The 57,671-nt window shown below is 71.6% G+C and carries 48 protein-coding genes and 1 tRNA gene (2 of these 49 only partly in view); 26 read left to right on the top strand and 23 right to left on the bottom strand.

All coding sequences use genetic code 11. From position 1 onward, the window contains the following. Both JK363_RS15755 and JK363_RS15750 read left to right on the top strand, forming a co-directional pair. Positions 1-102: the 3' end of a vWA domain-containing protein gene (locus JK363_RS15755; protein WP_201875523.1), read on the top strand. 1,257 nt of this gene lie to the left of the window's left edge; 102 of the gene's 1,359 nt are visible here — the last part of the coding sequence; its start codon lies off the left edge, out of view; the stop codon is at positions 100-102. Positions 103-165: 63 nt separating this feature from the next. Beyond that, positions 166-1,536 carry an FHA domain-containing protein gene (locus JK363_RS15750; protein ID WP_201875522.1) on the top strand — a complete coding sequence of 457 codons (1,371 nt, stop codon included), beginning with the start codon at positions 166-168 and terminating at the stop codon, positions 1,534-1,536. A gap of 31 nt (positions 1,537-1,567) precedes the next feature. Here JK363_RS15750 and JK363_RS15745 read toward each other — a convergent pair whose 3' ends face one another. Then, positions 1,568-2,623: a methyltransferase domain-containing protein gene (locus JK363_RS15745; RefSeq protein ID WP_201875521.1), complete on the bottom strand. Its 1,056-nt coding sequence runs from the start codon at positions 2,621-2,623 to the stop codon at positions 1,568-1,570. Positions 2,624-2,703: 80 nt separating this feature from the next. Between JK363_RS15745 and JK363_RS15740 the strand changes: the two genes are divergently transcribed. After that, the gene (locus JK363_RS15740; RefSeq protein ID WP_201875520.1) at positions 2,704-3,108 is read left to right on the top strand and encodes a globin; all 405 of its coding nucleotides are present in this window, start codon (positions 2,704-2,706) and stop codon (positions 3,106-3,108) included. Between the two features lie 86 nt (positions 3,109-3,194). Here JK363_RS15740 and JK363_RS15735 read toward each other — a convergent pair whose 3' ends face one another. From JK363_RS15735 to JK363_RS15705, 7 genes are all read right to left on the bottom strand, one after another. Beyond that, positions 3,195-3,977 carry a DUF8185 domain-containing protein gene (locus JK363_RS15735; protein ID WP_201875519.1) on the bottom strand — a complete coding sequence of 261 codons (783 nt, stop codon included), beginning with the start codon at positions 3,975-3,977 and terminating at the stop codon, positions 3,195-3,197. Beyond that, a complete protein-coding gene (locus tag JK363_RS15730) occupies positions 3,974-4,429 on the bottom strand; it encodes an acyl-CoA thioesterase (RefSeq protein WP_201875518.1) in 456 nt (151 codons plus the stop codon). Before JK363_RS15730 ends, JK363_RS15735 begins: the two co-directional genes overlap by 4 nt. Before the next feature lie 4 nt (positions 4,430-4,433). Next, entirely contained in the window at positions 4,434-6,098 is a 1,665-nt protein-coding gene (ettA, locus tag JK363_RS15725; protein WP_201875517.1) for an energy-dependent translational throttle protein EttA, read from the bottom strand. A 256-nt stretch (positions 6,099-6,354) separates the two neighbouring features. Further along, a complete protein-coding gene (locus JK363_RS15720) occupies positions 6,355-7,749 on the bottom strand; it encodes a Cys-Gln thioester bond-forming surface protein (protein ID WP_201875516.1) in 1,395 nt (464 codons plus the stop codon). 208 nt (positions 7,750-7,957) lie between these two features. Then, positions 7,958-8,485 (bottom strand): single-stranded DNA-binding protein, encoded by a 528-nt coding sequence (locus JK363_RS15715; protein ID WP_201875515.1) that lies wholly within the window; start codon positions 8,483-8,485, stop codon positions 7,958-7,960. A 300-nt stretch (positions 8,486-8,785) separates the two neighbouring features. Next, positions 8,786-10,816, bottom strand: a complete 2,031-nt coding sequence (locus JK363_RS15710; RefSeq protein ID WP_307821738.1) for a GTPase — start codon at positions 10,814-10,816, stop codon at positions 8,786-8,788. A 6-nt stretch (positions 10,817-10,822) separates the two neighbouring features. Continuing rightward, the gene (locus tag JK363_RS15705; RefSeq protein WP_201875718.1) at positions 10,823-12,433 is read right to left on the bottom strand and encodes a dynamin family protein; all 1,611 of its coding nucleotides are present in this window, start codon (positions 12,431-12,433) and stop codon (positions 10,823-10,825) included. A 383-nt stretch (positions 12,434-12,816) separates the two neighbouring features. Here JK363_RS15705 and JK363_RS15700 point away from each other — a divergent pair. Further along, positions 12,817-12,889 (top strand) — tRNA-Arg (locus tag JK363_RS15700). Between the two features lie 140 nt (positions 12,890-13,029). After that, positions 13,030-13,359, top strand: coding sequence for a hypothetical protein (locus tag JK363_RS15695; protein WP_201875514.1), 330 nt, complete (start codon positions 13,030-13,032; stop codon positions 13,357-13,359). Here JK363_RS15695 and JK363_RS15690 read toward each other — a convergent pair. Beyond that, complete coding sequence (locus JK363_RS15690; protein ID WP_201875717.1) at positions 13,356-14,357, bottom strand: zinc-binding alcohol dehydrogenase family protein; 1,002 nt, start codon at positions 14,355-14,357, stop codon at positions 13,356-13,358. The genes JK363_RS15695 and JK363_RS15690 overlap by 4 nt on opposite strands. 249 nt (positions 14,358-14,606) lie before the next feature. On the opposite strand from JK363_RS15690, the gene JK363_RS15685 reads away from it, so the two are divergent. The 4 genes from JK363_RS15685 (at position 14,607) to crcB (JK363_RS15670) (ending at position 16,966) form a co-directional block, all read left to right on the top strand. After that, the gene (locus JK363_RS15685; protein ID WP_201875513.1) at positions 14,607-15,644 is read left to right on the top strand and encodes a polyprenyl synthetase family protein; all 1,038 of its coding nucleotides are present in this window, start codon (positions 14,607-14,609) and stop codon (positions 15,642-15,644) included. An 85-nt stretch (positions 15,645-15,729) separates the two neighbouring features. Then, positions 15,730-16,230, top strand: coding sequence for a fluoride efflux transporter CrcB (gene crcB, locus JK363_RS15680; protein WP_201875512.1), 501 nt, complete (start codon positions 15,730-15,732; stop codon positions 16,228-16,230). Further along, positions 16,227-16,595: a DUF190 domain-containing protein gene (locus JK363_RS15675; RefSeq protein ID WP_201875511.1), complete on the top strand. Its 369-nt coding sequence runs from the start codon at positions 16,227-16,229 to the stop codon at positions 16,593-16,595. The genes crcB (JK363_RS15680) and JK363_RS15675 overlap by 4 nt, the downstream gene beginning before the upstream one ends. After that, the gene (crcB, locus tag JK363_RS15670) at positions 16,592-16,966 is read left to right on the top strand and encodes a fluoride efflux transporter CrcB (protein WP_201875510.1); all 375 of its coding nucleotides are present in this window, start codon (positions 16,592-16,594) and stop codon (positions 16,964-16,966) included. The genes JK363_RS15675 and crcB (JK363_RS15670) overlap by 4 nt, the downstream gene beginning before the upstream one ends. Positions 16,967-17,023: 57 nt before the next feature. Here the strand turns inward: crcB (JK363_RS15670) and JK363_RS15665 are convergent, their stop codons facing one another. Beyond that, positions 17,024-18,007: a LysR family transcriptional regulator gene (locus JK363_RS15665; protein ID WP_201875509.1), complete on the bottom strand. Its 984-nt coding sequence runs from the start codon at positions 18,005-18,007 to the stop codon at positions 17,024-17,026. An 82-nt stretch (positions 18,008-18,089) separates the two neighbouring features. On the opposite strand from JK363_RS15665, the gene JK363_RS15660 reads away from it, so the two are divergent. From JK363_RS15660 to JK363_RS15650, 3 genes are read left to right on the top strand one after another with little or no spacing between them, the layout of a single operon-like run. Further along, positions 18,090-18,857: a succinate dehydrogenase gene (locus JK363_RS15660; protein ID WP_201875508.1), complete on the top strand. Its 768-nt coding sequence runs from the start codon at positions 18,090-18,092 to the stop codon at positions 18,855-18,857. A 2-nt stretch (positions 18,858-18,859) separates the two neighbouring features. Then, positions 18,860-20,815 (top strand): fumarate reductase/succinate dehydrogenase flavoprotein subunit, encoded by a 1,956-nt coding sequence (locus JK363_RS15655; RefSeq protein WP_201875507.1) that lies wholly within the window; start codon positions 18,860-18,862, stop codon positions 20,813-20,815. Next, positions 20,812-21,567: a succinate dehydrogenase/fumarate reductase iron-sulfur subunit gene (locus JK363_RS15650; RefSeq protein WP_201875506.1), complete on the top strand. Its 756-nt coding sequence runs from the start codon at positions 20,812-20,814 to the stop codon at positions 21,565-21,567. Before JK363_RS15655 ends, JK363_RS15650 begins: the two co-directional genes overlap by 4 nt. On the opposite strand, the gene JK363_RS15645 is transcribed toward JK363_RS15650, so the two are convergent. Next, positions 21,542-23,122, bottom strand: coding sequence for a PH domain-containing protein (locus tag JK363_RS15645; protein ID WP_307821737.1), 1,581 nt, complete (start codon positions 23,120-23,122; stop codon positions 21,542-21,544). The genes JK363_RS15650 and JK363_RS15645 overlap by 26 nt on opposite strands. After that, on the bottom strand, positions 23,119-23,622 hold the full coding sequence (locus tag JK363_RS15640; RefSeq protein WP_201875505.1) for a PH domain-containing protein: 504 nt from the start codon (positions 23,620-23,622) through the stop codon (positions 23,119-23,121). Before JK363_RS15640 ends, JK363_RS15645 begins: the two co-directional genes overlap by 4 nt. Positions 23,623-23,722: 100 nt before the next feature. Between JK363_RS15640 and JK363_RS15635 the strand changes: the two genes are divergently transcribed. Continuing rightward, positions 23,723-24,328: a TetR/AcrR family transcriptional regulator gene (locus tag JK363_RS15635; protein WP_201875504.1), complete on the top strand. Its 606-nt coding sequence runs from the start codon at positions 23,723-23,725 to the stop codon at positions 24,326-24,328. A 66-nt stretch (positions 24,329-24,394) separates the two neighbouring features. Here the strand turns inward: JK363_RS15635 and JK363_RS15630 are convergent, their stop codons facing one another. The 8 genes from JK363_RS15630 to iolC all read right to left on the bottom strand — a co-directional run bounded on the left by JK363_RS15630 (position 24,395) and on the right by iolC (position 36,512). Further along, a complete protein-coding gene (locus JK363_RS15630; RefSeq protein WP_201875503.1) occupies positions 24,395-26,479 on the bottom strand; it encodes an FUSC family protein in 2,085 nt (694 codons plus the stop codon). Between the two features lie 58 nt (positions 26,480-26,537). After that, positions 26,538-26,999: a hypothetical protein gene (locus JK363_RS15625; protein ID WP_201875502.1), complete on the bottom strand. Its 462-nt coding sequence runs from the start codon at positions 26,997-26,999 to the stop codon at positions 26,538-26,540. 81 nt (positions 27,000-27,080) lie between these two features. Next, a complete protein-coding gene (locus JK363_RS15620; protein ID WP_201875501.1) occupies positions 27,081-29,789 on the bottom strand; it encodes a type 1 periplasmic-binding domain-containing protein in 2,709 nt (902 codons plus the stop codon). Between the two features lie 141 nt (positions 29,790-29,930). Continuing rightward, on the bottom strand, positions 29,931-31,424 hold the full coding sequence (locus JK363_RS15615; protein WP_201875500.1) for a CoA-acylating methylmalonate-semialdehyde dehydrogenase: 1,494 nt from the start codon (positions 31,422-31,424) through the stop codon (positions 29,931-29,933). A gap of 25 nt (positions 31,425-31,449) precedes the next feature. Then, positions 31,450-33,336 (bottom strand): 3D-(3,5/4)-trihydroxycyclohexane-1,2-dione acylhydrolase (decyclizing), encoded by a 1,887-nt coding sequence (gene iolD, locus JK363_RS15610; RefSeq protein WP_201875499.1) that lies wholly within the window; start codon positions 33,334-33,336, stop codon positions 31,450-31,452. Then, positions 33,333-34,238 carry a 5-deoxy-glucuronate isomerase gene (gene iolB, locus JK363_RS15605; RefSeq protein WP_201875498.1) on the bottom strand — a complete coding sequence of 302 codons (906 nt, stop codon included), beginning with the start codon at positions 34,236-34,238 and terminating at the stop codon, positions 33,333-33,335. The genes iolD and iolB overlap by 4 nt, the downstream gene beginning before the upstream one ends. Positions 34,239-34,303: 65 nt before the next feature. Next, complete coding sequence (locus JK363_RS15600) at positions 34,304-35,182, bottom strand: Cgl0159 family (beta/alpha)8-fold protein (protein ID WP_201875497.1); 879 nt, start codon at positions 35,180-35,182, stop codon at positions 34,304-34,306. Between the two features lie 382 nt (positions 35,183-35,564). After that, entirely contained in the window at positions 35,565-36,512 is a 948-nt protein-coding gene (gene iolC, locus JK363_RS15595) for a 5-dehydro-2-deoxygluconokinase (protein WP_201875496.1), read from the bottom strand. A gap of 269 nt (positions 36,513-36,781) precedes the next feature. Here iolC and JK363_RS15590 point away from each other — a divergent pair, with 269 nt between their 5' ends. From JK363_RS15590 to JK363_RS15560, 7 genes are all read left to right on the top strand, one after another. Beyond that, positions 36,782-37,792 (top strand): sugar ABC transporter substrate-binding protein, encoded by a 1,011-nt coding sequence (locus tag JK363_RS15590; protein WP_201875495.1) that lies wholly within the window; start codon positions 36,782-36,784, stop codon positions 37,790-37,792. 7 nt (positions 37,793-37,799) lie between these two features. After that, positions 37,800-38,870: an ABC transporter permease gene (locus JK363_RS15585; RefSeq protein WP_201875494.1), complete on the top strand. Its 1,071-nt coding sequence runs from the start codon at positions 37,800-37,802 to the stop codon at positions 38,868-38,870. 5 nt (positions 38,871-38,875) lie between these two features. Further along, positions 38,876-39,736 carry an ATP-binding cassette domain-containing protein gene (locus JK363_RS15580; protein ID WP_201875493.1) on the top strand — a complete coding sequence of 287 codons (861 nt, stop codon included), beginning with the start codon at positions 38,876-38,878 and terminating at the stop codon, positions 39,734-39,736. 185 nt (positions 39,737-39,921) lie between these two features. After that, positions 39,922-40,842, top strand: a complete 921-nt coding sequence (locus JK363_RS15575) for a sugar phosphate isomerase/epimerase family protein (protein ID WP_201875492.1) — start codon at positions 39,922-39,924, stop codon at positions 40,840-40,842. A gap of 63 nt (positions 40,843-40,905) precedes the next feature. Further along, the gene (locus JK363_RS15570) at positions 40,906-41,925 is read left to right on the top strand and encodes a Gfo/Idh/MocA family protein (protein ID WP_201875491.1); all 1,020 of its coding nucleotides are present in this window, start codon (positions 40,906-40,908) and stop codon (positions 41,923-41,925) included. 114 nt (positions 41,926-42,039) lie between these two features. Continuing rightward, the gene (locus JK363_RS15565; RefSeq protein ID WP_201875490.1) at positions 42,040-43,080 is read left to right on the top strand and encodes a Gfo/Idh/MocA family protein; all 1,041 of its coding nucleotides are present in this window, start codon (positions 42,040-42,042) and stop codon (positions 43,078-43,080) included. Positions 43,081-43,270: 190 nt separating this feature from the next. Further along, a complete protein-coding gene (locus JK363_RS15560) occupies positions 43,271-43,477 on the top strand; it encodes a helix-turn-helix transcriptional regulator (RefSeq protein WP_201875489.1) in 207 nt (68 codons plus the stop codon). Between the two features lie 103 nt (positions 43,478-43,580). Here the strand turns inward: JK363_RS15560 and JK363_RS15555 are convergent, their stop codons facing one another. Beyond that, positions 43,581-45,884: an MMPL family transporter gene (locus tag JK363_RS15555; protein ID WP_201875488.1), complete on the bottom strand. Its 2,304-nt coding sequence runs from the start codon at positions 45,882-45,884 to the stop codon at positions 43,581-43,583. Positions 45,885-46,053: 169 nt separating this feature from the next. Here JK363_RS15555 and JK363_RS15550 point away from each other — a divergent pair, with 169 nt between their 5' ends. The 3 genes from JK363_RS15550 to JK363_RS15540 all read left to right on the top strand — a co-directional run bounded on the left by JK363_RS15550 (position 46,054) and on the right by JK363_RS15540 (position 49,539). Then, positions 46,054-46,710: a TetR family transcriptional regulator gene (locus JK363_RS15550; RefSeq protein ID WP_307821736.1), complete on the top strand. Its 657-nt coding sequence runs from the start codon at positions 46,054-46,056 to the stop codon at positions 46,708-46,710. A gap of 212 nt (positions 46,711-46,922) precedes the next feature. Beyond that, a complete protein-coding gene (locus tag JK363_RS15545; protein ID WP_201875486.1) occupies positions 46,923-47,162 on the top strand; it encodes a heavy-metal-associated domain-containing protein in 240 nt (79 codons plus the stop codon). Between the two features lie 85 nt (positions 47,163-47,247). Further along, positions 47,248-49,539 carry a heavy metal translocating P-type ATPase gene (locus tag JK363_RS15540; RefSeq protein WP_201875485.1) on the top strand — a complete coding sequence of 764 codons (2,292 nt, stop codon included), beginning with the start codon at positions 47,248-47,250 and terminating at the stop codon, positions 49,537-49,539. A 664-nt stretch (positions 49,540-50,203) separates the two neighbouring features. Here JK363_RS15540 and JK363_RS15535 read toward each other — a convergent pair. After that, positions 50,204-51,493, bottom strand: coding sequence for a citrate synthase (locus JK363_RS15535; protein ID WP_201875484.1), 1,290 nt, complete (start codon positions 51,491-51,493; stop codon positions 50,204-50,206). A 152-nt stretch (positions 51,494-51,645) separates the two neighbouring features. Continuing rightward, entirely contained in the window at positions 51,646-53,886 is a 2,241-nt protein-coding gene (gene recD2 / locus JK363_RS15530) for an SF1B family DNA helicase RecD2 (protein WP_201875483.1), read from the bottom strand. Between the two features lie 207 nt (positions 53,887-54,093). Here recD2 and JK363_RS15525 point away from each other — a divergent pair, with 207 nt between their 5' ends. The 3 genes in view from JK363_RS15525 to JK363_RS15515 are tightly spaced (each overlapping or abutting the next) and all read left to right on the top strand, a layout consistent with a single transcriptional unit that may run on beyond the window. Then, positions 54,094-55,110, top strand: coding sequence for a LacI family DNA-binding transcriptional regulator (locus JK363_RS15525; RefSeq protein ID WP_201875482.1), 1,017 nt, complete (start codon positions 54,094-54,096; stop codon positions 55,108-55,110). Beyond that, a complete protein-coding gene (locus JK363_RS15520) occupies positions 55,107-56,693 on the top strand; it encodes a sugar ABC transporter ATP-binding protein (protein WP_201875481.1) in 1,587 nt (528 codons plus the stop codon). Before JK363_RS15525 ends, JK363_RS15520 begins: the two co-directional genes overlap by 4 nt. After that, positions 56,683-57,671 carry the 5' portion of an ABC transporter permease/substrate-binding protein gene (locus JK363_RS15515; protein ID WP_201875480.1) on the top strand. It continues 961 nt past the right edge of the window, so only the first 989 of its 1,950 coding nucleotides appear in the window; the start codon lies at positions 56,683-56,685; the stop codon falls past the right edge of the window. Before JK363_RS15520 ends, JK363_RS15515 begins: the two co-directional genes overlap by 11 nt.

The following is a 57,671-nucleotide window of genomic DNA, read 5'->3' as shown; positions in this document are numbered from 1 at the left end:
GACGCGGCGACAGGTACTGTGCGACTGAAAGCGAAGGTCGCGGAAGCGGACGAGATGACACTCGAAACGCGTTCCACCAAGACGGTTCGCGTGAAGAAGTAGCAGAAGAAATCAGCCCATCCCAGCAGGCAACGCCACGTACGGCACAAGAGGGGGATCACCGACATGCCGACCTGCCCTAACGGCCACCCATCGGCGGCCGACGACTGGTGCGAGGTGTGTGGGCACCGAATGTCGGGGACGCCCATGCCCACCGGCGCCGTCCCCCCGCCCCCGCCGCCTCCGATACCGGGCGGCCCGGGCGCCCCGAATGCCCAAGGTGCCCCCGGCGGTTACGGCTTCCCGGGCCCGGCGGGCCCGCCGCCGCCCGGCCCCGGCGCACCGCCGCCGCCCGGTGGACCGGGTGCGCCGCCGCCGCCCGGTGGACCTGGAGCGCCGCCGCCCGGTGGCCCCGGCATGCCGCCGCCTCCGCCCGGCGGTACGGGGGGCGGTTACGGCTACCCCGGCGCGCCCATGCCGCCGCAGCCGGACGCCACATTCCAGGCGGAGCTGTGCCCCCAGTGCCGTACCCCGCGTGAGGCGCAGGCTCCGTTCTGTGAGGAGTGCCGCTTCAACTTCCTGACGCAGGCGCCCACTCCGTACTCACCGCCCTCGTCGGGCGGTTTCGCCCCGCCGCAGCCGCCCCAGCCGCAGCCGCCTCAGCCGGGGCCGCCGCAGCCGTTCCCGCCGCAGGTCCAGCAGCCTCCGCACGGCGGTGACTACCAGGCGTCGCGCCCGTCCCAGATGAACCGCCCGGCGGAGCCGCTGCCCACCGCGGAGCCCGGCCCGCCGTCCGGGCTGCCCTCCGGCCCGGCGTTCGGCAACGACGACGACTGGACGCTGCCGCCGCCGCAGACCGGTGCGGCCGGTCCGGCCGCGCCCGCGCCCCCTCAGCAGCCGCAGCACGGATACGGCTTTCCGCAGCCGGCGCCGGGCGCGGCACCGCCGCCGCCCGCGCCGCCGTACGGCCACGAGGAGTTCCCGGGCGCCGCGCCGCCTCCGCCGTCGCCGCAGGGGCACCCGGGACCGCCCCCGCCGCAGCAGTCGACGCCGCCCGCCCCGTTCGAGTACGGCGGGGCTCCGCCGTCACCCGTCGGCTGGGTCGCGGTCGTCGCGCCGGACCGTGAGTACTTCATGGCGATGATGCACCGCAGCGGTCCGGAGGCGGCCGGGCTGAACCTCCCGGCGTACTCCCCCGAGCAGCAGCTGCCGCTCACCGGCCAGCAGATCACCATCGGCCGCCGCCGCAACAGCACGGGCGAGTCCCCCGACATCGACCTCGGGCGCCCGCCCGAGGACCCGGGTGTCTCGCACCAGCACGCGGTCCTCGTCCAACAGCCCGACGGCACCTGGTCGGTTGTCGACCAGGACTCGACGAACGGCACCACGATCAACGGCGGTGAGGAGCCGATCCAGCCGTACGTCCCGGTTTCCCTCCAGGACGGCGACCGCGTCCATGTGGGCGCCTGGACGACGATCACGATCCGCCGCGGCTAGGCCCTGTCCGGCGGATCTCAATCGGGCCCGGTCAGACGGCCGGGCCCAGCCGCCAGCCGTACGGGCCCTCCGGGTCGTCCAGCCAGGCCCATTGGCGGTCGTCCCGCATCGTCACGCCGTAGCGCTCACGCCCCGGCCGGTCCTCGTGCTCCCAGAGCGCGAGGGCCTCGACCGGCTCCATCCGGCCCGCGACCAGGTGCAGCAGGAAGCGGAAGGAGTCGTCCAGCAGCGGCCGGGACGGAATGCCGTGGGTGGACACCGCGGGCGGCGGACCGATGCCGCGTAGTGGGACGAAATAGGCGGGACCGGACAGGAAACGCCCCTCCGCATGCCGCGCGTCGGCGACCCTCAGCGCGATCAGCCCGGTCGCCAGCGGCGTCAGGATCAGCGCGCCCGGCTCGCACTGGCCGAGCCACACCTGCGGGACGAACGGCACCGCGCAGGTGACGATGATCCGGTCGTAGGGGGCGCGGCCGGGCCAGCCGCGCGCCCCGTCACCGGTGACGACCGCCGGCCGGAATCCGGCCGCGGCCAGCTGGTCGCGGGCGGCATCGGTGATCTCCGGGTCGAGGTCGAGGGTGGTGACCCGGTCGTCGCCGAGCCGGTGGGCGAGCAGCGCGGCGTTGTAGCCGGTGCCCGCACCGATCTCCAGCACACGGTCCCCGTCGCGTACGTCCAGGGCCTGAAGCATCCGCGCCATCACCGACGGCTGGCTGCTGGAGGAGATCAGCTCACCCCCGCGCAGCCGCGTCGCCAGGGGCACATCGGCGTACGCCCCGGCCAGCCAGCGGGCCCGGCGCCACGGATCCGGGTCGTCGCGCCACAGCCGGGTGTAGACAACGCTCCCCGGCGCCGCGGACGCCCCGCCCCGCTCCTCCCCCGCCTCGTAGTAGCAGGGCACGAACACATGGCGCGGTACCGCCTCGAACGCCGCCCGCCAGCGGGGGTCGGTGAGCGCGCCGCCCGCCGTGAGCTGCCGCACCAGCCCGGCCCGCGCCTCCGCCGCCGCGGCGGCGTCGGGGTCGGCCGCCGCGGCGTGCGGGCCGGAGTCCGGCGCACCGCGCGTACGACCGCCCGTGCTGCCCATGACTCCACTGTCCTGCGCCCGCCTCCCGGCCGCGACCCACGCCCCCTTCCCCCAGCCGGGGGGTCTGAGAGCATGGAGGCGTGAAAGACATTCCGCGCGGCACACTTCAGGAGCAGACCTTCTACGAGCAGGTCGGCGGCGAGCAGACCTTCCGTCGTCTGGTGCACCGCTTCTACCAGGGGGTCGCGGAGGACCCGCTGCTCCGGCCGATGTACCCCGAGGACGATCTGGGACCGGCGGAGGAGCGGCTGGTGCTCTTCCTCATGCAGTACTGGGGCGGCCCCCGCACCTACAGCGACAACCGCGGCCATCCGCGGCTGCGGATGCGGCACGCCCCGTTCACGGTGAACCGCGCCGCCCACGACGCCTGGCTGCGCCATATGCGCGACGCGGTGGACGAGCTGGAACTCGCCCCGGAGCTCGAGCGGCAGCTGTGGAACTACCTCACCTACGCCGCCGCGTCCATGGTCAACACCGAGGGCTGAGCGGGCGGACCGCCGGTGCGCCGCCGGGCGGGGCCTGGCGGCGCAGGTCAGGCGGGAGGCTCAGGCAGGGGCCTCAAGCAGGGGACTCAGGCGGGGGTGACGCTCAGACCGGGCAGACCCGAGGTGCGGACCGCCACCGAGCCGTAGGGGGTCCGCAGCCGCAGCCAGCCGCCCGCGGACAGCAGGGCCAGCGGCTCGGCCACGGGGGCGAGCGCGGTGGTACTGCCGCCCGTGGTGCCCGCTCCGCCGACGGGCGCCACCGCCCGGACCGGGCGGAGGAAGCCCAGCGACTGGGCCGCGTGCACGGCGCGCAGCGGCAGTCCGGTGCCGCCCAGCGTGCGCGACCAGATCTCACGGCCGATACGGTCGCGCTCGGCGCGGGTCCGGCGCTCCTCGGGCAGGGCCTCGTCACGCGCCCGGAACTCGGCGACCGCGGCGGCCACCGCCGACCGCGCCTCGTCCGCGCCGGGCAGCCCTTCGACCCGGCGCCAGCCACCGCGCGGTGGCAGCACCCCGGCCCATGGCGGACCGGTGACGGCGGCGGGCACGGCGACCACCAGCGGGCCCTCCCCGGCGGTGGGCCGCGCCGCGAGCGCCGTGTCCAGCGCGTCCGCGAGCTCACCGGCCGAGACCGTGGTGTCCAGGAAGCCCGCGGCACCGCCGTTGGTGAACGTGGCCTCCACCCGCGCCGTACGGATCGCGAGCACCTCGAAGGACGGCGGCCGGCCGAAGACGGCGAGCACTCCGCCGCCCGCCTGGAGCCGCACCGCCGCGGCGCGGTCGTAGTGGATCAGCCGGGCCAGGAAGGCGGCCAGATCGGCCGCCTCCCCGGCGTCGGCGAAGTGGAGCTCAGCGCGGGCAGCGGTCATACCGCGAGGGCCCCTTCCGACCGCTCGCGCCGCCCGGCGCCCTGGCCCGGTTCCAGATACTCCGTGAGGAACGTCTCCTCCTCGCGGCTGACCCGGCGCGGGCGCCCCTGCTCGAGGTCGAAGGGGACGAGGCGGGTGGCGGCCCGTACATAGACCGTGTCCTCGTCCTTGATCTCGTACCGCAGGGTCAGATACGCGGCGCGGATCTCCGTCACCCAGGTCTCGACGGTCACCGGGCTGTGCCGGTGGACGAGGGGCTTCAGATAGTCGATCTCGTGCCGGGAGACCACCACACCGCCGGTGAACGCCTTGCTGCCGTCCCCCGGCGCCAGCCGCCACATGAAGTCGACGCGCGCCTCCTCCAGATAGCGGAGGAAGACCACATTGTTGACATGGCCGAACGCGTCCATGTCGGACCAGCGCAGGGGGCAGGAGTAGAGATGCCGCGCCATGCGCTCAGCCCCGGGTCAGCTTCTTGTAGGTGGCGCGATGCGGACGGGCCGCGTCCGCACCGAGCCGCTCGACCTTGTTCTTCTCGTAGGACTCGAAGTTGCCCTCGAACCAGAACCACTTGGAGTCGCCCTCGTACGCCAGGATGTGCGTCGCGACGCGGTCGAGGAACCAGCGGTCGTGGGAGACGACCACGGCGCAGCCGGGGAACTCCAGCAGCGCGTTCTCCAGCGAGGACAGGGTCTCGACGTCGAGGTCGTTGGTCGGCTCGTCGAGGAGCAGCAGATTGCCGCCCTGCTTGAGGGTGAGCGCGAGGTTGAGGCGGTTGCGCTCACCGCCGGAGAGCACCCCGGCGGGCTTCTGCTGGTCCGGGCCCTTGAAGCCGAAGGCCGAGACATAGGCGCGGGACGGCATCTCGACCTGGCCGACGTTGATGTAGTCCAGCTCGTCGGAGACGACGGCCCACAGCGTCTTCTTGGGGTCGATGTTGGCGCGCGACTGGTCGACGTAGGAGATCTTGACGGTCTCGCCGACCTTGATGGTGCCCGCGTCCGGGGTCTCCAGCCCCTGGAGCATCTTGAACAGGGTCGTCTTGCCCGCGCCGTTGGGGCCGATGACGCCGACGATGCCGTTGCGGGGGAGAGTGAAGGAGAGGTCGTCGATGAGGACCTTCTCACCGAAGGCCTTGGAGAGGTTCGCCACCTCGACGACCACATTGCCCAGACGCGGACCCGGCGGGATCTGGATCTCCTCGAAGTCCAGCTTCCGGGTCTTCTCCGCCTCGGCGGCCATCTCCTCGTAACGGGCCAGTCGGGACTTGGACTTGGCCTGGCGGCCCTTGGCGTTGGAGCGGACCCACTCCAGCTCTTCCTTGAGGCGCTTGGCGCGCTTGGCGTCCTTCTGCCCCTCGACCTTCAGACGGGTCTGCTTGGTCTCCAGGTAGGTGGAGTAGTTGCCCTGGTAGCCGATGGCGCGGCCGCGGTCGAGCTCGAGGATCCACTCGGCCACGTTGTCCAGGAAGTACCGGTCGTGGGTGATGGCGACGACGGTGCCCGCGTACTTGGCGAGGTGCTGCTCCAGCCACTGGACGGACTCGGCGTCCAGGTGGTTGGTGGGCTCGTCGAGCAGCAGCAGGTCGGGGGCCTCCAGCAGCAGCTTGCAGAGCGCGACGCGGCGCTTCTCACCACCGGAGAGGTTGGTGACCGGCCAGTCACCGGGCGGGCAGCCGAGGGCGTCCATGGCCTGCTCGAGCTGGGCGTCCAGGTCCCAGGCGCCCGAGTGGTCCAGGTCCTCCTGGAGCTTGCCCATCTCCTCCAGCAGCTCATCGCTGTAGTCGGTCGCCATCTGCTCGGCGATCTCGTTGAACCGGTCCAGCTTGCGCTTGGTGTCCGCGACACCGTCCTGGACGTTCTCCAGCACCGTCTTGGACTCGTCCAGCGGGGGCTCCTGGAGCAGGATGCCGACGCTGTAACCGGGCGAGAGGAAGGCGTCACCGTTGGACGGCTGCTCCAGACCGGCCATGATCTTCAGCACCGTCGACTTACCGGCGCCGTTGGGGCCCACGACACCGATCTTCGCGCCGGGCAGAAAGCTCAGCGTGACGTCATCGAGGATCACCTTGTCACCGTGCGCCTTGCGCGTCTTGCGCATGGTGTAGATGTACTCAGCCAAGAGAAACCGTCCGGCAGTCTGGTAGGTATCGAGGTGCGGCCCCGCCGCGTGGTCCTTGGGCGGCTCCCACCGCGTGAGGGCAGATACACCCATCTTGCCGTACGCCAAGCCCGAGGCGGAAACCGGTTGTCCGCCGCCTGCGTGCGAAGGGCCGGAGTCCCGGTGGAACTCCGGCCCTTCGCCGTGTCATCACTGTGAGTCGCCGACGATCACACCATCGGGCACGGTGCGCCGCCGACCGAGGGTGACGCGGGGGTCACTCGCCCGTGGATGCCTTCTTCTTGCGGACGAAGAAGATCGCGCCGCCGCCGATCACGACGAACGCCACGGCGATGCCTGCGATCACCGGGGTGTTGCTGCTGCTACCGGTCTCGGCGAGGTCGTCACCGCCGGTGCTGCCGCTGCTGCTGCCACCGGCCGACGCCGGGCTCGGCTTCGAGGGGGTGTCGTCGCTGCCGCCGTTGCTGGAGGTCTTGCAGTCCAGGACGCCGGAAAAGGTCTTCTTGAAGCCGTTCGGACCCTTGATGGTGAAGGTGTAGCTCTGGTCCTCCTTCACCGGGGCGGTGACGGTCTTGGACTGGCCCGCCTCGATCGTGTACTTCTGGCCCAGCAGCTCGAAGGTGAACGCCTGGTCGCCCTTGTTGGTCGCGGTGATGTCCACGCCGCCCTTGGCACAGTTCTTCTCGGCGGAGACCGCCGGGATCGCGCCCTTCTTCGCCCAGTTCGCGGTGGCGGTGGCGGTGACGGTGCTCTCGCTGGAGCCCGCGAGTATCTGCGTCTGGCTCTTGGTGGCGCTGGCGAACGCACGGCCGACCGGAACTTTGGTGGCGGCCTGGGCGGTCAGCGTGGCGGTGCCGTCGGCGGCACCCTTCGGAACGTCGAAGTACACCTCGCCGTTGTTGGCGGCGCTGGTGATCTTCTTACCGCTCTTGTCGACGAGCTTGACGCGGGAAGCGGCGGACTCGGTGCCCGGGGTGAGGGTGACGCTGTCCGCGTTGGTGCGGACCTTGACCGGACCGAGCCGGTCGCCGGCCTTGCCGGAGACGGCGGGCGGGTCCAGGGTCAGCGACGCCTTGGGCTCCTGGAGGTTCTGAGCGCTCTTCTGGAGGTAGTCGGCCAGCTTCTCGGCCGCCGGGTCGACCGCCTCGACATCCGCCTTGTCGGAGAAGCGCCAGATGGCGACCTGCGTGCCCGCGGCGGCCGTCTTCTCGCTGAGCGAGCCGGACTTCGCCTTCTTCGCCAGCTCAGAGAGGTCGTTCACCTGCGGGTAGGAGTTCTGGAGAATCCAATTGATCTTGCCCGCTTCGGGGTTGCTCGCCAGCGAGGTGGCGCTCCAGGACTTCTCTTCGTACTTCGCCTTGTCCTGCGTCGGGTTGTGCAGGTCGATGCAGTACGTCTGGATGGTGCCGCCGTTGTCGACCGCCATCTCGAAGAGACCGGCGCCGACGCGCTGGTCCTTGCCGCCGTCGTGGATGACGGCCTTGTCGAAGGTCTTGAGGCCGCTCAGCGTGGCGGTGGCGCCACCCTGGTTCGGGACCGGGCCATCGGCGGCGGCGGTACCGGCAGCGGCTATCACACCTACCGCGACCAGACCGGACGCCAGCACGGCGGCGCCCAGGCGGGCCGAGCCCCGCCTCTTTACAGCAATCATGGTTTTCCCTTCGGGCGAGCGCCAGTCAGTAGGTGCGCCTCGCCAGCGAACTCAAAACTCAGGAACCCCCGTTGGGCACTCAGGGATCTTAGGGAGAAAGACACCCCTCGACCCCCGCCTGTACCTGGACCCCACCGATCCGAATCGGAATCGTTATCTCCGCCTGAGGACCCGGTATGACCTGGGATTATCGACAAATCGTCGACAATCAGGGGGAAGTTGCCCTGCTCGGTACGCTGAGAAGAGGTTTGGCCTGCGAGACCCGTCGAAAGGCTGATGTACCGCGTGAAAGGTCATGGCCCACGGCGACCGCGTCGATCTCCGCGGTGATCCAGCGAGTGGCCCCTCCGGTGCCACTTCCGCCCGTGCCGTGCATCCCCCCACGCTCCTCTTCTTCCTGACGCGACGGAACCCCCCGCTCCGCCCTTCCTCTTCTCATCTGGTCCTGTGACGGGTCCCGCGCCTGCTCGCGTTCTCTCTCCCGCAGCCGCAAGGTGCCGTGGACAAGGAGCGGTTCGCCCAGCGATACCGAACCCGCCACGTTCGCCGCGAGCGACCGCCAGGTCCAGACCGTGTAGAAGCTGGTATACGCGTCCGCCCACGTCTCACGCCTGCGGTCCCAGCGGCGCACCGTCACCGCCAGCCGGAAGCGGGCCACCGCGACCCCCGCCGCCGTCTCCCGGAAATCCGGCCGTGTCGCGGCATTGCCCACCACGGTCACCCAGCTCTCATTCACCGGTCACGCCTCCCCCGTCGTCTCGCGGACCGTCATCACGCGGCGCCGCCGTACTGCTTGGTCCTCATGCTGCACGCCTTCGCGAGATCCCGCCGGGCCCTGTGCACGACCCCCAGGCTGTGGACAACTCGGTGCCCCGTCCGGGTGCCCCCCGGCGGACTCGCCCCCTTCAGCGTTTCCTCAGGCTCCCGCCGCGCTCGATCAGCTCCGGCACCGCTCCCTCAACTCCCGCACCACCGCGTCAGCTCCGGCACCGCTCCCTCAACTCCGGCATCTCTCCCTCAACTCCCGCACCGCCCATCAGCTCCCGCCCGCCGCGATGACGTACTGCGCCCGCACCTCCCGGTACCGCGCCAGCTCCGCTCCCACCGGCTCCAGCACCCGCGCCCGGCCGCACGCGACCGCCGCCTGACGCCGGCGCGCCTCCGCCATCCGCCCGTACCGCCGCGCGGGACCCCGCGCCACCACCCCGCACGCCCACGCCAGCCCCGCGCTGACCGCCACCGCCCCCGAGAGCAGCATCCCGGGCAGCCACCACTCCCGCCCGCCGAACAGCCCCGACACGATCCCCACCAGCCACACGATCGCCACCACTTGCACCAGCAACAGCGCCACCTGCGCCGACGCCACCATCGACCACCACCCGGGGCGCGCCGGGCGGCGCCCCGAGGTCGCGGCCGCCACCGCCTCGTCGATCGCGTCCGGCAGCCCTCTGCCGCCCCACCCGGCCGCCTCCCGCACCGCCTGGGCCCAGGGGCCGGGCAGTCCCGCCGTCGCCTCGTCCGCCAGCGTCCGTACCGCCTCCTCCACCGCGGGCCGGGCCGTGACCGCCTCCACCGCCGCCGCCTTCGCCCGCGCCCCCGGGATCTCCCTGGCGTCCTCCACCCGCCGCCCCGGCCGCGCGGTGCCCGTCGCCCCCGTGGACCGCCCCAGGGAGCCCTGCGCACCCCGGGCGCCCCGCGCTCCCCACGGCCCGCGCTGGGCGACCCGTCCCCAGGGCGTTCCGCACGCCCACTCCGCGTCCCGCAGCCAGGCGCGCTCGGCCGCCTGCCCGGCCGCCCCCGCGCCCGCGGCCTCGGCGAGCCGGTCCTCGAACTCCGTCCGCGCCCGTTCGCTGAACCCAATCGAACCGCCGTCCGCCACATACTGCGGTCGCAGCCGCGCGGTCGCGCCGTCCACATCGGCGGCGAGCCGCCGCTCCGCGGCCCCGCACTCAGCCGCCAGCCGCCCCAGCATGTCCCTCAGCTCGCCGACGCCCTCCCCGGTCAGCGCGGACAGCGCCAGGACGGCGGCTCCCGGCTCCCCGTGCTCGCCGAGCGCGAGCCCGTCCTCGTCCAGCAGCCGCCGCAGATCGTCCAGCACCTGGTCGGCGGCGTCGCCCGGGAGCCGGTCGACCTGGTTGAGCACCACGAAGGTCACTTCGGCGTATCCGGCCAGCGGCCGCAGATAGCGTTCATGGAGCACCGCGTCCGCGTACTTCTCCGGATCCACCACCCACACCACCGCGTCCACCAGCCCCAGCAGCCGGTCCACCCGCTCCCGGTGCCCCGCGGCGGCCGAGTCGTGGTCGGGCAGATCGAGCAGTACGAGCCCGCGCAGCGCCGGGTCGTACGGATAGGCCGGGCGGCGCCGGTCGGCCATCGGGATGCCGAGCCGGTCCAGCAGGCCGTCGGCGTGGTCGGTCCAGGCGCAGGCCAGCGGCGCGGCGGTGGTCGGGCGGCGGATCCCGGCCTCCGAGAGCTGGGTCCCGGCCAGGGCATTGAACAGAGTGGACTTGCCGCTTCCGGTGGCTCCCGCGAGCGCGACAACGGTGTGGCCGAGCGGATGCCTTCCCCGTGCGTCGGCCTCGTCCAGCACCCGTCCGGCCCCGGCCAGCGTGCGCCCGTCCAGCCGGGTGCGGGACAGCCCGACGAGCTGCCGCAGGGCCTCCAGACGCGGCCGCAGGGCGCCCGTGACAAAGCCGCGCGCGCCGGGCCCGTACGCGCTGTACGAGGGGCTGCCGTACGCTCCCCGCCCGCCTGCCGTACGGGCGTCCCGTGGCGTCCCCGGGCCGAACCCCGTCCCCGGCCCCATGCCCCCCGTCGCACCGCCCGCCGCCCTGCCCGGTCCGCCGCCGTCCCCGGCGCACCCGTCCTCCCCCCACAGGTCCCCAGAACCCGCGGTGTCGTCCCTCCCGTCCCTCAGGTCCGCCGTCTCCGCGCCCGCGCCCCCGCGCGCCGCGCTGCCTTCGGCCCGCCGCTGGGCGCGCCGGGCGATGAGGCCGTCGTCCCAGGTCTGGCACGGCCGGTCGGCCGCGGGGTGGTCCGCTCCGTGGCCCTCAGTGGCGGTCACCTTCGGTCACCTCTCCTTCTGTAGTACGGACAGCGCGGCGATCAGCTGGACCTGGTGGTCCGGCGTCACATCCAGGGTGTCCAGCGGCGCCATCCGCCGGTCGCGCTCCGCCTCCAGGGCGCGGGTGACACAGCCGTCGAGCAGCTGCCCGCCGCGGTCGCCCAGGTTCAGCGCACCGTGGGCGCCCAGGGTCTCCGCCAGCCGCTCGCCCGCCGTACGGGCGCGACGGCCGCCCAGCAGGGACGCCATCAACAGGGCGGCGACCTCGTCGGGGGCGCATCGGCCGCCGCCCTCGGCGACCCGCGTGCGCACCTCCTCCTCGGCCAGTTCCTCGACGCACCGCCGCCAGTGGCGCACGGCCACGCCGATCCGCTCCCCCGCGCCGCGCGCGTCGCACGGCGCGAGCCCGGCCCGCGCCACCGGATCCCGCTTCCCGGTCTGCGCGACCCGCTCGTCGGCGGCGGCCGCCGCGCTGCGCAGCAGGGTCGCCAGGGAGTCGGCAAGGGCGCGGAGCAGCTCCTCGGGGGTGCTGTCGTGCGGCAGTCCATGCCAGTGGGTGAGCGCGCCGCCCGCGAGCGCCGCGCCTCCGGCGATCTCCCGCCGCACCCGCTCGTGCGCCTCCCCGTACGCCCCCTCGACCCGCTGGACCAGCCGGACCGCCGCCGCGTGCTGGGCGGCGGCCGCACCGGCCAGCGCGGGCATCCGGGAACGCAGAGAGGCGAGCACCCCGGCGGCCGTACGAGCGGCCGCCACGCTCCGGGCGTGCGGGTCCTGGGCGTGCTGGGTGAGCCAGGACCGCAGCGCGGCGACGGCGGTGGCGGGCAGCAGTCCGCTGCCCCCGCCCGCGGACTCGGGCAGCTCGGGGATGGTGAAACGTGGCACATCGCCGAGCCCGGCGGCCGTGAGGAGGGCCGCGTACTGCCCCGACACCTCCGCGGCGAGCTGGTGGGGCACCCGATCGAGCACGGTGACGAGGGTGACGTCGTACTCCTTCGCGGTACGCAGCAGATGCCAGGGGACGGCATCGGCGTAGCGGGTGGCGGTGGTGACCAGCACCCAGATGTCGGCGGCGCAGATCAGCTCGGCGGCCAGATCGCGGTTCCGGGCGACGAGGGAGTCGATGTCGGGCGCGTCGAGCAGCGCGAGCCCGCGCGCGAGCTCCGGATCCGTCTCGATCCGCAGCGCCCGCGTGCCCTCCTGGCCCCGGTCCTCGTCGTCGTACGCCCCCTCCGCCCGCTCGCCCTGTGCCGGTACCCACACCCGGGTGAGCTGCGGCAGCACCCGCTGCCCGGCGAACCAGGGGCGGTCGTCCGGGTGGCACACCAGCACCGGCGTACGAGTCGTGGGCCGCAGCACCCCGGCCTCGGTGACCCGGCGGCCGACCAGCGAATTGACGAGCGTGGACTTCCCCGCCCCGGTGGATCCCCCGATCACCGCCAGCAGGGGCGCTTCGGGGGCACGCAACCGGGGCACGAGATAGTCGTCCAGTTGGGCGAGCAGCTCGGCGCGGCTGCGACGCGCGCGGTCGGCACCGGGAAGGGGGAGCGGAAACCGTGCGGCGTCAACGCGATCACGCAGTGCGGTCAACGCGTCGAGCAGCCGGGGCCGTACGTCCAAGATCGCCACGTGGTGAAGAATGCCCGTTTTTGATGTCTTTTTGAAGCGTATGCTCACTCGTGCGCGTCAAAGAGACCCACCCGGATCACCCCAGAAGGGGCATGAGGCGGGCGGGGCGAGTGGGACCCAGGCATAACGAGTAGACAACACCCGCCCGCTGAGGCGTGAAAAACGATGCGAGTTTCGGACCTGCCTGCGATTATCAGACCGCTTCACCGAACCTCCACAACGTGCCACGGAGGTGAAGCAACCGGGGCGAGGCGCAGGGAGCCCTATCCTTGTTCCCGGCAAGGTCACGGTCCGCCGAGCCCGGCCACCCGCACCACGGTCGCACCAACGGCACCGCGGGCACCCGGGGGCTCGCTGTTCCATGACCACCACCGGCCCCCGTAGCTCAGTGGATAGAGCAGGCGCCTTCTAAGCGCTTGGCCGCAGGTTCGAGTCCTGCCGGGGGCGCACCGAGCACACGCTGTCCACGCCCTCCCTCCGGGAGGGCGTTTCTCCTGGTCAGGTGCACAGTAGCGAGTGCCGCGTAGCGTGGGCGTAAGCGTTGGCCGTGCGCGGCCGGCGCGGTCCAACTCCCGAGAGGGCGCGTGATGTTCCACTGCCGCCTGGAGATGCCGTCCCCCGCCTACGCGGACAGTGGTTCCACCCCCGTATGGGAGAACGTCGGCCACACCTACGACTGCCTGGTCATGGAGGGGTGCAGACAGCTCGAGGACACCGACTGCCGGTTTGTCATCGGGGGGTTCGGGCAGCAATGCTGGCGGTTCGACGTCGGCTACGACATGTCATCCCTGGTCGAGCAGTTGCCGGAGCTGCTGCGCTGGATCTGGTCGTGCCCGACATCGCCCGGCTGGAGCCGTTCTCCTCGTGGCGGTCGGGCGTGGTGGTGCCCCGCTGACGCAGTCGTGGTGCCCCGCTAGCGCAGCGGGGCGCGCGGCATGGTCAGGACCGCGACGCCGTTCACCCGGTCCGCCGCGAGGTCGTCCAGGGCGGCGTCCGCGCGGTCGAAGGGGTACGGGGTGATGGTGGCGCGGATGCGGTGGGCGGACGCCGCGGCCAGGAACTCGCGGCCGTCCTCACGGGTGTTGGCCGTGACGCTGCGCAGGGTGCGTTCGCGGAAGAGGTGGCGCTCGTAGTTCAGGGGCGGGATGTCGGAGAGGTAGATCCCCGCGACGCTGAGGGTGCCGCCGCTGTCCAGTGCCTCCAGAGCCACCGGCACCAGCTCGCCCACCGGTGCGAAGAGGATGGCCGCGTCGAGCGGCTCGGGCGGCCGGTCGGCGGCGTCGCCCGCGGAGGCGGCGCCGAGCTCGAGGGCGAGGGCGCGGGCCCCGGCCGAGCGGGTGAGCACATGGACGACAGCGCCCTGGGCGATGGCCACCTGGGCGGTGAGGTGTGCCGAGCCGCCGAAACCGTAGATGCCGAGGCGGCCACCCGGCGGGAGGTCGGCCCGGCGCAGGGCGCGATAGCCGATGATCCCGGCGCACAGCAGCGGGGCCAGCTCCTCGTCCGCGTATCCGGCGGGCAGGTCGTAGGCGTACGCGGCCGGGACGGTGACGTACTCGGCGTAGCCCCCGTCCGCGTCCCAGCCGGTGTACTCGGACGAGGGGCACAGGTTCTCCTGGCCACGGCGGCAGTACACGCAGCGGCCGCAGGTGCGGCGCAGCCAGGGGACGCCCACCAGGGTGCCGAGCCGCCGTCCCCCGGCCTCCGGGCCCGCCGCGACCACCTCGCCGACCACCTCGTGGCCGGGGACGACCGGGCTGCGGTGCGGTGGCAGATCGCCGTCCCGCACATGCAGATCGGTACGGCACACCCCGCACGCCCGCACGCGGACCAGCAGTTCGTCGGCGGCGGGCCGTGGCACCGGCAGCTCCACCTGGTCGATCCGGCCGGGGGTGCGGACCACCCAGGCGCGCATGGTCGGGGGGATGTCAGCGTTCGCGGCAGCCGTCACGGGTCACAACGTAACGCCGTGGTGGTGAGTCCGGCGGTCAGGGCGCGCCCGTCCGGCCGCCGGGCGAACAGTGCCAGGAAGGTGCCAGGAGCTTCCGCGGACGGCGGTGTGCTCCGCCCTGTCCCCGGCTCCGCGCACCGCGCCGGCCCACCCCGTGGCACCTTCCTGACACACACCGCGATTCCGGCGTATTCCTCGCTTAGTGTCCGCAGCATGGTCGCGTCGTTCGCCCACACCGTGCGCAGTGGTTTCCTGGCCGGGGAGTTGGCCGCCCGCGAACCCGCCCTCACCGTCCGCCTCCAGCGCGGTCTGGGCGTTGCGGAGGAGCGGCTGCGAGGGTTCGCCGCCGAGGCCGAGGATCCCTATGTCGCCCGGATCGTCGGACATCTCATCGGCACCGGTGGCAAGCGGCTGCGCCCGCTGCTGGCGCTGGTCGGCGCGGAGTTCGGGGAGCGGGATCCGGGCATCGCGGTGGACACCGCCGCGCTCGCGGAGCTGGTGCACGTCGCCTCGCTCTACCACGACGACGTCATGGACCAGGCCCGCACCCGGCGCGGGGCGCCGAGCGCCAACGCGATGTGGGGCAACTCGGTGGCCGTGCTGGCGGGCAACTGGCTGCTGGCGAAGGCCGCCCGGGTCGCGGCGGAGCTCGGCCCGGAGATCCTCCAGCTCCAGGCCAGGGTCACCAACCGGCTGGTGACGGGGCAGATACGGGAGCTGACGGGCGCCTCGGCCGGTGAGGACGCGCTCTCGCACTACTTCGCGGTGGTCGCCGGGAAGTCCGCCTCGCTCATCGCGATGGCGTTGCAGAGCGGTGCGATACGGACGGGCACGCCCGAAACCACTGTTCAGGCGCTCGCGGCGTACGGCGAACACCTCGGCACCGCCTTCCAGATCGCCGATGACATCCTCGACATCACCGCCGCGTCCGAGGTCTCCGGTAAGGAGCAGGGCAAGGATCTGGCCGTCGGCGTCGCCAGCCTGCCGGTGCTGCTCGCCCTGGCAAACGAAGGCCCCGAGGCGGAGGAGTTGCGGGAGCTGCTCACGGCCGCCGGGCGCGGGCGGGAGGGCGCCGCGGTGGTGCCGAGGGCCGTGGCCCTGCTGCGCGACGGCGGTGCGCTGGCGGAGGCGGAGGCGATGATGCGGACCCGGATGCTGCGGGCGCGGAGTGCTCTGGACGGACTGCCGGAGGGGGCCGCGACCCGGATGCTGTACGCGCTGTGCGATGTGGTGGCGGACCGCGACCACTGAGCCGCGCGGGCCACGCGAGCCACCTGACTGAGCCACGGATCCGCCGGTCCGGCCGCCGATCGCCCGACCACGTACGCTGAGCCCCATGGGCAGCTCATGGTCTCAGGGGGTGACGGACGAGCCCCTCGACCCCGGCACCGCAACCCCCGCGCCCGCCGGGCCCGGTGTGTGGCGCGGCCAGGGTGCGGTGGTGGGCGCGGTGGCGGTCGGCGGCGGGATCGGAGCGACCGCGCGCTACGGCGCGTCGCTGCTGTGGCCGACCCCGGCGGCCGCGTTCCCCTGGACGACCCTGCTGGTGAACACCGTCGGGTGCGCCCTCATCGGCCTCCTGCTGGTGCTGGTGGACGAGGTGTGGGGGGCGCACCGGCTGCTCCGGCCGTTCTTCGGGACCGGGGTGCTGGGCGGGTTCACCACCTTCTCCACATACGCCGTGGACTTCAAGCGGCTGCTCGACGCGGGCCGCGCCGCGACCGGGCTGCTCTATCTGGCCGGGACGCTGCTGGCCGCGATGGCGGCCGTCTGGGCGGGGGTCGTGGCGACCCGGCGCGCCCTGGCCTTCGGCGGATACGGCCGGGGGCCGCGATGAGCACGCCGTCCGCACCGGGCAACGACCCCGGGCCGGTGGCCAACGGGCTGCGGCTGACCGTCTTCGTCGGTGAGCGCGACACCTGGCACCACCGCCCGCTGTTCGCCGAGATCGTGCACCGCGCCCACCGCGCGGGGCTCGCGGGCGCGAGTGTGTTCCGCGGGGTGGAGGGTTATGGCTCCTCCTCGATGGTGCACACCTCACGGCTGCTGTCGCTCGGCGAGGATCTGCCCATGGCCGTGGTGATCGTCGATACGGAGGAACGGGTGCGGTCCTTCCTGCCCGGCCTGGAGGAGATCGTGGGTGACGCCCTGATGGTCGTGGACCCGGTCGAGATCGTCGGCCGCCCGGGGCGGGCCCGGTGAACTGGCTGCTGGTGGTGGTCGGAGGGATGGCCGGGGCCCCGCTGCGCTATCTGACCGACCGTGCGGTGCAGTCCCGGCACGACGCGATGTTCCCCTGGGGCACGTTCACGGTGAACGTCATGGGCTCTCTGGTGCTGGGCCTTCTGACCGGCGCGGCGGCCGCCGGGGCCGCCTCCTCACAGCTCCAACTGCTGCTGGGCACCGGGCTGTGCGGGGCGCTCACCACGTACTCGACCTTCTCGTACGAGACGCTCCGGCTGGCCGAGGACGGCGCGTGGCTGTTCGCCGCCGCCAATGTGGCCGGGAGTGTGGTGGCGGGGGTGGGCGCCGCGTTCGCGGGCGCGGGGCTGGCCGAGGCGATCTGGGGCTGAGCCGCGGCCGACCCCGACCCCGGCGCCGTTGAGCCGACTCCGGGGCCCGGGGCCCGGCTACCCGTCCGCGCCGCGACGCACCGCCGTATCGCCGTCCGCCGCTGTCTGGGACAGCAGCGTGGTGCTCGGCGGCAGGCCCTCGCCCTCACCCGCCCCCGCCGTACGCAGATGCTCCAGCAGCACCCGACGCAGCTCCCGCGCGGCGCGGGGCGGTGCGACGTCCTTGCGGTGCGCCACGGCGATGGTGCGCCGCATCCGGTGGCCCGCGAACGGGGTGATCCGCAGTCCGGACCGCTCGGCCACCATCCCCGGCAGGACGGCGATGCCGAGCCCGGCACGGACGAAGCCGAGCACCGCGTCCATCTCCCCGCCCTCGACGGAGAACGTGGGCTCGAAGCCGGCCGCGCGGCATGCCGCCGTGGTGAACTCCCGCAGGTCGTAGCCGCGCCGGAACATCGCCAGGGGCTGGTCCCGAAGGTCCTCCACCCGGATCCGGCGGCGCCGGGTGGGCGGCGGTCCGGCGGGCGAGGAGGCCACCACCAGCTCCTCGCGCAGCAGCTCGGTGGCGGCCAGGGCGGGGGCCTGGCCCGCCAGCGGGGTGATGATCAGGGCGAGGTCCAGTTCCCCGGCGGCCAGGCTGCGCACCAGGTCCTGCGATCCGCCCTCGTCCACGAACAGCTCGATCCCGGGGAACGCGTCGTGGAAGCGGCGCAGCACATCGGGAACGAGGCTGGCGCACAGGCTGGGCGGGGCGCCGAGCCGTACCCGGCCGCGCCGGAGCTGGGCGACCTCCTGGACCTCACGATGCGCGGTCTCGGTGTCGGCGAGGATCTGGCGAGCCAGCGGAAGCAACGCCTCCCCCGCGTCGGTGAGCGCGATATTGCCGCGGGCGCGGTGGAACAGCTCGGCCCCCAACTCCCGTTCCAGCGTTCTGATCTGCTGGGACAGCGAGGGCTGGGCGACATGGAGAAGCTCGGCGGCGCGGGTGAAGTGGCGGGTGTCCGCGACGGTGGCGAAATAGCGGAGCTGCTGGAGTCGCACGCAGCCATGATAGCTGCTACCTATGGAAACCAGCCGTATCATGTCTTGGACTAATCGCCAAGGGCTGCCTAGCGTCGATGTCATGGCACTGGCGACAGGCACGGACGCGGACCACAAACGGCCCGGCCATCAGCGAAAGCCTCCGGGACAGCCGCCGCGGAAGGCGCCTCGGAAGCCGTCCCTCATTCGCTCCGTATGGCGCTCGACCGTCGGCAAGAAGGCGGTGATGGCCGTCACCGGGCTGATCATGCTGGCCTATCTGGTGGCCCATATGTACGCCAACCTGAAGGTCTTCCTCGGGCCCGACGATCTGAACGGCTACGCCCACTGGCTGCGCACACTCGGCGAACCGTTCCTCCCCCATGAGGGGTTCGTTTGGCTGGCCCGGGTGGCGCTGCTGACCACCGTGGTGCTGCACGCGGTGTCCGCGGCGCAGCTCAGCCGCCGGGACAGGGCGGCCCGGCCGAGCGGCTATGTCCATCGGCGGCAGCGGGCGAGCTATGCCACCCGCACCATGCGCTGGGGCGGGGTGATCCTCGGGCTGTTCATCGTCTGGCACATCCTGGACCTCACCACGCTCACGGTGAACGAGCGGGCCGAGCCCGGCCACCCCTACGAGAACGTCGTCGCGTCCTTCTCCACCTGGTACGGCAACACCATCTACATCACGGCGATGCTCGCCCTCGGTCTGCACGTCCGGCACGGCTTCTGGAGCGCCGCCCAGACCCTCGGCGCGGGGCGGCCCCGCCGCGACAAGGCCCTGAAGTTGGCCGCGAACGCCCTGGCCGCGTTGTTGACCTGCGGCTTCATCGCCGTCCCTGTGGGTGTGATGAGTGGAGTGGTGAGCTGAAGATGAGTGCCTACACCGACTACCGGACCGGTGAGCCGATCGCCGACACCACGGCGCCGGACGGTCCGATCGAGGAGCGCTGGAACCGCCGCCGCTTCGAGGCGAAGCTGGTCAACCCGGCCAACCGCCGCGGCTACAAGGTCATCGTCGTCGGCACCGGGCTCGCGGGCGGCGCGGCCGGGGCCACCCTGGCCGAACAGGGCTACCAGGTGGTGCAGTTCTGCTACCAGGACTCACCGCGCCGGGCGCATTCCATCGCCGCCCAGGGCGGGATCAACGCCGCCAAGAACTACCGCAACGACGGCGACTCCATCCGCCGGCTGTTCTACGACACCGTCAAGGGCGGTGACTTCCGCGCCCGCGAGTCCAATGTGCACCGGCTCGCCGAGGTGTCGGTGGAGATCATCGACCAGTGTGTGGCCCAGGGCGTGCCGTTCGCCCGGGAGTACGGCGGGCTGCTGGACACCCGCTCGTTCGGCGGGGTGCAGGTCTCCCGCACCTTCTACGCCCGCGGCCAGACCGGACAGCAGCTGCTGCTCGGCGCGTACCAGGCGCTGTCCCGGCAGATCGCCGCGGGCCGGGTGGAGATGCACGCGCGGACCGAGATGCTCGATCTGATCGTGATCGGCGGACGGGCCCGCGGCATCGTGGCCCGGGATCTGATCACCGGGCAGATATCCACCCATCTCGCCGACGCCGTGGTACTCGCCTCCGGCGGCTACGGCAATGTCTTCTATCTGTCGACGAACGCCAAGAACTCCAACGCCACCGCGATCTGGCGGGCGCACCGGCGCGGCGCCTACTTCGCCAACCCCTGCTTCACCCAGATCCACCCCACCTGTATCCCGCGCTCCGGCAGCCACCAGTCGAAGCTGACGCTGATGAGCGAGTCACTGCGCAACGACGGCCGGATCTGGGTGCCGAAGGCGAAGGGCGACACCCGGCGGCCGGAGGAGATCCCGGAGCACGAGCGCGACTACTACCTGGAGCGGATCTATCCGGCGTTCGGCAATCTGGTGCCGCGTGACATCGCCTCCCGCGCCGCGAAGAACGTATGCGACGAGGGGCGCGGGGTCGGTCCCGGCGGCCAGGGGGTCTATCTGGACTTCGCCGACGCCATCGCCCGGATGGGGCGCGCGGCGGTGGCGGAGAAGTACGGCAATCTCTTCGAGATGTACGAGCGGATCACCGCCGAGGATCCGTACCGGGTGCCGATGCGGATCTATCCCGCGATCCACTACACGATGGGCGGGCTGTGGGTCGACTACGACCTCCAGACCACCGTGCCCGGTCTGTTCGCGATCGGCGAGGCCAACTTCTCCGACCACGGCGCCAACCGGCTCGGCGCCTCGGCCCTGATGCAGGGGCTGGCGGACGGCTACTTCGTGCTCCCCGCCACCATCAACGACTATCTGGCCCGCCATCCCCATGACGACACCGACGAGGCCGACCCGGCCCATCCGGCGGTGACCGAGGCGGTGGTGAAGGTGTCCGAGCGGCTGCGCCGGCTGCTGGAGAACGACGGCGACCGCACCCCTGACTCCTTCCACCGGGAGCTGGGCGAACTGCTGTGGGACGAATGCGGGATGGCCCGCACCGAGAGCGGACTGCGCAAGGCACTGGACCGCATCCCCGCGCTGCGCGAGGAGTTCTGGCGCCGGATCAAGGTGCCCGGCAGCGGTGAGGAGCTGAACCAGTCGCTGGAGAAGGCCAACCGGATCGTCGACTATCTGGAGCTCGCCGAACTGATGTGCCTGGACGCGCTGCACCGCGAGGAGTCCTGCGGCGGCCACTTCCGGGAGGAGAGCCAGACGAACGACGGCGAGGCGGCGCGGCGGGACGAGACGTTCTCGTACGCGGCGGCCTGGGAGTTCACCGGCACCGGCGGCGCGCCCGTACTGCACCGCGAAGAGCTGGTCTTCACTGACGTCCACCCCACCCAACGGAGCTACGCATGAGGCTCACCCTGCGGATCTGGCGCCAGGGCGGCCCCGAGGAGCCGGGCGCCCTGACCACCTACGAGGTCGACGGCATCGCGCCCGAGATGTCCTTCCTGGAGATGCTCGACACCCTCAACGAGGAGCTGATCCTCAGCGGGTACGAGCCGGTCGCCTTCGACCACGACTGCCGCGAAGGCATCTGCGGCGCCTGCGGCATGGTGATCAACGGGCAGGCACACGGGCCCGAGCGCACCACCACCTGTCAGCTCCATATGCGGCATTTCGCGGACGGCGACACCATCGATGTCGAGCCCTGGCGCGCCGCCGCGTTCCCGGTGGTCAAGGATCTGGTGGTGGACCGGTCGGCGTTCGACCGGATCATCGGCTCGGGCGGGTTCATCTCCACGCCGACCGGCAGCGCCCCGGACGCCCATGCCACCCCGGTGCCCAAGCCGGTGGCGGACCTCGCCTTCGAGCACGCCGAGTGCATCGGGTGCGGGGCCTGTGTGGCCGCCTGCCCCAATGGCTCGGCGATGCTCTTCACCTCGGCGAAGGTGGTCCATCTCAACGCGCTGCCGCAGGGGGCGCCGGAGCGTGAGTCCCGGGTGCTGGACATGGTGGAGACGATGGACGAGGAGGGCTTCGGCGGCTGCACCAACACCGGTGAATGCGCCGTGGCCTGCCCCAAGGGGATTCCGCTTCAGTCCATTTCGCGGATGAACCGGGAGTTCCTGCGGGCGAGCCTCAAGGGCGGCGGCCGGACGGACTGAGCGCGTCCGCCCGCCCCTCCCCGGTCCTGCCCCCGCTCCCGTGCCCGGCCGTCACCAGGAAATCGTCGAGGATCCCGGGGGCGGCCGCGGCCGCGAAGGGCACGGCGTCCCCGGCTGCCATGTCCGGGGCGCGATAGCCGTCCTGGCCCGCCGCGACGGCGGCCGTCACGGTGGTGAGACCGGCCCGCCGGGACAGCGGGTTGTCGGTGAAGCTCCAGGCGAGCACGGCGTCACGCTCCAGGGCGACGGTGTCCCGGCTGAAGGTGCCCGAGCGGATCAGCAGATGACGGCCGGTCACCCCGTGGCCGAGGGAGCGGTGGGCATCCCCGGCGAGCACCAGCACCACGGGTGTGGCCAGCAGGGCATAGCCGAGCGCGCAGTACAGCAGCACCGGGGTGAGCAGCGCGCCGAGCACGGCGAGGGCGGCGGTGCCGGGCAGGACGACCCAGATGATGCCGCGGCTGATCCGGCGGCGGCGGGCGGCGGCGGGATGGGGGCGCAGCGCGGGCCGGTCGAAGAGGGTCCGGGCGTCGCCGCCGGGTTCGTGGGCCAGCACTCCGGCGGCCACCCGCAGCGCCTCGGCGCGGGGCGCGGGCGGCAGCACCTGGCTGCGCTTGCAGTTCTCCTCCCGGCTGCCGAGTCCGCCCGCGACGGCCCGTACGGTGGCTCCGCCGCCCATGCGCAGCAGCAGGGGTTCGCGGAGCACCGCACCGCGCAGCCGGGAGCGTTCGAAGGAGACCGAGCGGGTGGTGAGCAGTCCGCGGCGGACCCGCAGGGTGCTCGCGTCCGTCCACTCCAGGCGGTACCTCCACCAGTTCTCGGCGTACAGCGCGACCGCGCCGAGGCTGCCGACAGCGGCGATCCCGAGCAGGGCGAGCGGCACGGTGAGCCACAGCGCGCTGTTGCCGAACTCCTCGAAGGCGTCGCGGACCACCCCGATCCGCCAGGGCTCGACACCGATGTCGCTGAGCACCCGCCAGACGGTGCCGAGGACGGCGAAGACCCCACCGAAGATCCAGAAGGTGAGCGGGGCGTAGCGCAGCCAGCGCCGGTCGACGGTGGAGAGCACCGGCTCCCCGGCGGTGGCCGTGGTCCCGGCGCGGGCCAGCAGTTCGGCGCGCAGCCGCTCGGCGGCGGGGCGGGTGAGCGCTTCCAGGGTCAGCGCACCGTCGGCCGTGGTACCGGCGCGCAGCACGGTGAGGCCGAAGAGCCGCTGGACGGGATGGGCGGTCAGATCGACATTGCGGATGCGGCGCAGCGGGATGGCGCGCAGCCGCCGGGTGAACAGCCCGGTGCGCAGTTCGAAGGCGTCGGCGGTGATCCGGTAGCGGGTGCGCCACCAGCGCAGCACCCCACCGGTGGTGACAACGGCGAAGCTCGCGGCGATACAGCCGAGGGTGATCCAGGCACGGGCGTCCAGCCGTCCGTGAGTGGCCAGGGCGGTGAGCCCGAGGGAGCCGAGCGGGGCGGCCATCCAGCTGAGGTGGACGGCGACGGTACGCGGATCGAGGGAGCGCCACTCCGGCGCCGGGGCGGTGGGTGCGGTGCCGTTCACGCGGCATCACCGGGCACCAGCTGGGCGGCCTCGCCGATCCGGCGCGAGAGCTCTTCGGCGTCGGCGTCGGACAGTCCCGCGATCCGGATGTCGCCCGCGGTGGAGGCGGTGGTGACGGTGACGGTGGCCAGTCCGAACGCCCGCTGGACCGGGCCGCGCACGGTGTCCACGGTCTGCACCCGGGAGAGCGGGGCGATCCGCCGGGTGCGCCAGAACCAGCCACCGGCCGCGTAGACCGCGCGGTCTCCCAGTTCCCAGGCGTGCACCGCGTACCGCCACTTGGGCATGAACCACAGATAGCCGAGGGCGGGCAGCACCAGGACGGCCAGCAGCAGCGGGCCGAGCCAGGGCAGTGCGCCCGGGAAGAAGAGCAGTGACAGGACGGTCAGGGCCAGGGCGGTGAGCAGCGCCGGGCCACTGAGGACGAGCAGGGCCTGCACGGTCCACCAGCGGCGGGCTCGTGGGTCGACTCGGTGGTGCGGCGGCCTGAGTTCGGGCATCGCGGTTCCCCGTAAACTTTTTCAAGTCAGCTGTATTGAACGGGGCTACTATAGCAATACAAGTGACTTGCCAAAACAGTCATGCGGGAAGGACCACGGGGTGCCCAAGCGGGTGGATCATGAAGAGCGGCGCAGACTGATCGCCGAGGCGCTGTGGCGGATCGCGGCCGCACGCGGCCTGGAGGGCGCGAGCCTGCGCGATGTCGCCGCCGAGGCGGGGATCTCACTCGGTCAGTTGCAGCACTACTTCACCAGCAAGGACGAGATGCTGAGCTTCGCGCTCGAGCACATCGGGCAGCTCGCCGGGCAGCGGATCCGCGGCCGGATCGAGGCGCTGCCGGGCGAGCCGACCCCGCGCACCGTGCTGCGCGAAACGCTCGCCGAGATGCTGCCGCTGGACGAGAACAGCCGGATCGGCCAGCGGGTGCAGATCGCCTACTTCGTCCGGGCGCTCTACGACGAGCGGCCGCGCGCCCATGCCCGGGAGGGCAACCGCGCGCTGCGTGCCTTCTTCGCCGGACAGGTGGCACGGGGCGTCGAACGGGGCGAGGTGGCCGCCGATCTGGACCCGGAGCGTGAGGCGTCCCTGCTGATGGGCCTGGTCGAAGGGGTGTCCGGACACACCCTGATGGAGCTGCACACCCCCGAGGAAGCCATGGGGCTGATCGAGCTGCACCTGGAGCGGCTGTTCAGCGGTTCGGCCTGACCACGGCTCAGCGCGGCACGGCGCAGCCAAGCACGCTCAGCGCGGCACGGCTCGGCCGCGCTCGGCTCAGCCGCGGCTCGGCTTGGCCGCCACCGTCAGCGCCTCCGCCAGCTCCTCCAGGGCCTCCACCAGCAGCTCGGCGCCACGCACCCCGACCCCGGGCCGGTCCCCGGCCCTCCGCTGCCAGCGCTCCAGCACCTCCCGCAGCGGCTCCCAGTCCAGCGGACGCCGCTCCCGTACCGCGGCGGCGGCCTCCGGCACCGCCGTGCGCAGCGCCGCGGCGAACTCCCCGGCCTCCGGGGACGGTGGCGCGGCGCGGTCCGGAAGGTGGGCCTCCAGCAGCATGGTGACCCGCCCCGTGGTGGACAGCGCCGCCTGTGCCTCCCGCGCCGCGCGCCGGGACAGTCCGCGGTGGCGCACCGGCTCCCGCTGGGCCCGCGCCTCCAGCTGCTCCCAGGCGGCCCGCGCCGCCCGCGCGTCCAGCAGCGCCTCGCGCACCTGGCGGGGGCGGCGGTCGGCGGGGCGGGCGTGGGCGTCCAACACGGCAGTGGCGTAACGGCCGTTGGCGGTCAGCCAGTCCGCCAGCCGGTCCCGCAGCAGCGGTGTCTCCCAGGCCGGGAAGACCACGTACGCGGCCATCGCCAGCACCCCGCCCAGCAGGGTCAGCGCCACCCGCGCCTGCACCGTCTGCCCCCAGGCCGCGCCCGCGATGCCGAGCAGAAAGACCACGTAGGCGCCGATGCACGCGGAGGCCACGATGAAACCGGTGCGCATCAGCAGATACAGCGAGCCCACGCAGACCACCGCCAGCAGTGCGCTCACCCAGGGGGCGGGGTCGGCCAGCGCCACCACCACCCCGGCGACCAGCACCCCCGCCAGCGTTCCGATGAAGCGGGCCACCCCGCGCGAGAAGGTCTGGCCGAAGTCGGGCCGCAGCACCATCACCGAGGTCAGCGGCGCCCAGTAGCCATGGCCCCAGGGCAGCGCGCTGCCCAGCAGATAGCCGCCCGCGGCGACCACGGAGACCCGCACCGCGTGCCGGGAGACGGGTGAGGACCAGCGGGTCTCCCGGCGCAGGGCGCGCCAGGCCACCCGCACCATGCCGACCCGCGTGGGGCGCGCCAGATAGCGGCGATCCCGGCCGCCGTCGGCGGTCATCGTCTCGACCGGTTCGTCCGAGGACTCCACCACGTCGTTCACCAGCGCCATCAACCGCAGTGCGGCGCGACGGGCGGCGCCGTCCAGCTTGGGGCCGGTCGGCGGCACCTCCAGCACCGCCATCGCCTCCGGCGGCAGCCGTACCGGTACGCCCTTGCGGATGGCATGGGCCACGGCGTCCAGCACGGTGGCGGTGGCGCCCAGCAGTTCCCGCGCCCGGTCGCGTTCGGGTCCCTCGGCCGCGGCGCCGACCACCGGGTCGGCGAGCGAGGCCAGCACCGGCCGGATCCGCTCGGCCAACAGCCGGTAGCCGCGCAGCTGGCGCGGCCGCCGCCGGGCCTGGCGGGGCGTCAGCGCGGCGGCGCTGCGGGCGTCCATCAGCGGGGTGGGGTCGAACGGCGCCACGGGGTCGTGGCGCAGCCGCCGGGCGTAGTCGGCCACGGCGGCGAGCGCGTCGGCCAGCGCGTCCCGCTGCACGCCCCACGGCCGCACCGGGAACAGCACGATCAGCGCGGCCTGGACGACCCCGCCCAGGCCGATCAGCGCGGCGTGCTCCAGGGCGCCCAGCAGCGAGGTGGGGAGAGTGACGGTCACCAGCATCACGGCGACCATCTGGGTCGCGACCAGCCCGGAGACCGGGCCGACCGCCCACGCCATCCCCGTCAGCAGCGTCCAGACGGCGAGCATGACAACGAAGGTGGCGGTGTGGGCGGCGGCCAGATAGCCCAGGAAGGTGCTCACCGCGAGACCGCCCGCGGCGGCCAGGGCCAGCGCGGGGCGCGGCCGCCAGCTGCGCTGGAAGGTGGCGATCCCGGCGGAGAACGCGCCGAACGCCGAGGAGACCGCGAGCGTCGGCGACCCCAGCCACAGGGTCAGCCCGATCACGAGCGCCACCCCGCAGGCACCGCGCAGCGCGACCAGCGGCTCCAGCCGGGTGGGTTCGATGGACAGCCCGTCGCGCGCGGTCTCCTTCAGCGCGCGCGACCAGGTCATACGGCGAGACTACGGCCCCGGTCGGCGGAACCGGGTCCCCGGTCCGGCGGGGGCACCGTCAGTCCTCGGGCGTAGCGCAGTCCACGTCGAGCAGCTCCATCGGGCGGCTGCCGTCGAGGTCGACATAGGCGGTGAAGGACGAGGTGGTGGCGGGGCGGCCGCGCCAGTGGGCCGTGACCGTCGCCCAGCCGACCCCTGCGGACTGCGCCGTGGTCACCTCGCCGATGTCGATGCGCTTGGGGGTGTTCTGCGCGCACAGCAGCACGTCATAGCCGGGGTTATGGTCGGCCCTCTCCTTCAGCTGCTCGGAGACCAGGTGCTCCCGCTCCCAGGGGCGCGGGCCGTGGTTGCCGTAGAAGCCCTCCAGGAAGTGGTGGATCTCCTCGGCGGTGTAGCGGTCGTTCGGGTCGGTCCTGGGGGTGTGCGCGGAGGCGGGCGCGCCCGCGGCGAGAACGAGTCCGAGGCCGAGCGCGGCCGTGCAGCCGGCGGTCACCGCCGAGGAACGAAGCAGGCGAAGCATAAGAATTCCCCCTGATTGGATCGTGCGCCCATGATTCGGGCGAGCACTCACACAGACCCATGAAGCGCTCTCATGGTTGTGTCAGCCGTCCCGCGGACAGTCGAACTCCCCGTGCGGCCCCCAGCGCTCGATCCGCCCCGCCGGATTGCGGGCGAACGCGCCGCAGTACAGCACCGGCCGGGAGCCGTCCGCGGTATGGCGCAGGATGACCAGCGGCTTGTCCCGAGAGACGCCCCGGTCGCCCCGCCCGAAGTGCAGATAGCCGCTGGCGCCTTGCTTCCGGACGCCGTTGTCCAGGCTGAGCTGCACATGCGAACGCCCCACGGTCTCCGTGCTCCGGTACGCGGTGTTCACGGCGGCGGCCATCAGCTGCATCGCGTCGTAGCCCAGAGCGGCCCGCCCGTCATTGCGCCACAGATCGTGGCTGCCGAACTCGTGCGCGTACTCGGCGTTGAACACCTGGGCGACATCGCTGGCCCGGGGATGGCCCGCGGGCAGCACATGCACCGTGTGGTAGAGCCGCAGCCAGGGCCGGTCCGCATACTCCCCGGACAGCGCGGCGGTGGTGAGGTCGTTGCCCGCGAGCACCGTGAGCTTCCGGCCCTCGCATGCGGTGTCATCCCCGAAGTCGTCGAGGAAGGCGCTGAATTCGGCGGCCCGGGAGGCCCAGTAGACGACCGTACGGGGGGCTTCGGTGATGCGCTCGCACACCGCGTCGGCCAGTTCACCGATGCTGTCCTGGACGACAACACGGTCGTCGCTCGGCAGCTGGGCACGGCTCTTGTCCCGGCCGCCCGGGGTGTACGCCAAGGTGGTCGGGCGCCCGCCGAACCGCTCGGCGAACAGCCGGCCGATCTCCTGGCTGTACAGGTCCCGCGGATCCTTCACCACCACAGCGGCCTCGGCCGGGGCGCAGTTGCCCGAGCCGTCGTCCACGATGCGGCCCCGGTGCGCGAACGCGGCCTCGACCCCGGCCTCACGGCTGTTGATCGGCGCCACCCGGCGGTAGTGGTCACTCACCTGCATCGCGTCGGCGGTGGCGGTGGTGCCGACCATGGGAATCCGCGCGTCGCCCAGGATCCGGACGGCGGTCTGCGTCTGCCTCAGGCTGTGGGAGAAGCCCACCACACCGATGATTCCGGAATTCTTCTTCCGCGCGTCCGCCACGATCTGCCGCGCGACCCGCTCCGCGTTGGCGAAATCGTCGCCGGCGTGACGGGTGGCCACACGCAGCCACACCTTCCCGGGGTTGTTCTCCGCCTCCTCGTTCAGCGAGCGCTGGGCGAGCGCGATCCCGCGCAGCTCGGGCACGGCGCCGTTGTACCGCTGCCCCTTCTGGTTCTTGGCCACGTCCGCGCCGATATGCATGACCGTGCGGACCGTACCGCCGTGCTCCCCGGCCTCCTGGTTCACCCGGGCGTTCTCCTCGTCGATCATCTGCGCGGCTTCCTCGTACTCCTGCCGGGGCGTGGCGTCGCTCGGCTCCGCGCGGCCGGTGACGACCTCGCGGGAGGCCCCGCCCAGACAGGTGCGGTCCTCCTCGGTCGTGACCCGCTCGAAGAACCACACCCCCGGCACGCTCAGCAGCGCCGCCACCAGCGTCCCGGTCAGGGCCAGCTCGGCGGCGGGGGCGAGCCGGAAGGTGCGCGGTGCGACGGGGGTGAGCTCCACTTCGTCCGGCGACGCCGACGGAGGCTCGGGCAGCACCGCCCGCAGCGGCTCCGGCGGCTCCGCCGGCAGCCCGGACGCGGCGCGCAGCCGGTCCGCCACACCGGCCAGGCTCCGGCGCTCACCCGCCGCCGCGCCCTCGGCCGGAGCCACCGCGACGACCACGACCGCCGCGCACCGGGTGTCCCGGGCGGCGGCCCCGTACCGCTGGAGAAAGCGCTCCCCGGCCGCTGCGCCGCCGCCCTCCCCGGGCAGCTCCAGCAGCACCGCGAACCGGGTCAGCCTCCGGCGCCGCCACGGCGAGATCCGGCCGGGCCGGGCCGTGCGCCGCAGATCGGTCAGCAGCGCGCGCAGCAGCAGCTCCTCGAACCGGCCGACGCCCGCCTCCCGGCCCCGGCAGCGCTCCGAGCGGATCAGCCGCGCGACATCACCGAAGAACTCCTCGGCGGTCCGGCCATGGCTGATGCCCCGCCACTTGGCATACCACCCCCGCTTGCGGGAGCGCAGCAGCCTTCGGGTGCACCGGCGCCCCCACCACCACCGGGGCAGCAGCTGGAACAGCGGCTGCGCCAGGAACCGCTGAAGGTGTGCCAGCCAGCCCGGGGCCGATGCCCCGCCGTCGGCGCTCTGCCCGCCGAGCGCCCAGAGCGCCCGGAGGACGAGCCCGCGCTTGAGGCGCTCCGCGTAGGCATGGTCCCGCAGCCCGGTCGCGTCCGGCTCGGGCGCCTCCGGATCCAGCGCCCACTCCACGATGTCCCGGGCGAGCCAGAAGTCGGGCAGCCGCAGTCTCCCGGTGTGCCGCGGCACATCCGCCGCCAGCTCCCTGCCGACGCCCAGGCTCAGCGGCCGCTCCCCCGCGGCCTCGCGGATCTCATCGGCGCCGAGCATCGCGTACGGAACGCGCTTGGCGCCCTCGGGATACAGACACCAGCGCAGCCCCCGCACCGCCCGGCCCACCCGCGCCGCCGCGCGCTCGCCCTCACCCTCACCCTCGCCCTCGGCGAGCAGCAGGACGGGCGGGATCAGATCCCGGCCCGGTAACTTTCCGCCCGGGGGCACCACGACGCTGGTGAACGCCTCGAGGAACTCCCGGGCCCCCTCTCCCCGTACAAAGCCGTGCACGCTGCTTCCCCCGTATCCCCCCGGCTCGTGCTTGTGCCGCCTGATTGCCCGTCACCCGCGACAGCGAAACCCCCCGCCGGACCAGGTCCGGCGGGGGGTCGTGAAACCACTCAGACGTGCGAATCTGCTGTCACACGCGTATCAGTGGTTGCTGGGGAAGCCCAGGTTGATACCACCGTCGCTGGGGTCGGGCCAGCGGGTGGTGACGACCTTGCCACGGGTGTAGAAGTGCACACCGTCGTTGCCGTAGATGTGGTGGTCGCCGAAGAGCGAGTCCTTCCAGCCACCGAAGGAGTGGTAGCCCACCGGCACCGGGATCGGTACGTTCACGCCGACCATGCCCGCCTCCACCTCCAGCTGGAAGCGGCGGGCGGCGCCGCCGTCCCGGGTGAAGATCGCGGTGCCGTTGCCCCAACGGGAGCTGTTGATCAGCTCGATGGCCTCGTCGTAGGTCTCGGCGCGGACCACGCACAGCACCGGGCCGAAGATCTCGTCGCGGTAGGCGTCGGCGGTGGTGGGCACCTTGTCCAGCAGCGAGACACCGATGAAGAAGCCGTCCTCGTGACCCTCCACCGTGTAACCCGTACCGTCCACGACCACCTCGGCACCCTGGGCCGCGGCCCCGTGCACATACGAGGCGACCTTGTCGCGGTGCTCCTTGGTGATGAGCGGGCCCATCTCCGAGGCCGGGTCGTTGCCGGGGCCGATGCGCAGCTTGGCGGCGCGGTCGGCGATCTTCTTCACCAGCTCATCGCCGGTGTTCCCGACGGCCACGACCACCGAGACCGCCATACAGCGCTCACCGGCCGAGCCGTAGGCGGCGTTGATGGCGTTGTCCGCGGCGAAGTCCAGGTCGGCGTCGGGCAGCACCAGCATGTGGTTCTTGGCGCCGCCGAGCGCCTGCACCCGCTTGCCGTGCTCCACGGCCTTGGACTGGATGTACTGGGCGATCGGGGTGGAGCCCACAAAGCTGACGGCGGCGATGTCCGGGTGCTCCAGCAGCCGGTCGACGGCCACCTTGTCACCGTGGACGACGTTCAGCACGCCCTCCGGCAGCCCGGCCTCGGCGGCCAGCTCGGCCAGCAGGAGGGAGGTGGAGGGGTCCTTCTCGCTGGGCTTGAGGACGAAGGTGTTGCCGCAGGCGATGGCCACCGGGAACATCCACATCGGCACCATGGCCGGGAAGTTGAACGGGGTGATGCCCGCTACCACTCCCAGCGGCTGGCGGATCGAGGAGACGTCGACCCCGGTGGAGACCTGGGTGGACAGCTCGCCCTTGAGCTTCTCGGCGATCGAGCAGGCCAGCTCGACGATCTCCAGACCGCGGGCCACCTCGCCCAGCGCGTCGGAGTGCACCTTGCCGTGCTCCGCGGTGATCAGCTCGGCGATCTCGTCGCGGTGGGCGACGACCAGCTCGCGGAACTTGAACAGGATCGCGGTCCGCTTGGCCAGGGAGGTCGCGCCCCAGGAGCGGAACGCCTCCTTGGCGGCGGCCACCGCCGCGTCGACCTCGTCCACGGAGGCCAGTGCGACCTGGGTGTCCTGGGCGCCGGTGGCGGGGTTGTACACCGGACCGAAGCGACCGGTCGCGCCCTCGACGGCCTTGCCGCCGATCCAGTGGTTGACGGTCTTCATGGGTGGGCCTTTCTCTCGAAAAACGTCAGAGGTGGCGGCGGCGGGCGACGGCCTGCCGGTCGTAGTCCTCACGGGCCTTCACGGCGGCCGGACGGGTCGCGGTCTCGGCGACGGGCACATCCCACCACGCCTGTGCCTCAGGCGGGCCGGACACTGTGTCGGCTGTTTCGGTCTCCACATAGACACATGTGGGACGGTCCGAGGCGCGGGCCGCGGCCAGCGCCTCACGCAGCTCGCCCACGCTCCCCGCGCGCAGCACGTCCATGCCGAGCGAGGCGGCGTTGGCGGCCAGGTCCACCGGCAGCGGATCGCCGGTGTAGGTGCCGTCGGCCGCCCGGAAGCGGTAGGCGGTGCCGAACCGCTCGGCGCCGATGCCCTCGGACAGGGCGCCGATGGAGGCATAGCCGTGGTTCTGGAGCAGCACGATGTTGATGTTGATGCCCTCCTGGACGGCGGTGACGATCTCGGTCGGCATCATCAGATACGTACCGTCGCCCACCAGCGCCCACACCGGGCGGTCGGGTGCGGCCAGCCGCACCCCGATGGCGCCGGGGATCTCGTAGCCCATGCAGGAGTAGCCGTACTCCAGGTGGTACTGGCGGGGCGAGCGGGCGCGCCACAGCTTGTGGAGGTCCCCGGGGAGCGATCCGGCCGCGTTGATCACCACGTCCTCGTCGCCGACGACCGCGTCCAGCGCGCCCAGCACCTGGGTCTGCGAGGGGCGCACCGCGGCGTCCTCGGCGGCGAACGCGGCGTCCACCCGGCGCTCCCAGGCGGTCTTGCCGGTGCGGTACTCCGCCTCGTAGGTCTCGTCCACCCGGTGGCCGGACAGTTCGCGGGTGAGCGCCTCGAGCCCGGCGCGGGCGTCGGCCACCAGCGTGGTGGCGCTCAGCTTGTGGGCGTCGAACGGGGCGATGTTGAGATTGACGAAGCGGACCGCGGGGTCGGCGAAGAGGGTCACGGAGGCGGTGGTGAAGTCGCTGTAGCGGGTGCCGACGCCGATGACCAGGTCCGCGGTGCGGGCGAGGTCGTCCGCGACGGCGGTGCCGGTGTGCCCGATACCGCCGATGTCGGCCGGGTGGTCATGGCGCAGCGAGCCCTTGCCCGCCTGGGTGGAGGCGACCGGGATACCGGTGGTGTCGACCAGGGCGCGCAGGGCGTCCTCGGCCTCGCTGTGGTGGACCCCGCCGCCCGCGACGATCAGCGGTCTGCGGGCGGACCGGATCGCCCGTGCGGCGACGACCAGTTCGGCCGGATCGGCGGCCGGGCGGCGTACGTGCCAGACCCGGTCGGCGAAGAACTCCTCGGGCCAGTCGAAGGCTTCGGCCTGTACGTCCTGCGGCAGGGCGAGGGTGACCGCGCCGGTCTCGGCCGGGTCGGCGAGCACCCGCATGGCCGCCAGGGCGGCCGGGATCAGCGCCTCGGGGCGTACCACTCGGTCGAAGTAGCGGGAGACCGGGCGCAGACAGTCATTGACCGACACATCGCCCGCGGAGGGGACTTCGAGCTGCTGGAGCACCGGGTCGGCGGGGCGGGTGGCGAAGATGTCACCGGGCAGCAGCAGCACCGGCAGCCGGTTGACGGTGGCCAGCGCCGCGCCGGTGACCAGATTGGTGGCGCCGGGGCCGATGGAGGTGGTGACGGCCTGGGCGGCGAGCCGGTTGGACTGCCGGGCGAAGCCCACGGCCGCGTGGACCATGGCCTGTTCATTACGGCCCTGGAGGTACGGCATGGCCTCCGGGCCGGACTCCAGGAGCGCCTGCCCGATCCCGGCCACATTGCCGTGGCCGAAGATGCCCCAGGTGGCGTTGATCAGGCGGTGCCGCTGTCCGTCCCGCTCGGTGTACTGGTGGGCCAGGAACTCCACCAGGGCCTGGGCGACGGTGAGACGGCGCACTGCCGAGGCGTTCATCGGGGGCCTCCATCGGGGGCTTCGTAGAGCGGGAGTCGGGGGTCGACGGGCTGGTCCGGCCAGGTGGAGCGGATCCAGGCGTGGTCGGGATGGTCGCAGATGAGCCAGGCACGCTCCTCCCCCGGGCCCGCCATGACGTTGAGGTAGTACATGTCGTGGCCGGGGGCGGCGATGGACGGGCCGTGCCAGCCGTCCGGGATGAGAACGGCGTCACCGGAGCGGACCTCGGCCAGCACATCGGTGCCACGGCCGCGGCCGGAGGGCGAGACCCGCTGGTAGCCGATGCCCTCACTGCCATGGGCCTCGGCGATCTCGAAGTAGTAGATCTCCTCGAGCTCGCTCTCCTCGCCGGGGCGGCAGTCGTCGTGCTTGTGCGGCGGATACGAGGACCAGTTGCCGCCGGGGGTGAGCACCTCGACGGCGATCAGCTTGTCGCACGCGAAAACCCCTGCCGCGCCGAAGTTGTTGACCTGGCGGGAGCAGTTGCCGGTGCCGCGCAGCTCCACGGGCACCTCCGAGGCGGGGCCGTAGCGCGCCGGCAGCCGCCGCTCGCAGCGGGCGCCGGTGAGCGCGAACCGGCCGCCCGCGCCGCTGGCGATCCGGGCGTGCGCGTCGCGCGGCAGATAGACGAAGTCGCTCACTCCGCTGAACACGCTGTCCCGGCCGTGGAGTTCGAAGACCTCGCCCTCGGTGACCACGGTGCAGCCGCCGCTGAGCGGCAGCACGATCCACTCGCTGTCTCCGGTGGCCAGGGAGTGCGAACCGCCGGGCGGCAGCTCGAGCACCCGCAGCGCGGAGTAACCCCATCCGGCCCGCTCGGGGCCGATGTCCACCAGGTAGGGACCGTCGGCCGCCTTACCGGCCTGCACATGGAAACCGGTCGAAGGATCGGTGCTGGTCATAACGTCTGTTTCTGCCTTTCCTCCAGGGGCGGGGCCCATGGTGCGTGGCGTTCGGCGCGGGGCGTTCAGAGCAGTCCGACGGCGGTGTCCACGGCGGTCTCGACGCTGCCCTCCGCCGGGTAGAGCAGCGAGCGGCCGACGACCAGGCCCTGGACGGTCGGCAGCCGCAGGGCCTTGCGCCATCTCTCGTACGCCCCTTCCTGGTCCCTTCCCACCTCACCGCCGAGCAGTACCGCCGGAAGGGTGCTGGTCTCCATGACCGCGGCCATCTCGTCGGGGTCGTCGGTGACCGGCACCTTCAGCCAGGTGTAGGCGGAGGTCCCGGCGAGGCCGGAGGCGATGGCGATGGACTTGGTGACGGCCTCGGCGCCCAGATCGTTGCTGACCCGGCCGTCCGTCCGCCGGGATATGAACGGCTCGACGAAGACCGGCAGCCGGTGCTCGGCCATCTCGTCGATCGCGCGGGCGGTGCTGACCATGGTGGTCAGCGAGCCCGCGTCGGAGTAATCGATGCGCAGCAGCAGCTTGCCCGCGTCGAAGCGGAGCCGGGCGAGGTCCTGGGGGCGGTGCCCGGTGAACCGGTCGTCCAGCTCGAAGGTGGCACCGGCCAGCCCACCGCGGTTCATCGAGCCCATCACGACCTTGCCCTCGAGGGCGCCGAGCAGCAGCAGGTCCTCCAGGATGTCGGCGGTGGCGAGCACCCCGTCGACACCGGGGCGGGACAGCGCCGTGCACAGCCGCTCCAGCAGATCGACCCGGTTGGCCATGGCCAGCTTGTGGTCTCCGACGGCGAGTGCGCCGCGCGCCGGGTGGTCGGCGGCCACGATCATCAGCCGGCCGCTGTCACCGATCAGGGGACGGCGGGCCCGGCGGGCGGCGGCCTCGGCGATGGCCTCCGGGTGGCGGCTGCGCACCGTGACGAGGTCGGAGATGCTGATGCTCAAGGGGTGTTCCCTTCTATTTTTTGAGGCTCGGTTCGCCTCCGGGGCGCCTGAGCCCCTGCCGACGGTCGACCGTGCTCGGCCGCCCCATTTTTTTGGGGCTCGGTTCGCCTCCGGGGCGCCTCAGCCACTGCCGACGGTCGACCGTGCTCGGCCGCCCCATTTTTTTGGGGCTCGGTTCGCCTCCGGGGCGCCTCAGCCACTGACGACGGTCGACCGTGCTCGGCCCTTCGTTCCTCAGGGCCTCCGCGCGCTCTCCCTTTCGACAGCGGCGCGCCCCTTCGGCTCACTCGCCGGTAGGCCACAGAACCCGGAGCTCTGAGGCACCCGATGGGGTACCCCCGTTGGCCAACCGGGGGGACCCCGGAATTCCACGGCATGGTGGTCAGTCCCCGGTCAGCAGGGCCTCGACCTCGGCCGCCGTGGGCATCGCGGAGGAGCAGGCGAGCCGGGACGCGACGATGGCGCCCGCCACGTTGGCGTACCGCATGATCCGTTCCAGGTCCCAGCCGGAGAGCAGGCCGTGGCACAGGGCGCCGCCGAACGCGTCGCCCGCGCCGAGCCCGTTGACCACCTCCACCGGGACTGGTGGGACCTCGGCGGTGCTGCCGTCGCGGTGCACGGCGAGGACGCCCTTGGGTCCCTGTTTGACGACGGCCAGTTCAACGCCCGCCGCCAGCAGCGCCTCGGCGCAGGCGGTGGGTTCACGGACCCCGGTGGCGATCTCGCACTCGTCCACATTGCCGACGGCAACGGTGGCGTGGCGCAGCGCCTCGGCGTAGAAGGGGCGGGCGGTGTCGGGGTCGCGCCAGAACATCGGCCGCCAGTCGAGGTCGAAGACGGTGGCACCGCTCCTGGCGCGGGCGGCCAGGGCGGCGAGGGTGCTGGTGCGGCTGGGCTCCTCGCTCAGACCGGTGCCGGTCATCCAGAAGATCCTTGCCGCGCGGATGGCGTCGAGGTCCAGTTCCCCGGGATGGATTTCCAGATCGGGTGCCTTGGGGCGGCGGTAGAAGTACAGCGGGAAGTCGTCCGGCGGGAAGATCTCGCAGAACGTGATCGGGGTCGGATACTCCTCGACCGGGGTGACGAACCGGTCGTCCACCCCGAACGCCCGCAGCTCCTGGTGGATGTAGTCGCCGAAGGGGTCCGCCCCGGTGCGGCTGATGACCGCGGAGCGGCGGCCGAAGCGGGCGGCGGACACCGCGACATTGGTCGCCGAGCCACCGAGGAACTTTCCGAACGACTCGACCTGCGGCAGAGGGACACCGGTCTGGAGCGGATAGAGATCCACTCCGATCCGGCCCATCGTGATCAGGTCGTACGGCTCACTCATGCGTGCCCCTTCGGGAAAGACGCAGCTCAGGGTGGTGGTCCAGAGACACCGGACGGCGCCCGGCGCCTTCAGGTCTAAACGCGCTCCAGCCCCCGTGTCAAGACTTTGTCATTACATTCGGACGTGGCATGAGAGGCGTTATCGCGTCGTTACGTCCAGATGAAATATTGTCATGACAAACCCTTGACAGCCGATGGCCGGGAGGAGTTGCATCCCGTTCTGCAACGGCCGTGTGAACAACGGTCCTGGCTTGAGAGGTGCTGGAACAGATGGACCTCAGAATCAACCGACGCCGCGGAGCGGGAATCGCCGCACTCGCCACCGCAACCGTCCTCCTCGCCGCGGGATGCAGCAGTCAAGGCGGCAAGAAGGCACAAGAATCCGGCGACGACATCGCCGCCGGAAAGGCGAACACCCCCCGACTGAAGATCGCCATGATCACTCATGCGGCACCGGGCGACACCTTCTGGGACACCGTCCGCAAGGGCGCCAAGGCCGCCGCCGCCAAGGACAACATCGAGCTGGTCTACTCCAGCAACCCCAATGGCGCCGACCAGGCCAGCCTGATCCAGAACGCCATCGACCAGAAGGTCGACGGGATCGCCGTCACGCTGGCCAAGCCGGACGCGATGAAGGGCGCGATAGCCAAGGCCGAGAAGGCCGGGATCCCGGTCGTCGCCTTCAACGCGGGGCTTGACCAGTGGAAGGACATGGGCATCCTGGAGTTCTTCGGGCAGGACGAGTCCATCGCCGGTGAGGCGCTGGGCGAGCGGCTGAACGAGGAGAAGTCCAAGCACAACATCTGCGTGATCCAGGAACAGGGCCATGTCGCCCTGGAGGCCCGGTGCGCGGGTGTGAAGAAGACCTTCAAGGGCAAGACGGACATCCTGTATGTCAACGGCACCGATATGCCGTCGGTGAAGTCCACCATCGCCGCCAAGCTCAAGCAGGACTCCAGCATCGACCATGTGGTCACCCTCGGCGCCCCGTTCGCGCTGACCGCCGTGCAGTCCGCCGAGGAGGCGGGCGGCAAGGCCAAGGTCGCCACCTTCGACCTCAACAAGGACCTCGCCGCCGCCGTGAAGAGCGGGGATGTGCAGTTCGCCGTCGACCAGCAGCCCTATCTCCAGGGCTATCTGTCGATCGACTCCATGTGGCTCTACAAGTACAACGGCAACTTCAGCGGCGGCAGCCAGGAGCCGGTGCTGACCGGTCCGGCCTTCGTCGACAAGGACAACGTGGACACCATCGCGAAGTTCGCACAGAAGGGTACGCGGTGATCAAGCGATGACCCATACCGTCACGCCGGCGGCGGCAACGCCGCCGGCCTCCCCCGCCACGGGGCCGAAGCGCCGCACCGCCGAACGCTCGCTGGCCCGCCGGGCGCTGGCCCGGCCGGAGATCGGCGCGCTGGTCGCGGCCATCGGCGTCTACATCTTCTTCTTCGCCGTCGCCCCGACCTTCCGGCAGGCCGACTCCTTCGCCACCGTCCTCTACCAGGCGTCCACCATGGGCATCATGGCGCTCGCCGTCTCCCTGCTGATGATCGGCGGCGAGTTCGATCTGTCGGCCGGTGTCGCCGTCACCTCCTCGGCGCTGGCCGCGTCCATGCTCAGCTTCCAGCTGACCACCAATGTCTGGGTGGGCGTGGGCGTCGCCCTGCTGGTGTCGCTCGGTGTAGGGCTGATCAACGGACTGCTGCTGATCCGGACCGGACTGCCCAGCTTCCTGGTCTCCCTCGCCAGCTTCCTGATGCTCCAGGGGGCCAACCTGGCCGTGACCAAGCTGCTGACCGGCAATGTCGCCACCGACACCATCAATGACATGGACGGCTTCGACCAGGCCAAGTCGGTCTTCGCCTCCGAGGTCCCCATCCTCGGTGTCGATGTGAAGGTGACCGTGCTGTGGTGGCTCGCCTTTGCCGGCATCGCCACCTGGGTGCTGCTGCGCACCAAGTTCGGCAACTGGATCTTCGCGGTGGGGGGTTCGAAGGAGAGCGCCCGTGCCGTCGGCGTACCGGTGAACCTCACCAAGATCGCGCTGTTCATGACCGTCGGCTTCGCCGCCTGGTTCGTCGGTATGCATCTGCTCTTCGAGTACAACACCGTGCAGGCGGGCGAGGGCGTCGGCAACGAGTTCTACTACATCATCGCGGCGGTGATCGGCGGCTGTCTGCTCACCGGCGGCTACGGCTCCGCGATCGGCGCGGTCCTGGGCGCCTTCATTTTCGGGATGGTCAACCAGGGCATCGTCTACGCCAACTGGAACCCCGACTGGTTCAAGTTCTTCGTGGGCGTGATGCTTCTGCTCGCGACGCTCGTCAATCTGTGGGTGCGCCGTCAGGCCGCCAGGAGGTGATCACCATGGCATCGAAGCACACCGCGAAGACCGGCGGAGCCGATGAGCCGGTCGTCCGGCTCAAGGGCGTCGGCAAGGTCTATGGCAACGTACGCGCCCTGGAGGGCATCGACCTCGACGTCAGGCCGGGCAAGGTGACCTGCGTCCTCGGCGACAACGGCGCCGGGAAGTCCACTCTGATCAAGATCGTGTCCGGGCTGCACCAGCACGACGAGGGCGAGTACCTCGTCGACGGCAAGCCGGTGCGGCTGAACAACCCGCGCGAGGCCCTGGACCTCGGCATCGCCACCGTCTACCAGGACCTGGCCACCGTGCCGCTGCTGCCGGTGTGGCGGAACTTCTTCCTCGGCTCCGAGCTGACCAAGGGCCCCTGGCCGTTCCGCCGCCTGGACATCGAGCGGATGAAGCGGACCACCGACGAGGAACTGTCCGCCATGGGCATCCACCTCGACAACCTGGAACAGCCCATCGGCACTCTCTCCGGCGGCCAGCGGCAGTCCGTGGCCATCGCGCGGGCCGTCCACTTCGGCGCCCGGGTGCTGATTCTGGACGAGCCCACCGCGGCGCTCGGCGTCAAGCAGTCGGGTGTGGTGCTCAAGTACATCGCGGCGGCGCGCGAGCGCGGGCTCGGGGTCATCTTCATCACCCACAATCCGCACCACGCCTATATGGTCGGCGACCACTTCTCGGTGCTCCGACTGGGTGCCCTGGAGATGAACGCCTCGCGTGAGGACGTCAGCCTCGAGGAGCTGACCAACCACATGGCCGGTGGCGCCGAACTGGCCGCCCTCAAGCACGAGCTCTCCCAGGTCCGCGGGGTCGATGTGGAGGAGTTGCCGGAGGTCGTGAACACGCCCGGCTCCTGAGACGCCCCTCCGATCGCCGTCTGACATGACGTCCGAATGTCCTGACGAACCCTTGACGACCGCCCGTCCGTAGCGTGAAGCTGCCCAAAACAGTACGACACGGGCATCCGATCCTCGATCGAGCACAGGTATCCGCACCGCCCCCTTCCCCGGTCGCCCATGACCGGCGAGAGGAGACCCTCCCCATGACTGCCGCCGCCTCTCCCGTACCCGCCCTGGACCGCATCCGGGTCGGCTCGGCCCCCGACTCGTGGGGGGTGTGGTTCCCCGACGACGAGCAGCAGGTCCCCTGGCAGCGCTTCCTCGACGAGGTCGCGGAGGCCGGTTACTCCTGGATCGAGCTGGGCCCGTACGGCTATCTGCCGACCGATCCGGCCCGGCTCACCGAGGAGACCACCCGCCGTGGGCTCACCGTCTCGGCGGGCACCGTCTTCACCTCACTCCACCGCGGACCCGACGTCTGGGACGCCACCTGGGCGCATGTCTCCCAGGTCGCCGAGCTGACCCAGGCGATGAACGCGAAGCACCTGGTGGTCATCCCCTCCTTCTGGCGGGACGACAAGACCGCCGAGATCATCGAGCCGGCGGAGCTGACCGCCGAGCAGTGGCGCCATCTGTCCACCGGGATGGAACGGCTCGGCCGTGAGGTGCGCGAGCGCTACGGGCTCGAGATCGTCGTCCATCCGCACGCCGACACCCACATCGACACCGAGGAGAACGTCGCCCGCTTCCTGGACGCGACCGACTCCGGCCTGGTCAACCTGTGCCTGGACACCGGGCACTACGCCTACTGCGGCGGCGACAGCGTCAAGCTCATCGAGACCTACGGCGAGCGCATCGGCTATCTCCACCTCAAGCAGGTGGACCCGGAGATCCTGGCCGACGTGGTGAAGAACGGGGTGCCGTTCGGCCCGGCCGTCCAGCGCGGGGTGATGTGCGAGCCGCCGAACGGGGTGCCCGCGCTCGGACCGGTCCTCACCGCCGCCCAGAAGCTGGATGTGGACCTGTTCGCCATCGTCGAGCAGGACATGTATCCCTGCCCGCCCGACCAGCCGTTCCCGATCGCCGAGCGCACCCGCCGCTTCCTGCGCTCGTGCGGCGCCTGACGCCCCCGTCCCGGCAGACCACAGCACCGGCGAGCAGACCGGCAGAAGGAGAAGAGACCGCATATGACCCAGCAGGGGACGCTCGGGATCGCCGTCATCGGGACGGGCAAGATGGGCGCCGACCATGTCCGCCGGATCAATGACGTCATCAGCGGCGCACGGGTGGCCGCCGTGGTCGACATCGACGAGGCGCGCGCCAAGGCGGCCGCCGACTCCGCCGAGGGCTGCCGGGCGTTCACCGACCCGGCCGCGGCGATGGCCGCGCCGGGGGTGGACGCCGTACTGATCGCCTCCCCCGGACCCGCACACGAGGCCGCGCTGCTCAGCGCGTTCGAACGGGATCTCCCGGTGCTGTGCGAGAAGCCGCTCACTCCGGATTCGGCATCCGCGCTGCGGGTCCTGGAAGCCGAGCAGAAGCTGGGCCACCGCCGGGTCCAGGTCGGCTTCATGCGCCGCTACGACTCCGAGTTCATGAAGCTCAAGGCGCTGCTGGCCTCCGGCGAGCTGGGCCGTCCGCTGATGCTGCACTGCCGTCACCGCAATGCCTCGGTGCACTCGTACTTCACCACCGAGATGCTGATCAGCGACGCGGTGGTGCATGAGATGGACCAGTCGCGCTGGCTGCTGGAGCAGGAGATCACCGCGGTGACGGTGCTCAAGCCGACGCCCAGCGCGGACGCGCCCGAGGGGCTCAGCGACCCCCAGTTGGTGATCTTCGAGACCAGCGGCGGTGCGCTGGTCAATGTCGAGATGTTCGCGAGCTGCGGCTTCGGCTACCAGGTGCAGGCCGAGGCGGTCTGTGAACGCGGCACCGCGCGGGTCGGCGACGCCCACGGCATGCTGGTCAACCGCCCCGGCACCTGGGGTGGCGAGATCGCCCCGGACTTCGTGGCGCGCTTCGAGGAGGCGTACGACCGGGAGGTGCAGGCGTGGGTCGACGCCACCCGGCGCGGGGAGGTCGTGGGGCCCAGTACCTGGGACGGCTATGCCGCGGCCGCCGTCTGCGAGGCGGGGCTGCGGGCCCAGAAGACCGGTGAGCGCACGGCCGTGGAGATGATCGAGCGCCCCGCCCTGTACCGCTGACCCCCACCTCTGACCATCCGTCACGGCTGACAACCGCAAGGGCCGGCCGCCGCCACGGCCGGCCCTTCGCTGTCCCCGACGCGACTCCTCACTCACCAGACGGGACCACACATCATGCGCATCGGATTCCTCGGCGCCGGGCGGATCGGCTCCTTCCATGCCGCCGCCCTCGCCGCCACGGACGGCGTCGACGAACTGCTGATCGGGGACGCCGACAGCGCGCGGGCCACCGAACTGGCCGCGCGGATCGACGCGGAGGCCGACGTACCGGTGACCGCCGCCCCATCGGTGGACGCGGTCTTCGACGGCGGGATCGACGCCGTGGTGATCGCCACCGCGACCGCCTCGCACGCCGAGCTGATCACCCGGGCGGCACGGGCCGGACTGCCCGCGTACTGCGAGAAGCCCATCGCCCTGGACCTGGCCGGCACCGTCCGGGCGCTGAGCGAGGTCGAATCGGCCGGGACCATGCTCCAGATGGGCTTCCAGCGGCGGTTCGACGCCGGATACCGGGCCGCGCGGGAGGCGCTGCACGAGGGGAGGCTCGGCCGGGTGCACACCATCCGGGCGATCACCTCCGACGCCGCACCCCCGCCGCCGGAGTTCCTGCCCCACTCCGGCGGGCTGATCCGGGACTGTCTGGTGCATGACTTCGACGCCGTGCGCTGGCTGACCGGGCGGGAGGTGGTGGAGGTGTTCGCGTCCGGTTCGGCGGGCGGTGCCGCGTTCTTCCGGGAGGCGGGCGATGTGGACACCGCGGCGGCGCTGCTGACGCTGGACGACGGCACGCTGGTGACCGCGACCGCCACCCGCTACAACGGCGCCGGATACGACGTGCGGATGGAACTGTCGGGCGAGCGCGACCAGTTGGTGGTGGGGCTGGATGGCCGTACGCCCTTCACCTCGGCCGAACCGGGCGGCCCCACCGGTCCCGACCGGCCCTGGGCGCACTTCCTGGAGCGGTTCGAGGACGCCTACCGGGCGGAGCTGGCCGCGTTCGTCCGGGCCGCCCGGGGCGATGCCCCCAACCCCTGCTCCGGTCAGCAGGCGCTCTACGCCCTGCTGGTGGCCGAGGCATGTGAACTGTCGCGGCTGGAGCACCGTCCGGTGCGGCTGGAGGAGATCACCAAACAGATGTCCGAGCTGGGGGCCTGAGCGTCACTCCGGTGTCACGGCCGTCACATCTCCATACGCCTTCGTCACAGGTCTTCAACAGCCCCTGTCCGGTGGTCACTCAGCGTCGTTCACCGGGCACAGGGTGAGAGATCGTCAGCAGGTCTGCCGTGGCTCCCCCGACGGCCCCACCGGGGCCGTGGTCGCGGTGTCTGCGGGAAGGGCGCGAGAGATGACCGACCGGAGGCTGTGGTCGTACAAGGAGATCGCCGCGCATATCGGGGTCCAGACCGACACCGTACGGTCATATCGCAAGCATGGACTGCTGCCGCCCCCCGATCTGGTGGAGGGCGGCAAGCCGTACTGGTACGCGGACACCGTCCGGTCCTGGGTGGCCCGCAGACCGGGCAACCGGCGCGGTCGCCGCGACGCCCCATAGCGACCCGGCCACCCCTGAATCCCCGCGCGGGAGGTGCCCCTTGCGCACCGGCACCTGATGTCCCCGGCGCCTTACGGAAGGGGCGCAAGCCACCCGGAAGGCGTCAGTGCCCCGCGCGGACCGGGTCCCGCAGTTCCTCCTCGCTGCGGGGCCCGGTGTCATCCCCACCGCTGCCGCCACTCGGGGCGGGGGCGGACTCCCCCTCGCTCAGCCCGATCCTGGCGTGCAGCCGGCGCAGCGGGCCCGGCGCCCACCAGGTGGCCCGGCCGGTCAGCCGCATCACCGCGGGCACCAGCAGACTGCGCACCACCATGGCGTCCATCAGCACCGCCAGCGCGATACCCAGGCCCAGCATCTTGGTGTTGGTGACCCGCGAGGTGCCGATGGCGACCATCACCACGGCGAGGATCAGCGCCGCCGCCGTGATCAGCCCGCCGGTGCGCCGCAGCCCGAACTCCACGGCCGAGGTGTGGTCCCCGGTGCGGTCGTACTCCTCCTTGATCCGGGAGAGCAGGAAGACGCCATAGTCCATGGAGAGACCGAAGGCGACGCAGAACATCAGCACCGGCAGGGTGGTCTCGATATCGCCGGAGGTGGTGAAGGACAGCGGGCCGGACAGATGTCCGTCCTGGAAGACCCACACCACCGCGCCGAACATCGCGGTGAGACTGAGCGCGTTGAGCAGCACCGCCTGGATCGGTATCAGCACACTGCCGGTGAGCAGGAAGACCAGCAGCAGGGTGACGGCGGCGATGATCGCCGCGGCCCAGGGCAGCCGGTCGGCTATCGAGTCCTTGGTGTCGACCAGGACAGCGGCGGTGCCGGTCACCGAGGCGCGGAACGAGGGGTGCTGGGCGCGGATGTCGCGCACCAGGTCCTGGCTCGCGGCGTCCACCGCCTCGCCCTTGGGCAGCACGGTGAGATACGCGCTCCCCCCGGCCGCGCGCGCCGCCTCGGCCGGACCGGGCTCGGCCACCTGACGGCCGCCCGCGAAGTGGCCCGCGGGGCTGTCCACCCGCCGCACAGCGGGGAGTCCGGAGAGCTTGGCGCTGTAGTCGGCGAGGGCGCGGGTGCCGGGGCGGCCCTCGGCGACGACCTCGACGGCGCCGCCGGGGCCGCCGGGAAAGCCATCCCGGATGTGCTGCTGGACCACATGCGACTCGGCGCTTGCGGGCAGCTGACGGTCATCGGCGGTGCCGAACTCCACCCGCAGGAAGGGCAGTCCGAGCGCGACCAGCCCGGCGACCGTGGCCAGCGCGAACAGCGGGGCGCGCCGCATGACCAGCCGGGCGAGCCGCCCCCAGCCCCGGCCGGGCTCACCGGTACGGGCGGGGCGGCCGCGGCGCAGCAGCTTCATCAGATCGAGGGAGTTGACCCGGTCGCCGAGGAGCACCAGCGCCGCGGGCAGCACCACCAGGGCGGCACCCGCCGCGATCAGCACCACGGCGATGCCCGCATAGGCGAAGGAGCGCAGGAAGTACTGCGGGAAGACCAGCATGGCGGCGAGCGAGACGGCGACGGTCAGCGCCGAGAAGAGCACGGTGCGCCCGGCGGTGCGCAGGGTGGCGGCCACGGCGGGCAGGGTGGCGGCGCCGGTGGCCAGCTCCTCGCGGAAGCGGCGCACGATGAACAGGGCGTAGTCGATGGCCAGTCCGAGGCCGAGGGCGGTGGTCAGGTTCTGCGCGAAGACCGAGACATCGGTGAATTCGGTGAGACCACGCAGCACCGCGTCGGTGCCCAGGATGGCGATGATGCCCACACCGAGCGGGAGCAGGGCGGCCACCGCGCTGCCGAAGACCATGACGAGCAGCACCAGGGTGATGGGCAGGGCGATCATCTCGGCCCGCAGCAGATCCTCCTGGATGGTGGTCTGGAGCTCATGGCGGACCGCGACCATGCCGCCGATCGACACCTCCACCGGTCCGTGGTCCCCCCGGTAGTGCGGGGCGAGCCGCTCCAGCGCCTTGTTGGCCGCGGACTCGTCGCCCACGATGCGCGCGGCGATGATCGCCTCGCCGCGGTCCCGGTGGCGGAGGGTGGGCGCGCCGGTGTCCCAGTAGGAGGTGACGCCGGTGACGGATTCCTCCTTCGCCAGCTTCTTCGCGAGCGCGCGGCCCTCGGCAGCGACCTTGGGATCGTCCACGGTGGCTCTCCCGCTGTCGACCAGCAGGATCAGATTGGGCTGGGAGGTCGGGAAGCGCTTCTCCAACGCCTTGGTGGCATAGGAGGACTGGGAGGCAGGGTCCTCCCAGCCCCCGCTGCCCATCCGGTCGGCGACACCGCTGCCCGCCACCACGGCGAGCGCGGTGAAGAGCAGGGCAAGCAGCAAGGAGAGCCGGGGGCGCGCCGTGACCAGGCGGGTCCATCCTCCGATCCGGTCCCCCGACGGTCGGTTGACAGTGGTCATGGCACGGTGTCCCCTTCACCTGTGCCCAGGCCACCGCACAACGTTCGGGCAGGCAGCATGGGTCGTTGATTGCCATAGACTGGCAAACACGAGTGGTCGCTCGCGTTTTACAAGAATGCGAGCGAGTACTCGCGTTTGTCAATCGAACACCAAGATCCGGAGATTGCGCGTGACCGAGAGCAAGGCAGCCCAGCCCGAGGGAGCCGCCAAGCCGCGTCGCAGGCAGGCTCGCGGGGAGCGCCGGGTCCAGCAGTTGCTCGACGCGGCCGCCAGCGTCTTCTGCAAGAGCGGCTACACCGGCGCGAGCACCAACGCCATCGCCCGCGAGGCGGGCGTCTCCCCGGGCACGCTGTACCAGTTCTTCCCGAACAAGGAGGCCATCGCGGTCGAACTGGGCGAGCGGCTGACCCATCAGATGCGACAGGCCCACGGCCTGGTCTTCACGGTCGAGAACGCCTCACTGCCGCTGGACGAGATGCTGGACGCGGTCCTGGATCCGATGGTCGAGTTCAATTGCGCGAATCCCGCCTTCCTCGCGCTGATCCACTCCACGGAGGCGCCCGGCCGCGTCATCGAGGAGCACGACGCACTGCACGTCACCCTCCTCGCCCGGGTGGAGGAGCTGATCGGTATCAGCAACCCCGATCTGCCCGCCGACCGCCGCACCCGCACCGCCACCATGGCGTTCGAGCTGTTCAAGGCCGGTCTCGATCTGATCCTTTCGCATCAGGGAGAGGAGCGGGCGGCGTACACCGCCGAGACCAAGGCCGCCCTCTACGGCTATCTCGCCCCGATCATCGGCACCGAGGGCACCCCCGCCCCCTGACGCCCGCTCCACCCTCCACCACCGCAGGCGCGTCAGGCGCGTCTGCGCGCAAGGGGAGCGCGCGCGGGCGTTGCGCGCCGTCCAGGAACCGGCGCACCTCCGGCTTCCGGGAATACCCCCTAGGGGTATAGAGTTGTGAGAGTCAGGAGACCCTGGGGCATCCGGCGTCTCCTGCGTCCCAACCATCACGCCCACCCCACAGGAGAAAGTCCATGAGCTCCGAGGCGAACACCGGCTCCGGCGTCACCACCGTCTACCGGGTGACCGGTATGACCTGCGGCCACTGCGAGAGCGCCGTCACCGAGGAGCTCGGCGCCCTCAGCGGCGTCTCCTCCGTCAAGGCCGTGGCCTCCACCGGACAGGTCACCGTCGTCTCGGCCGCCCCGCTGGACGACGAGGCCGTCCGCGCCGCCGTCGACGAGGCGGGCTACGAGCTCGTCGGCCGGGCCTGAGCACCCCGACTCCTCCCGCCGGGCCGTACCGCCCTGCTCATACAGCCGCCGTACGGCATCGGCCCTCCTCCCAGGAGACCCAGACATGACCACCAGCACGGCTCCCGAAGCCGGGCACACAGCACAGGTCGAACTCGCCATCGGCGGCATGACCTGCGCCTCCTGTGCGGCGCGCATCGAGAAGAAGCTCAACCGCATCGACGGAGTGTCCGCCACGGTCAACTTCGCCACCGAGAAGGCCAAGGTGTCCTACGGCGCCGGGGTCGAGGTGGCCGACCTGATAGCCACGGTCGTCAGAACCGGCTACACCGCCGAGGAACCGCGCCCGCCCGAGCCCGAGCCCCCGGCCGTGTCCGCCGAGCCCTCCGACGGCCCGCAGGACCGCCCCGGCCGCGGCGAGGACGGGCCGGACGCCCTGCGCCACCGCGTGCTGGTCTCCCTCGCGCTGTCCCTGCCCGTCGTCGTGCTGGCGATGGTGCCCTCGCTCCAGTTCGAGAACTGGCAGTGGCTCTCGCTGACCCTCGCCGCGCCCGTGGTCGTCTGGGGCGGCGCGCCCTTCCACAGGGCCGCCTGGACCAACGCCCGGCACGGCGCGGCCACCATGGACACCCTCGTCTCCATCGGCACCCTGGCGGCCCTCGGCTGGTCCCTGTGGGCGCTGTTCTTCGGCGACGCGGGCATGCCCGGGATGCGGCACGGCTTCGACCTCACCGTCTCCCGCGCGGCCGGATCGTCCTCGATCTATCTCGAGGCCGCCGCCGGCGTGACCACCTTCATCCTCCTCGGCCGCTTCCTGGAGGCGAAGTCCAAGCGGCGGGCCGGGGCCGCGCTGCACGCCCTGCTCGAACTCGGCGCCAAGGACGTGGCAGTCCTGCGCGACGGCCGGGAGGTCCGCGTCCCCGTCGGCGAGCTGGCGGTCGACGACCACTTCGTGGTCCGCCCCGGCGAGAAGATCGCCACCGACGGCACGGTCGTCGAGGGCGAATCGGCCGTGGACGCCTCGATGCTGACCGGCGAATCGGTGCCGGTGGACGTCGTGGTGGGCGACGCGGTGGCGGGCGCGACCGTCAACACGGCGGGCCGGATCGTCGTGGCGGCCACCCGCGTCGGCGCCGATACCCAGCTCGCCCGGATGGCCAAGCTGGTGGAGGACGCGCAGAACGGCAAGGCCGAGGTGCAGCGGCTGGCCGACCGGGTCTCCGGGATCTTCGTACCGATCGTGCTGCTGATCGCCGTCGGCACCCTGCTGGGCTGGCTGGGCGCCACCGGGGACGCGACCGCCGCCTTCACCGCCGCCGTGGCCGTCCTGATCATCGCCTGCCCCTGCGCCCTGGGCCTGGCCACCCCGACCGCGCTGATGGTCGGTACCGGCCGTGGCGCCCAACTGGGCATCCTCATCAAGGGACCCGAGGTGCTGGAGTCGACCCGCCGGGTGGACACCGTCGTCCTGGACAAGACCGGCACCGTCACCACCGGCCGGATGCGGCTGCGCGGGGTCGTCACCGCGCCTGGCACGGACGAGGACGAGCTGCTGCGCCTCGCCGGTGCCGTGGAGCACGCCAGCGAGCACCCGGTCGCCCGCGCGGTCGCGGACGGCGCGGCCGAGCGGGTCGGCGCCCTCCCGGTGCCCGAGGACTTCATCTCCGTCGCCGGACTCGGCGTGCGGGGGGTGGTGGACGGACACAAGGTGCTGGTCGGCCGGGAGAAGCTGCTCGGCCAGTGGTCCGTCGAACTGCCCGGGGAACTGGCTTCCGCCAAGGCCGCCGCCGAGGCGGAGGGCCATACGGCCGTCGCCGTGGCCTGGGACGGCGAGGCGCGCGGCATCCTGCTGGTCGCCGACGCGATCAAGGAGACCAGCGCCGAGGCCGTCGCCCAGCTGCGCGCCCTCGGCCTCACCCCGGTACTGCTGACCGGGGACAACCGGCTGGTCGCCGAGTCGGTGGCGCGCGCGATCGGCGTCGAGGAGGTCATCGCCGAAGTCCTGCCGGAGGAGAAGGTGGACGTGGTCAAGCGGCTCCAGGGCGAGGGCCGTACGGTCGCCATGGTGGGCGACGGCGTCAACGACGCGGCCGCCCTGGCCACCGCCGACCTCGGACTCGCCATGGGCACGGGGACGGACGCGGCCATCGAGGCCGGGGATCTGACCCTGGTCCGGGGCGACCTCCGGGTCGCGGCGGACGCGATCCGACTGGCGCGCCGGACGCTGACCACCATCAAGGGCAATCTCTTCTGGGCGTTTGGCTACAACGTCGCGGCGCTTCCGCTCGCGGCGGCCGGGATGCTCAACCCGATGATCGCGGGGGCGGCCATGGCGTTCTCGTCGGTATTCGTCGTCACCAACAGCCTGCGACTGCGGACCTTCACAGCATCCACATAGCTTCACCGGCTCCCCATAAGCCGCACAACACCCATACACAAGAGCCTCGATCTTCAAATCGAGGCTCTTGCCCTTGTACATCCCTTATGGCAAGAGACACAGATCACATGCAACCCAACGTAACCATTTCGGGGGGTCGCGAGTCTAATGGGACGGTGGGGATTCGTCTTGGGGGACGCGTCCCGCTACGCGTGGCCGGGGCGAGGTACTCGGGGAGCTTTGAGCGGCCCTCCCGTAGGTACTCGTCCCGGCAGATCGCGCCGTAACGCCGCCTGTGCGGCCCGTGGACGCCCGGCCGGATCCCGTGGGGGGAATCCGATCCGGGACATGGGAAGCGCCCCGCTCCGGCCCGTGGGGGGATCGGAAGCGGGGCGCTTTCTTTTTTATCTTTGAGGCTCGGTTCGCCTCCGGGGCGCCAAAGCCCCTGACGACGGTCGACCGTGCTCGGCCCTTCGTTCCTCAGGGCCTCCGCGCGCTCTCCCTTTCGCCAGGGTCGCGCCCCTTCGGCTCACTCGCCGGTAGGGCGGCGAACCCCGAAAGTCCGAGGTGCCCACTACCACCGAGGTCGCTCGTCAGTGGGCGGCGAACCCGGAGACGCAACGGTGCCCCACTCTTCCGGCACGCACCGGTGGAGCGGGGCACCCAGAGACGGGAGAAGTGGCCGTCAGCGCTGCTCGACCGGGACGAAGTCGCGCTTGACGACGCCGGTGTAGATCTGGCGCGGGCGGCCGATGCGGGAGCCGGGCTCCTTGATCATCTCGTGCCACTGGGCGATCCAGCCCGGCAGCCGGCCGAGCGCGAACAGCACGGTGAACATCTCGGTCGGGAAGCCCATCGCCCGGTAGATCAGACCGGTGTAGAAGTCCACGTTCGGGTAGAGCTTGCGCTCGACGAAGTAGTCGTCGGCGAGGGCGTGCTCCTCGAGCTTGAGCGCGATCTCAAGAAGCTCGTCCGACTTGCCGAGGGCGGAGAGGACATCGTGCGCCGCCGACTTGATGATCTTCGCCCGGGGGTCGAAGTTCTTGTAGACGCGGTGCCCGAAGCCCATGAGCTTCACGCCGTCTTCCTTGTTCTTCACCTTGCGGATGAAGGTGTCGACGTCGCTGCCCGACGCCTGGATGCCCTCCAGCATCTCCAGCACGGACTGGTTGGCACCGCCGTGCAGGGGGCCCCACAGGGCGCTGATGCCCGCGGAGACGGAGGCGAACATATTGGCCTGCGAGGAGCCGACCAGCCGGACGGTGGAGGTCGAGCAGTTCTGCTCGTGGTCGGCGTGCAGGATCAGCAGCTTGTTGAGGGCGCTGACGACGATCGGATCGAGGTCGTACTCCTGGGCCGGGACCGAGAAGGTCATCCGCAGGAAGTTCTCGACGTAACCCAGGTCGTTACGCGGGTAGACAAACGGGTGGCCGACCGACTTCTTGTAGGCGTACGCCGCGATGGTCGGCAGCTTGGCCAGCAGCCGGATCGTCGAGAGGTCGCGCTGCTTCTCGTCGAAGGGGTTGTGGCTGTCCTGATAGAAGGTCGACAGGGCGCTGACCACCGAGGAGAGCATGGCCATCGGGTGGGCGTCGCGCGGGAAGCCGTCGTAGAAGCGCTTGACGTCCTCGTGGAGCAGCGTGTGGGTGGTGATCTGGTCGCGGAACACGGCCAGTTCGTCCACCGTGGGCAGCTCGCCGTTGATCAGCAGGAAGGCTGTCTCCAGGAACGTGCTGCGCTCCGCCAGCTGCTCGATGGGGTAACCGCGATAGCGCAGAATGCCCTGCTCACCGTCGAGATAGGTGATCGCGGATTTGTACGCGGCGGTGTTGCCGTAACCGGAGTCCAGGGTCACCAGACCGGTCTGGGCGCGCAGCTTTCCGATATCGAAGCCCTTGTCGCCGACAGTGCTGTCGACCACCGGGTAGGTGTACTCGCCGTCCCCGTACCGCAGTACTACAGAGTTGTCGCTCACGTCATCCCTCACCGACGTCCTGGTTCTCTTCTTCGAGGTGCCCTGACTCCCCCCACCTTCCCCCATCCGGACGATGGACGTGCACTCGGGGTCGGCCAAAGGGCCTTTTGGCGGCACTCAGTGCCGCTATCACGCCCATCCTGCCCCGTTCGTCATCGTTCGGAAACCCTTGCGGCATCCTCGACTCGTACATCGCCGCCGAGCCGGTGGTCCAGTGCCGTGCAGCGCCGTCCCGCCGAGACCGTACGCACCGCCTGCCCCAGCGCACGCCGCGAGCCGACCAGCACCACAAGGCGTTTGGCGCGGGTCACCGCCGTGTAGAGCAGATTGCGCTGCAACATCATCCAGGCTCCGGTGGTCACCGGAATCACGACGGCCGGGTACTCACTGCCCTGGGAGCGGTGGATGGTCACCGCATAGGCGTGAGCCAGCTCGTCCAGCTCGTCGAAGTCGTACGGCACCTCCTCGTCCTCGTCCGTCAGCACGGTCAGCCGCTGCTCATCGGTGTCGAGGGAGGTGACGACTCCAACCGTGCCGTTGAAGACCCCATTGGCCCCTTTCTCATAATTGTTGCGGATCTGGGTCACCTTGTCGCCGACGCGGAAGATCCGGCCGCCGAAGCGGCGCTCCGGGAGGTCGGGGCGGGCGGGGGTGATGGCCTGCTGAAGCAGTCCGTTCAGCGCGCCCGCGCCTGCCGGGCCACGGTGCATCGGGGCGAGAACCTGCACGTCACGCCGGGGGTCCAGACCGAATTTGGCGGGGATGCGGCGGGCCGCGACATCGACCGTGAGCCGCCCGGTCTCCTCGGTGTCGTCCTCGACGAAGAGGAAGAAGTCGGAGAGCCCCTGGGTGAGCGGCGGCACCCCCTCGTTGATCCGGTGGGCGTTGGTGACCACGCCGGACTGCTGGGCCTGGCGGAAGATCCGGGTCAGCCGCACCGCCGGGACCGGGCTCCCGGGGGACAGCAGATCGCGCAGCACCTCCCCGGCGCCGACGCTGGGCAGCTGGTCCACATCGCCGACGAAGAGCAGATGCGCACCCGGCGGGACCGCCTTGACCAGCTTGTTGGCCAGCAGCAGATCGAGCATGGACGCTTCGTCGACCACCACCAGATCGGCGTCGAGCGGGCGGTCCCGGTCATACGCGGCATCGCCGCCGGGCTTGAGCTCCAGCAGCCGGTGGACGGTGGACGCCTCGGCTCCGGTCAGCTCGGCGAGCCGCTTGGCGGCCCGCCCGGTGGGGGCGGCCAGCACCACCTTCGCCTTCTTGGCGCGGGCCAGCTCCACCACCGAACGGACGGTGAAGGACTTGCCGCACCCCGGGCCGCCGGTGAGCACCGCCACCTTCTCGGTGAGCGCGAGCCGCACCGCCTCGCGCTGCTCGGGGGCCAGCTCGGCGCCGGTGCGGGCGGCCAGCCAGGTCAGCGCCTTCTCCCAGTCCACGCCCTGGAAGGCGGGCATCCGGTCCGCCTCGGTACGCAGCAGCCGCAGCACCTGCCCGGCCAGGGAGATCTCCGCGCGGTGGAAGGGGACCAGATAGACCGCCGCGACCGGATCGCCGCCGTCCGCGGCGGGGACGCGCTCGCGCACCACCCCCTCCTCGGCGGCGAGCTCGCCCAGGCAGTCGATCACCAGCCCGGTGTCGACCTGGAGCAACTTCACGGCGTCCGCGATCAGTTGCTCCTCGGGGAGATAGCAGTGGCCGTTGTCCGTGGACTGGGACAGGGCGTACTGGAGACCGGCCTTGACCCGGTCGGGGCTGTCGTGCGGGATGCCGACCGACTGGGCGATCTTGTCGGCGGTGAGGAAGCCGATGCCCCAGACATCGGCCGCCAGCCGGTACGGCTCGTTCTTCACCACGGAGATCGAGGCGTCCCCGTACTTCTTGTAGATCCGCACCGCGATGGAGGTGGAGACGCCGACGCCCTGGAGGAAGACCATGACCTCCTTGATGGCCTTCTGCTCCTCCCAGGCCGCGCCGATCATCTTGGTGCGCTTGGGGCCCAGCCCGGGGACCTCGATCAGCCGCTCCGGCCGCTCCTCGATGATCTCCAGGGTGTCGATGCCGAAGTGCTCGGTGATCCGGTCGGCGATCCGCGGGCCGATCCCCTTGATCAGGCCGGAGCCCAGATAGCGGCGGATGCCCTGGACGGTGGCAGGGAGGACGGTGGTGTAGTTCTCCACGGTGAACTGCTTGCCGTACTGCGGATGGGAGCCCCAGCGGCCTTCCATCCGCAGCGACTCGCCCGGCTGGGCACCCAGCAGCGAGCCCACGACGGTCAGCAGATCGCCCGAGCCGCGGCCGGTGTCGACACGCGCGACCGTATAGCCGTTCTCCTCATTGGCGTAGGTGATCCGCTCCAGAACCCCTTCGACCACCGCGAGTTTGAGCATGGACCGACCGTACCGTCGGGGCCCGACAGACGGTCCGGAGCGGTGCGCGGCTGTGGAAAACCGGCCGCTATGGACAACACGGCGGCAGACCGGCGGCGGCCGGCGCGGAATATCACGATCCGGTTTCGGGGCGGACCGAGCCCTTGTCCGAGTCCCGTGTAATCGATTCCAATCCTCCGTGTAATCGATTCCACGAGGAGGTGGACGATGCCGGCCATCAAGGACGTGGCGCAACGGGCCGGAGTCTCCGTCGCGACGGTTTCGCGGGTGCTCAACCAACACCCCTCCGTCCGCGCGGACACCCGGGAGCGCGTGCTCGCCGCGGTCGCCGAGCTCGGCTACCGCCCCAACGCCGTCGCCCGCTCGCTGCGCACCGACCAGACCCGGGCGCTCGGACTGGTCATCAGCGATGTGCTCAATCCCTTCTTCACCGAGCTCGCCCGCTCCGTCGAGGACGCGGCCCGCGCCCTCGGCTACAGCGTGGTGATCGGCAACGCCGATGAGCGGCCCGATCTCCAGGATCACCACGTACGCACCCTGATGGACCGCCGTATCGACGGGCTGCTGATCTCCCCCACCGACGGCGGCTCGCCGATGATGCTGGACGCCGCCCGCACCGGTACGCCCATGGTGTTCGTCGACCGCTGGATCGAGGACGAGAGCCTGGCCGCGGTACCGGTGGTGCGCACCGACGGCCGCGACGCCATCCGCGATCTGGTGGCCCATCTGCACGCGCTCGGCCACCGCAGGCTCGCCATCATCGCGGGCCCGGCGGCCACCACCACCGGACGCGAGCGGGTGGACGCCTTCCGCGCGGCGCTGCGGGAGTTCGGGCTCGCGCTGGACGACGGCCATATCGGCCAGGGCGACTTCCAGGCGGACAGCGGACGCCGGGTCACCGCCCGCTTCCTCGATCTGCCGCGGCCCCCGGACGCGATCTTCGCCGCGGACAACCTGATGGCGCTCGGCGCGATGGACGAGATCCGCGCCCGCGGGCTGCGGGTCCCCGATGACGTCGCGCTGGCCGCGTTCGACGACATCCCCTGGTTCGTCCACACCGATCCGCCGATCACCGCCATCGCCCAGCCCACCGGGGAGCTCGGCCACGCCGCCGTCCGCGCGCTGGTCGACCTCGTCGAGGGCCGCCCCGCGGAGTCGGTGACCCTCTCCGCCCGCCTGGTCACCCGCCGCTCGTGCGGCGAGCCCGAAGGGAGCACGCCATGAGCACGACGCCCCGTGTCACCGAAGAGCCGCCGCGGCCGGAGTCCGAACTGCTGCGGATGGAGGGCGTCCGCAAGACCTTCCCCGGTGTGGTCGCCCTCGACGGCGTCGACTTCGATCTGCGCCGCGGCGAAGTGCACGTCCTGCTGGGCGAGAACGGCGCGGGCAAGAGCACGCTCATCAAGATGCTCTCCGGCGCCCACCGCCCCGACGGCGGCCGCATCCTCGTCGACGGCTCCCCGGTGCGCATCGACGGCGCCCAGGACGCCGAACGGCTCGGAATCGCCACCATCTACCAGGAGTTCAACCTCGTCCCCGACCTCAGCGTCGCCGAGAACATCTTCCTGGGCCGCCAGCCGCGCCGCTTCGGCATGATCGACCGCCATACGATGCACCGGCGCGCCGCCGAACTCCTCGCCCGGGTCGGGGTGGACGTCTCCCCCAAGACCCGGGTGCGGGACCTGGGCATCGCCCGGCTCCAGATGGTCGAGATCGCCAAGGCGCTCAGCCTGGAGGCGCGCGTACTGATCATGGACGAGCCGACCGCGGTGCTCACCACCGAGGAGGTCGACAAGCTTTTCCGGATCGTGCGCACCCTGCGCGAGGACGGGGTGGGGGTGGTCTTCATCACCCACCACCTGGAGGAGATAGCCGCCCTGGGCGACCGGGTCACCGTGCTGCGCGACGGCCGCAGCGTCACCCAGGTCCCGGCCGCCACCGAACAGGACGAGCTGGTGCGGCTGATGGTCGGCCGCTCCATCGAGCAGCAGTACCCGCGCGAGCGCGCCGAGGCCGGTGAGCCGCTGCTGAAGGTCGAGGGACTCACCCGCGACGGCAGCTTCCGCGACATCGGCTTCGAGGTGCGCGCCGGTGAAGTGGTGGGCCTGGCCGGTCTGGTGGGCGCGGGCCGCACCGAGGTGGTGCGGGCGCTGTTCGGCGCCGACCCCTACGACTCCGGCACCGTCGAGGTCGCGGGCAGCCCGCTGCCCCGCCATGACGTGGTGGCCGCCATGGCCGCCGGTGTCGGTCTGGTACCGGAGGACCGCAAGGGCCAGGGCCTGGTCCTGGACGCCTCCGTACAGGAGAACCTCGGCCTGGTCACCTTGCGTTCCGCGACCCGCGCGGGCCTGGTCGACCGGGCCGGACAGCGGCGCGCCGCCGAGCGCGTCGCGGAACAGCTGGCCGTCCGGATGGCCGGTCTCGACCAGCAGGTGCGCACCCTCTCCGGCGGCAACCAGCAGAAGGTCGTCATCGGCAAATGGCTGCTCGCCGAGAGCAGGGTGCTGATCCTCGACGAGCCGACCCGCGGGATCGACGTGGGTGCCAAGGTCGAGATCTACCAGCTCATCAACGAGCTCACCGCATCCGGCCACGCGGTCCTGATGATCTCCAGCGACCTGCCCGAGGTGCTGGGGATGAGCGACCGCGTCCTGGTCATGGCCCAGGGCCGGATCGCCGGAGAGCTGACCGCGCGGGAAGCGACCCAGGACGCCGTGATGGCCCTGGCAGTGAAGGACGTCAAAGACGCCAAGGACGCCGACGAAGGCGTCGGCGTCACGGAAAAGGAGGGCACCCGTGGCCACTGACACGCTTAACGCCACGAAGGACCCCGGGGGCCCGGCCGCCGTGCGCCGCGTGCTGCTCGACAACGGCGCGCTGAGCGCCCTGGTACTGCTGGTGGCGGCCATGTCGCTGCTCTCCGGCGACTTCCTGACCACCGACAACCTCCTCAACGTCGGTGTGCAGGCGGCGGTCACCGCGATCCTCGCCTTCGGCGTCACCTTCGTGATCGTCTCCGCGGGCATCGATCTGTCCGTCGGCTCGGTGGCCGCGCTCTCGGCCACCGTGCTCGCCTGGTCCGCCAGTTCACAGGGGCTGCCGGTGGGGCTGGCGGTGCTGCTCGCCGTCGGCACCGGTATCGCCTGCGGTCTGGTCAGCGGCGCGCTGGTGTCCTACGGCAAACTGCCGCCGTTCATCGCCACGCTGGCGATGCTCTCGGTCGGCCGCGGTCTGGCGCTGGTCATCTCCCAGGGCAGCCCGATCCCCGTCCCCGCATCGGTCTCCGGTCTCGGTGACACCCTCGGCGGCTGGCTGCCGGTCCCGGTGATCGTGATGATCGTGATGGGTCTGATCACCGCGGGGGTGCTCGGCCGTACCTACCCGGGCCGCGCGATGTACGCGATCGGCGGCAACGAGGAGGCGGCCCGGCTCTCCGGGATCCGGGTGGCGCGCCAGAAGCTCATCGTCTACGCGCTCTCCGGCGGCTTCGCGGCCGTCGCGGGCATCGTGCTGGCCTCTCGGCTGTCCTCGGCGCAGCCGCAGGCGGCGGTCGGCTACGAACTGGACGCCATCGCCGCGGTCGTCATCGGCGGCGCGAGCCTGTCCGGCGGGGTCGGCAAGGCGTCCGGCACCCTGATCGGCGCGCTGATCCTCGCGGTGCTGCGCAACGGGCTCAACCTCCTGGAGGTGTCCGCCTTCTGGCAGCAGGTCGTGATCGGTGTGGTCATCGCGCTCGCCGTACTGCTGGACACCCTGCGCCGCCGCGCGGGCTCCCGTCCGGCCAC

It is taken from the genome of Streptomyces coffeae (assembly GCF_016741875.1).
Lineage (GTDB): Bacteria > Actinomycetota > Actinomycetes > Streptomycetales > Streptomycetaceae > Streptomyces > Streptomyces coffeae.
Note: the sequence above shows the minus strand (reverse complement) of the source record. Positions and strands in the feature narration are given on the sequence as shown.

Bases quoted from the DNA above. Each gene is read 5' to 3' on its own strand.
- JK363_RS15585 (WP_201875494.1), top strand. From the start codon at position 37,800: ATGACCCATACCGTCACGCCGGCGGCGGCAACGCCGCCGGCCTCCCCC.
- JK363_RS15745 (WP_201875521.1), bottom strand. From the start codon at position 2,623: ATGGGCAGCACGGGCGGTCGTACGCGCGGTGCGCCGGACTCCGGCCCG.
- JK363_RS15560 (WP_201875489.1), top strand. From the start codon at position 43,271: ATGACCGACCGGAGGCTGTGGTCGTACAAGGAGATCGCCGCGCATATC.
- JK363_RS15545 (WP_201875486.1), top strand. From the start codon at position 46,923: ATGAGCTCCGAGGCGAACACCGGCTCCGGCGTCACCACCGTCTACCGG.
- JK363_RS15685 (WP_201875513.1), top strand. From the start codon at position 14,607: ATGGTCGCGTCGTTCGCCCACACCGTGCGCAGTGGTTTCCTGGCCGGG.
- JK363_RS15570 (WP_201875491.1), top strand. From the start codon at position 40,906: ATGACCCAGCAGGGGACGCTCGGGATCGCCGTCATCGGGACGGGCAAG.
- JK363_RS15565 (WP_201875490.1), top strand. From the start codon at position 42,040: ATGCGCATCGGATTCCTCGGCGCCGGGCGGATCGGCTCCTTCCATGCC.
- iolD (WP_201875499.1), bottom strand. From the start codon at position 33,336: ATGAACGCCTCGGCAGTGCGCCGTCTCACCGTCGCCCAGGCCCTGGTG.
- JK363_RS15520 (WP_201875481.1), top strand. From the start codon at position 55,107: ATGAGCACGACGCCCCGTGTCACCGAAGAGCCGCCGCGGCCGGAGTCC.
- JK363_RS15575 (WP_201875492.1), top strand. From the start codon at position 39,922: ATGACTGCCGCCGCCTCTCCCGTACCCGCCCTGGACCGCATCCGGGTC.
- JK363_RS15750 (WP_201875522.1), top strand. From the start codon at position 166: ATGCCGACCTGCCCTAACGGCCACCCATCGGCGGCCGACGACTGGTGC.
- JK363_RS15525 (WP_201875482.1), top strand. From the start codon at position 54,094: ATGCCGGCCATCAAGGACGTGGCGCAACGGGCCGGAGTCTCCGTCGCG.
- JK363_RS15580 (WP_201875493.1), top strand. From the start codon at position 38,876: ATGGCATCGAAGCACACCGCGAAGACCGGCGGAGCCGATGAGCCGGTC.
- JK363_RS15720 (WP_201875516.1), bottom strand. From the start codon at position 7,749: ATGATTGCTGTAAAGAGGCGGGGCTCGGCCCGCCTGGGCGCCGCCGTG.
- crcB (WP_201875512.1), top strand. From the start codon at position 15,730: ATGGGCAGCTCATGGTCTCAGGGGGTGACGGACGAGCCCCTCGACCCC.
- JK363_RS15640 (WP_201875505.1), bottom strand. From the start codon at position 23,622: ATGCCCGAACTCAGGCCGCCGCACCACCGAGTCGACCCACGAGCCCGC.
- JK363_RS15695 (WP_201875514.1), top strand. From the start codon at position 13,030: ATGTTCCACTGCCGCCTGGAGATGCCGTCCCCCGCCTACGCGGACAGT.
- JK363_RS15735 (WP_201875519.1), bottom strand. From the start codon at position 3,977: ATGACCGCTGCCCGCGCTGAGCTCCACTTCGCCGACGCCGGGGAGGCG.
- iolC (WP_201875496.1), bottom strand. From the start codon at position 36,512: ATGAGTGAGCCGTACGACCTGATCACGATGGGCCGGATCGGAGTGGAT.
- JK363_RS15590 (WP_201875495.1), top strand. From the start codon at position 36,782: ATGGACCTCAGAATCAACCGACGCCGCGGAGCGGGAATCGCCGCACTC.
- JK363_RS15655 (WP_201875507.1), top strand. From the start codon at position 18,860: ATGAGTGCCTACACCGACTACCGGACCGGTGAGCCGATCGCCGACACC.
- JK363_RS15660 (WP_201875508.1), top strand. From the start codon at position 18,090: ATGGCACTGGCGACAGGCACGGACGCGGACCACAAACGGCCCGGCCAT.
- iolB (WP_201875498.1), bottom strand. From the start codon at position 34,238: ATGACCAGCACCGATCCTTCGACCGGTTTCCATGTGCAGGCCGGTAAG.
- JK363_RS15625 (WP_201875502.1), bottom strand. From the start codon at position 26,999: ATGCTTCGCCTGCTTCGTTCCTCGGCGGTGACCGCCGGCTGCACGGCC.
- JK363_RS15690 (WP_201875717.1), bottom strand. From the start codon at position 14,357: ATGCGCGCCTGGGTGGTCCGCACCCCCGGCCGGATCGACCAGGTGGAG.
- JK363_RS15730 (WP_201875518.1), bottom strand. From the start codon at position 4,429: ATGGCGCGGCATCTCTACTCCTGCCCCCTGCGCTGGTCCGACATGGAC.
- JK363_RS15630 (WP_201875503.1), bottom strand. From the start codon at position 26,479: ATGACCTGGTCGCGCGCGCTGAAGGAGACCGCGCGCGACGGGCTGTCC.
- JK363_RS15540 (WP_201875485.1), top strand. From the start codon at position 47,248: ATGACCACCAGCACGGCTCCCGAAGCCGGGCACACAGCACAGGTCGAA.
- JK363_RS15650 (WP_201875506.1), top strand. From the start codon at position 20,812: ATGAGGCTCACCCTGCGGATCTGGCGCCAGGGCGGCCCCGAGGAGCCG.
- JK363_RS15555 (WP_201875488.1), bottom strand. From the start codon at position 45,884: ATGACCACTGTCAACCGACCGTCGGGGGACCGGATCGGAGGATGGACC.
- recD2 (WP_201875483.1), bottom strand. From the start codon at position 53,886: ATGCTCAAACTCGCGGTGGTCGAAGGGGTTCTGGAGCGGATCACCTAC.
- JK363_RS15675 (WP_201875511.1), top strand. From the start codon at position 16,227: ATGAGCACGCCGTCCGCACCGGGCAACGACCCCGGGCCGGTGGCCAAC.
- JK363_RS15615 (WP_201875500.1), bottom strand. From the start codon at position 31,424: ATGAAGACCGTCAACCACTGGATCGGCGGCAAGGCCGTCGAGGGCGCG.